Genomic DNA, 41,752 nt, shown 5'->3' with positions numbered 1-41,752 from the left:
AGCGAGGGATCCCGCTAACACACTAAATCCCTCGCTGACGCGTCGGGTTACCGTAAAAGCGCAACTTCAAAACTCACGCGTCGGGTTGCCATAACAGCGCAACTTCAAAACTCACCGGTCGGGTTGGGATGAAACGCGCCACTCCCAAACGTGTGCAGCGGAGTCGTGCGTCTCAAGGGCCGACGAGTACTTGCCGCAAAAGAAAATCATTGCTTCGGCCAATGCGTTGCAGTTTTGCGTCCTATGTTTTCGCAGGGTTCACCTCCGAACCGGCCTGGGGACCCGAGGACATCGCGGACGAAACGTCCGAATAATCCTCGCAATCAGAACAGCATGACTCGCAGATGACAAGAAAGGGGCACACAGATGTTCCCCAGTCGGTGAGACAGCTGCTGGAAAACGAACAACGCAGCTCGCATCAAGCGATTAAAGGGACGAGAACAACTATGGCAACGCGCACCATGCCGGGAAAATCGGACAACCGCCAAGACCAGTTCGATGAAATCAAGACTCGGATTCACGGCAAACTAGTCGACAAACTGGACCTGTCGCGTGTCGGTGATATGAAAGGCGACGCGCTTCGCCGCGAGATTCGAATCGTTATCGAACACCTTTGCGATGCCGATGAATCACTGCTTAACCGTCAAGAACGTGAGCGAATCGTCGAGGAGGTTTTGGATGAAACCTTCGGCCTGGGTCCATTGGAATTGATCCTCAAAGACCCCTTGGTCAGCGATATTTTGATCAACGGCCCGAAGAACATTTATGTCGAAAAGGGCGGCCAAATGCAGAAGACCGACGTGGAATTCCGCGACGGAAAACACCTGCTGCAAATCGTCGACCGTATCGTCAGTAAAGTCGGACGCCGTGTCGACGAAACCTGTCCGATGGTGGACGCTCGGTTGGAAGACGGTTCACGGGTCAATGCGATCATTCCTCCGTTGGCCCTGGACGGTGCGGCGGTCAGTATTCGTCGTTTCGGTAGCAACCCGCTGAAGCTGGAAGACCTGCTGAACTACAAAGCGTTCACACCCGAAATGGTGATGTTGCTGGAAGGCTGTATCAAAGCCCGTCTGAACTGCATCATCGCCGGTGGTACCGGTTCTGGTAAAACGACTCTGCTCAACACGCTGTCCTCATTCATCGGGCATTCCGATCGAATCGTAACGATCGAGGATGCCGCGGAATTGCAACTGCAACAGGACCACGTCGTTCGTTTGGAAACACGGCCACCCAACATCGAAGGCAACGGTGCGGTGTCCGCCACCGACCTGGTGAAAAACGCCCTGCGGATGCGTCCCGAACGAATCATCATCGGGGAATGTCGTGGCGGTGAAACGTTGGACATGTTGCAAGCGATGAACACCGGTCACGACGGATCGTTGACCACGATTCACGCCAACACCCCTCGTGATGCGATCGCTCGTTTGGAAACCATGGTGATGATGGCCGGCTATGAATTGCCGGTCAAAGCCATCCGTCAACAGATCGCCGGTGCGGTTGATGTGTTGATCCAAGCCAACCGACTGCAAGGCGGTCCGCGACGTGTCACGGCGATCACGGAAGTGGTCGGCATGGAACAAGACACAATCGTTCTGCAAGACATCTATCGGTTCCAACAAAAGGGCATCGGGGAAGACGGAAAAGCCTATGGCTCGTTCGAATGCACCGGTGTTCGCCCTTCGTTCATGGACAAATTGGAATCCGCCGGTGTGCGTTTGCCTTCGAGTGCGTTCCGCGAACGAAGCATGATGCAAGCCTAAGTCTCCACCGGGCTTGCCCGGCGGAAACGCGATTCAATTCCCACTTCCAATTCGCTTTCTACAACGACCTGATCTGTTATGTCTGGTATCGTGATTTTGACCATCGCCGCCGTCGGCATTTTTGTTGCTTCGCTGGTGGCGCTTGCCGCCAACATCCTGGTGCCCGACAGCGACAACACTGTTACCGAAGATCGCTTGGCCGAACTGGCCACCCGGCGACGCGGCGGCGGCAGTCAATTGGAAAGCAATGGCAGATCGCTGTTGATGGACGGCGGCTTCAAAGACGCCAGCGGCCTGCTGGGAAGTTTGATCAAGAGTCTGCCCGGTGTGGGCGACTATCTCGATCAAGCCGACGTCCGGATGCCACCGGCACAATTCATGATGATTTGCTTGGGGGCATTTGCAGTCGGTGTCGCGATCTGCTTGCTCAGCCCCTTTAAACTGCTCGCCATCTTTGTCGGACCAATGTTTGCCGCCCTCCCGATCGGTTGGTTGGCTGTCAAACGAAAACGACGGCTAGCGAAATTCGGCAACCAGATGCCCGAGGCACTGGAGTTGCTTGGTCGTTCGCTTCGCGCCGGTCACTCGCTCAATGCAGGCTTCGGATTGGTTTCCAAAGAAATGGAAGACCCGTTGGCACGCGAATTCGGCCGCGCGTTCGAAGAACAGAACTTAGGAATTCCGCTCGACGAAGCCATCGAAGACATGGCCACCCGAGTTCCCAACATGGACCTTCGGTTCTTTGCCACCGCAGTCGTCTTGCAACGTCAAACCGGGGGTGACTTGGCTGAAATCTTGGACAAGATCGGACACCTGATCCGCGAACGTCTGCAGATTTTGGGCCAGATCCAAGCTCTGACCGGTGAAGGCCGAATGAGTGGTGCCGTGTTGTTGGCTCTGCCGCCGGTGCTGTTCTTGGTGATGCTGAAATTGAACTACGAATACGTGATGATGCTGTTCACCGATGAAATCGGCCGTTACATGCTCGGGTTCGGCTTGTTCACCCAGATCATTGGTGCATTGGTGATCAAGAAAATCATCACCATCAAAGTCTAAATCACACCACCCGTCGCCTGAACAAAACCCGCTCGTCCTCCGCAAGCCCAGCCATTTGCCGGCACCACCGGAACCAAACGATGACTCTTCTGCTAGCTCTGACCATCAACCCGATCATTATCACCTCCAGCGCGATCTTTTTGTTCGTGACCGCGGGGACGTGGTTCGTACTCACACGCGTTTCCGGTGACGACAAACCACGTGCCGAAGCCCGTTTGGACATGATGCGGAAACGCCGTGCCAGCCGCGCCGGTGCGGTCGGTGATCTGTCGCATTCGAAAAATGATGCCCTGACCGCTTACCTGGAAAAAGCGTCAACGCCCCTGGCCAGCAAGGTCAGTGGCAACGAAAAAGAAATGGGGCAGCTGCGCGAAAAATTGATGAACGCCGGATTCCGCCGCGAATCCGCGCCGGTCGTCTTCAAAACCATCCAGCTCGGCACCGCCGCGTTCGGGCTGTTTATCGGCAGCGTGTATGGGATGTTTGCCAACGGTTTCGGCCAAGACATGATCATCAAAGTGGGTGGTGGTTTGATCGTCGGCTTTATGATTCCCAAATTTGCCTTGGACTGGATGGCAAAGAAGCGAATGGAAAAAATCTTCTTGGGACTGCCCGACGCACTCGACCTGATGGTCGTCTGTGTCGAAGCCGGTTTGGGGATGGACCAGGCCCTTCGCAAAGTGGCCGAGGAAATGAACAAGAGTCACAAGGAGATTGGCGAAGAGTTTGGAATCGCCAACAAGCAATTGCAACTCGGCCGAACTCGCAACGAGGTGCTGCAAGCATTGGGGTTCCGCAGCGGCGTCGATGACTTGAAACAACTCGCATCGATTTTGATCCAAGCCGACAAATTCGGCTCGTCGATCGCTGCCGCCCTGCGTGTCCAAAGTGACGCCATGCGAACACGTCGTCGTCAAATTGCCGAAGAGAAAGCGGCCAAGACAGCGGTCAAGATGATCTTCCCGTTGGTCCTGTTCATCTTCCCCGGTATCTTCGTCGTCCTGGTCGGCCCGGCCGCGATCAGCATGTATCGCAACATGCTCAGCCAATAGGCCTCCGAGAATCGTTAGGGGTTGGGCCGATTGTGCCTGGCCACGGTGATCACGGCATCGGCGACCAAACGATCGGCATACTGTGTCAACGTGAAGTGGCCGCCGCGAAACCAGATCAATAGCGGCGACGTGTAATCGGCCGGTGGTTCGGCCGGCGGAACGCTGCCGTTCCACGCGGTACTCTGCCAGCGCTTTGATTGCGCGTTGTATTGATACTGGCCACCCAAACTGCACTGCAGCGGCGCGTTCAAAACCGTCCGGGCCGTTTCAAACGATTGTTGTGGCGGGACATGCAGTTGCTGTGTCAGCAAATTCAAAAATTCCGCGCCAGCTAAACTGCTGCGCGCCGCGCGTTGATACAGTTGATTGTTCACCCAGCCCTCGAGCTGGCTGCCCAACAGACTGCCGATACGGCCTCTAGCAGTCGCTTCCTGTTCGACCTCCACCGCTTCTAAAAACGCCAACGAGGACTCCAGGATTTCTTTCTGAAAGGACAACACGCTGAATCCGCCTCCCGAATAGCGATACAGCCCGCCGAGTAGCTTGTACATCCCCGGCCCCACCGGGCGCCCACGCCCGATGCCCAGCGGCAACCGATCCAACGCTCCGGGTTGTGGCCAGGCACCTAAATAGGACGGCAATTGCCGCAGTGATCGATAGGCCTTGAACAGTCCATCAAAGTCTTTGGGTTCCGGGGGGAACGTGTCTTTGATGGCCGCAAATAAATGGGTCGGCGGCCCCAGTTGGTCGCTTGCCACGTGGGCCTGTAAGGAAACAATGTCATCGGGCGCAAATCGCATCACGACACCGGTGGGCGGCCCCAGTTGTTCCGCCCACTTGCCATACTTTTCAGGCGTCAGCGGCGCGATTTCAGCGTGAATGGAAACCCGCTCCAATGTGGCATCGATCGCCGAATCGTCACGCCGCAGGGCGACGATGATCGGATCAATCTGCGGGAACCGATTGCTGTACTCGCTTGCGATCCGCGAGTACCACTCGGCCTCGTGGGGTGTGACTTGTTGAATATCGATGTCGGCGATCGGTAGGAAGGTTCCCCGCGCGCCACGCAGCGTATCGATCACCTGTTCGCCCACCCAGACCACGCCGCTGCCGTCGCTGCGGTTGCCAAACGAGACCGGCAGGAACCCTTTTTCGATCAGTTCATCGATTCCGATCGGACGGTCGCCCTCGCCACGAATCCCCTCGCTGGCCGCCGCCAGTCGCGCCAAGTGGACCAGCGAAATGTCGCTATCGGAACTCAGTCGACGTCGCAGTTCGATCAAGTATTTTGGCGACACCAACCCCTGCAGCATCTGCGGTGAAAAATAGACAAAAATCGTGTCTCCACGCGACGTCGGAACCAACATTCGTGACAAACGAAAGGAATCGGTCGCCGCCAGAGATTTGCCACTCTTGCCGACTTCAAAAAAACGTTTGACCAACGTCTCGCTGTTGGTGATCAAAAAGAATCCGTTGTCCTCGGCGAAATACGAACGCACCGAATTGTCCGGACGCGACAGGAACGAAACTTGGTGTCCGTCGATGTCAACGTTTTGGATCGTCAGCGACGGGTCGCTTTGGGCTCGCTTGTTGCGATCACTGCCCATCGACGAACGCAACAAAAATGCGTTGTTCGATTCGATCACCACGCCCATCGACGCGCCATCGGCGGTGAACAGGTCTTCGCCGATCACCGCTTGATCCTTCACCACACTCTCGCCAAACATCCGCGACAAGTCACTGATCTTGACTGCGATCTGTGATTGAAACCGCTCCGTCGCGCCGTCCGCGGTTCCCCGCAGGTTGATCATTCGGCTGATGTCGCCGTCATACTCGTTGGTCAAATCCAAAAACCACAAGTAGTTCTGGAACGATCCAAAACGAAAGTAGAAACATTCCGGCGGCACCCGCGCCGCGATCGATTCGGTCTCAACCGCCGGGTCGATCGTCGGTAGCTTGGGCTGTTTCCAAACCGGACCGGCCGGCAAGGGTCGCAGCGCAGCGACATCGGGTTGCACGCTGCGAGGTTGGTTCTGGTCGGTCAATCCCGCGGCGGTATGACGAAAGATTTCACGGGTCACCTGTTCCGCGCCGGCTAAATACTGCAGGGTTTCCCACAGCAAATCTTGAGGTTCTTTGGTTTGGGTGAACCACTGTGGCAATCCGTTCCCCGTCCGCCCGCTCAACATGGCGATCAGATAGGTTTGTACCCACGGGGGATAGTCACCACCGTCGATCTGTTGCTTCGCCGTTTTGGTGTAGGCCGTCCACCAGTCCGTCATTCGCTGCGAAAACGCTTGTGGGTCGGCAACCGGTGTTAACTCGTAAACGCCCAATTCACCGACTTCATCCGCCACTCGAACCTTTAGAGGCTGACTGCCGGTGAACAGAAACGACACGCGGCGGGCAACGACTTGCTCGGTCGGCGCATCCTTGTCCGTGATTTCGCGCAGCAACTGTCCCAGTCGCCCCAACAGTCGTCCGCTACCGGGTTCTGGGACGGGTTGTTCCGATGGCCGCGTGATGCGCGCCGAAACGTCTTCGCCGACTGGAAACAACACCCGCCCGGCGTCGCTGCTGACCGTCACCGGCGGCGCTGCCTGGCCGAGAATTGGGACATCCAAGGGAATCTCCAGCGTCGCCACCCCATAGGTGTGCTCGGTCGGCCCGAGAATCGCGAGAGCTGACACCTCGGCCGCCGTGACCGCCGGCGCTAGCCAACCCGTGGCCACCCAGATCACCAGTCCCGTGATCCAATCCCATCGGCGGAGGCTCAGATCGTATTTCTCACCTTGTTTTTTAACGGTCCAGAAACCGGTTCGGCTAATCTTGCAGCGACGCATCACGGAATCCTGATCGAGTCCCGACCGGGGCTCTCCAGAGCCCGGCCCTAGCACAATTAAGAGAACGCCAGACTCTGGAGGGCCCGGCGGTGAAAGGTGACGGGTCGTCATCGGCCACCTTTGCGACGATACTGGTTGCACCGATAGTATCTCCCCCCGACCACTTTTTGGATAGTCAGACCGTGGAAAGCCCCTCCCGTAGCGGTGTGTTCGAGGCCAGCACCGACGCCCGACTCGAATCCTTTGCCGAATCCATCAGCTTCGATCGCCGCCTGTACCGGCAGGACGTGCGTGGTTCGATCGCCCACGCGGAAATGCTGCAATCGGTGGGGCTGATCTCGCAAGATGATTGCCAACAGATCCACGACGCGCTGAAACAAATCGAATCCGAAATCCAGTCCGGTGACTTCCCCATCCGCTTGGAGCTGGAAGACATCCACATGCACATCGAATCGGTCTTGATCGACCGAATCGGTGACGTCGGGCGTAAACTGCACACCGCCCGCAGTCGCAACGACCAGGTCAGCACCGACACCCGGTTGTGGGTCCGCGAGGCACTCGATCAGGTTGATGCGCTGTTGATGGAATTGCAGAAATCGTTTCTCGGTCGCTGTGATGCCGACATGGATGTGATCCTGCCGGCCTACACGCACCTGCAGCGAGCTCAACCGGTACTGGCACCACACTACTGGTTGGCCTACATCGAAAAATTTGACCGCGATCGCCAGCGGATCGCCGATTGCCGCCGCCGCGTCAATCAATCGCCTCTCGGTGTCGCCGCCGTCGCCGGAACCACTCTGCCAATCGATCGTCAACAGACCGCCAACGCGCTGGAATTCGATTCCGTCACCGGCAACAGCTTGGACACTAGCAGCGACCGCGATTTCATTCTCGAATCGGCGTTCGTGCTCTCGGTCATCGCCTCGCACCTGAGCGGTTGGGCCGAAGAATGGATCTTGTGGAGCACGGTCGAGTTTAACTTCCTAAAAATGCCACAGCAGTTCTGCACCGGCAGCAGCATCATGCCGCAAAAGGTCAATCCGGACACCCTGGAATTGACCCGGGGCAAGTCGGCGCGAGTGATGGGGAATCTGCAAACACTGATGTTGTTGGTCAAGAATTTGCCATTGGCCTATAACCGCGACTTGCAAGAAGATAAGCCGCCGCTGTTCGACTCCTTTGACACCATCACCGCGATGCTGGAACTGGCGATCCCGATCGTGGCCGGCAGCCAGTTGCAGCGGGACCGAATCGCGGCGCGAATCGAAGAAGGCTACTTGGACGCCACGACGCTGATGGAATGGCTGATCAAAAAAGGCATCCCCCAGCGGACCGCGCATCATGCCGTTGGGGCAATTGTCGGGCTGGCGATGCAGCGTAGCGTGCCACTCACGGAATTATCGATCGCCGACATGCAAGCCCATGCGCCGCAGGTCGACGAATCGATTCGCGACGTCCTGGGGACAAAAAACGCCGTCAACGCCTTCACCAGCTACGGTTCGACCGCCCCGGCCGAAATCCAACGCCAGATCAACCTCTGGAATTCGCGATTAAACTGATCCAACAGCCGACTCGGCGTCACGAACCGCCAATTTTCCCAGGTAACACGAACCTGGCCAAAAGTTCGCGGGTCCTCCATTGGACAAAGCCGCCGAGGACGCTAAACTGCACTCAACGCACCCGTGGCACAATTGGATAGCGCATCGGTCTTCGGAACCGAGGGTTGCAGGTTCGAATCCTGCCGGGTGTACTGAGCTAAATACTGTTTAGCAAACGCTTTAGCTTCGATAACTCCGCAGTGGATAGCTGGGGAGTTTTTTCATGTCCCCCCATTAATCCCCCCACTAATGCATCCGAAGTTGCATCGGGGGTGAGTTTCTGACGGACTTCATTTGCGGCAGCTTGCGCTGACCGCATCGCGCCGTAGTACTTCTCTGTCGTTGCGAAATCTGCGTGACGCATAACGACCTTCAACGTCTCCGCAGAGACGCCGGCATTGATCAGACGCTGCGCGCAGCCTCGCCTGATGTCGTGAGCACTCGCGAACTTGGTTCTGGTGCCCGTTCGCTCATCCTCCTGACGAACCACGATCCCGGCTTCTTCTCCGATCGCCGCGATGATTCTACCGACACGTTCTTTGGTCAATCGCTCCGTGTCTGGAACCCTCACCGCACCCGTTTGGCGCTTCGATCGGTTCTGAACGGCAATCACGACTGACTCCGGGATCGTTCCCGTGTCGACCTTGAACTCTCGGCTACGCCGATGACCTTGCTTCTTCAGCCATTTCCGTACTGTCGTTTCGGACACGCCGCAAACCTCGGCAATCGACAGATTGCTGTACTGATTTGCCAGGGAGACCAAATCATCGGGTGCGGGTTGGAACCACTTGCAGCCAGGCTTCACAGTCGACGTGATCGCCAAAGGGTTGACGATCCAGCCGGCGCGTTTGGCCTTCGGCACTTCCAACAAGAAGGCTTCCAATTCCGGCAGCATCGGGATCTCCTGAAGCTTGCCGTTTTTCTGGGAGGAGGGGACAGTGATCGTTGGGTGAACGCCGCTACGGCTCGACCACACGGGCCGAATGTGACGTTCGTCTTCCCAATGAAAATCCATCAAATCACCCACCCGAAACCCGCTGTACCACAGCACGCGCAAGGCAAACTGCCAGGACGGGGCTTCGTTCTTGCCGACCACACGCGGTATTGCTTCGATCATGCGATCCAATTCTTCGCCCGTGATCGGACGACCCTTCATCACATCATCGACGCTCAGCGAATCCAGATCAGGCACTTTAACGATCCAATCACGCTTGGCGCAAAACCGCACAAACGCCATCACGGCACCCATCGAACTGTTGACGGTATTCGGTGACCGATGGTCATACCGAGACTCGTCACCTTCGAGCAAACGCTCTTGAAGGTACTCCAGCATGTCGAGTGTCATGACGTCTTGGACCATCACTTCGCCTTCGATCCCGTGATCAGCCATGTATCCCAGAAAAATCCGTTCGGCGACACCGAGCCGCGAGGCCGAGTGCTCGAACGATTTTTTTCGTACACGCAGTGACTTGTACGAGCGGTACTTCTGATAGCACTCCTCCCAAGTCGGACCGCGATCGGATTCGGTTCGAATGGACTGGGGAAAAGAGGCTTGCGTTGGAGCCGGCTTCGTGTCGACTTCGTGTTCGGCGGTGATAGCACCGCCCGATGCGACATAGCTCCCATCGAGTAACCGCTGTTGGCATTCCCGCAAGATCCGCCGTGCTTCGCGTCGATCACGAGTGCCGCAATTCTTGCGGACGCGTGTCCCACGGATCGGGCAATAGAACTTGAGGACAAAGCCGTTGCGGTCGGTCTTTTTGAGCGGCCGGTCCGGATAGAGTTGAATGTTGCCAATTTCGGGCCTTCTCGGCATGGCAATCTCCTTTGAGGTTTCAGTTTTGGTGTTGGTTGCATTCGCGTTTCCTCTCTGCGTTCCGGACGAGGTGTTCGATCAGGGCACGCCCCGTCACCCACCGTGAGTGACCGATGTTCGTGTAGGGCAGCCCTTCATCGAGCAATTTATCCCAGAACTTCTGCGAGATTCCAAGTCTTTGCAGCACCATTTGCTTGCTGTACGCCTCATCCTGCCGGATCAATCCCGTATCAATCTGCGGCATCGTTCGCCTCACGCCATGAAAAAAGAGAAATCGGACCACCGCCCGAGCCGATGACGATCTCGAATTCGGCCCAAGCACACCGAATTGATTTCAAGCAAAAAAGAGAGAGGCAATCGCCGCTAAAGAGCCGTCAAAGTGAAGTAAAAAGAGGACGTTTGAAGCAGCAATATCCGTTGCTTTGCCAGTTTCTCCCGAAGAGCCCTGAGTTACTGGGCGATCTCCTACTAACAACACGGCCAGAAAAGACATCTCCAACCTGGACCGGTCTTGGGTTTCAGTGATCCAAGTCAATCGAACCCGCATAATGTGGGAAAAACTCAAAGGCAATAAAGCATGGCGTAAACACAGTGCGATAAACTGTTCGCGCGAATCACTCGAAGAAACTGTTTCAGACGCGCAAGTTCATTAGTTCGACGACGAGAATCTCATCTAAGCGGTGTGGAAAAGTAGTTTTGCGATAAATGCTACTCCTTGGCCCAAATCTCGACAGAAAAGAAGTTGAAGAACCCACCGCATGGACACTTGGTTTGTTGTCTCGCTCCACACATCAAGACGCGCGCCGGCGTAGGGCACTGGTGTGTCATGATGCATCGAGACAGCCGATGGAAAATCGCATCGGTGGTGCTGACCGAGGTGGATTTGGTTGCCGGCGAGGTGTGGTCGATTTGTCCAACCTCCGCGCCGAAGTGAACCACGGAGCACGCTTCGGTGTCCACGTATCCGTTCACCACGTCGTGAGTCGATTGCACTACACTTGAGCGTGTTTTCCTCAACTCGAGGGACGAATAGTCGCGATTGGGCTTATTCGGTCGTTTGTGGCGCAGCAACTGTGATTTCAATGAGCCTGCAAGAGCAGGATACTATGAATTTCAACCGTCAAAGCCGCTCGTTATCGTCGATAGCCAGATCGTGCAAGACTCATCCAGATGATATGGATGAGCCGTGTTGATGACAATGCAAGGTAAAAAGAGTTCGGCGAACACAGGAAAGGGCAACCTGATAATGATGCAGAAAATTGAAGCTCGGTACGGCGACGCGTTCCAGTACGGGCTAGTGGGCCCGCTGGATTGCCGAGCACGAATCATGTGGCCAAGCAAACCGCCTTATGACAGTCCAGCCATTATCTACATTGGACCGGATGGACGCTCTTGGCTTGAAGCCAGACCTCCCAGTAGCCTGGACTTACCCGCTGATTTTCAGTCAGGCCCGATCGCTGCAGAGGTAACGCTCGCCGGGGCCGCGCCATTGCAATTACAACTGACACCGACAATTTTCGACGCGAATATTAGCGTTGACGACCCGTCTGAAACAAAAATCGGTTTTCGCATTTCTCAGACTCCGATTGTCTTTTGGCCAACGTCCTCTGAGGATTCCGAAGGGAAACAGGTAAGAGTCGAACTGTCGCTTCTTAATTGCCTGCACGAGGCTTTCGTTGGTTCGATCAAATTCACTGGGTTCGGATATCAATGGGAGCTGAGTGATCTTTTCAACGGCCGATCTGAATCGGCGAATAGCATCCGCAATGGTTTGATCGACTCGTTAGCAACCACTCTCCTGACTACGACATGCGGTGCGGACGAAGTGCAGAAAGTAGTGGATGATGCATGGAAAATATCACGATTGTTGTCTTTCGCACTTGGGACGTCAGTATCTGGGTGCGTGGTTAAATTTAGCCAGGGCGAGCGCTCGCAATTGCATTCCTATTACGAATGGCCAAAATTCGGAACAGCCACAAACGCGCGCGAGTTTTCTTTTTTTGACACTGAACGCACCCCAGGAGGGCTTGCTGACTTTCTCAGTGTAGCTTGTGCAAATTTTAATCGGATCGAGTCGTCGCATCTTCCAAGCATCGTGATAGGTTACCTGGAGCAAGCTCGATCAAATAACGTGAGCGATATTCGTGTCGCACTTTGCGTTTTTGCAGCGGAGTGTTTTAGCTATCAAATTGAGCGGGCAAACGGCGTAACTGAACAACAGCTATCGAGTCGAAGCATTGAGCAAAAACTGAATCGCTGTAAAAATCACTACGGCATGGCCTTCATTGATCGGCAATTCACAGGAGAAACGCGGGCGAACGTCAGAAACCCGCTGATGCATACTGGGCAGATACCATCAATGAATGTCGAAGACAAGTACAAGTGGTCGCAAGAGATGTATATGCTTGTCTCACGAATGGTTTTTCATCAATTTGGATTCACCGGCGAATTCATCGACATCCAGAACAATTGGACCGTGACCAGGAACTAGCTCGCGAATCGGGGATTGTGGCTCATACCGATGCCTGGGTTAGCCGCACGTAGCTCCCATCGATTTCAGCTGGTTCGAGCAGCATTGAGAATGCCGCGGATGAACCGAAGTTGACAAAGTTTTGTGATACGCATCGGACATCGCGGAATTTGGTCGTTGACGGTTGCTGTTCCGCCTCGACGCAAGGAACGTTGTAGATGGCTCCACACGGCTCGTGGAATCCGAACAGGATCACGCCATGATTCGCAACAGGAATTGGCCGTTTTCAGTGTAGTACCAGTTGAATTCCCAGCCGAGAGTACGCGTCAGGTGCTGTAAAGATCTCTTCAAAGTCGTTCCTGCCTTCATCCCATCTTCGACTTGTTCGATCAAAGTAACACGTTGTGGAACGAGGTGGACGATGTCGTCGGCGAATGACTTCTTTGAAACATTATTTGCATCGTCGAACATGTCGTACCCCTTCGCACCGACGATCGAGATGGTTACCCACCACGGGAGTTTGATCCCAAGATTGGTCAAAAACCGTGCGGAAGAAACAACTCCGGTAACGATGTTTCGATGCACCGGCTGAGCGAAGAGGTGATTGCCGAAAAGTGGGTCGCCAGCCTGCTCCAGAGATGCCCGACGAACTCTGAGCGATCGAGAATCCTTCGTGCAGACCCGATGAAAAAACCCGCTCAGGCTGAATTCGCATACGCAGCCATCGTCTTCCCAGACATAAGCATCGGGATGGACATCAGGGTTTGCGCGGAACTGGTCGCGGACAGCTTTGCCTACTTTTTCGTAGTCAATGTGCGGATGAGCCTGAAAAAAGACAGATGTCACAATCGCGGGTATGGTACTCACATCATGGAACTCCCCGTTCAGCACGCGCGTCGTGATCTCGGTTCGCTGGGCTTGGACTTCTCGGTCATTATCATCTATCTCGCCGCTCCGCTTTGGAATCACGACCTCTTGAATCGCGTATCGAATGATCCCTTCGAGATCTTTGCTCAACTTCTCGGTGACTATCTTGATCTCCCTGTTAGATATCCCCTCGGCGGCCGTGTAGCCGAGCGCCTTACGTCGCTTGATGTCGAATACTTGGGATTCCAGTTCACCCCAGGCTTCGTTCACGACTCCGATCAACGCTTTGAAGGTGAGCGTCTTAGCCGCATAACCCAACTCAAAAATAACGTTAGCGTTCGGCAGCGGCTTTCCAGCATCCGACTGTCCGATGAGCGTCAGGTCGGCCAGAAAGATGTCGCACTTCCGAATTTTGTCCAGGATCTCGTTTGGGATATCACACATCCCTGGGACGTCTTTCGTGTCGTGGTCAAGCGTGGCGGTCCAATTGTTATCGGCGTCAGCGGTGATGCGGTCGCAGGCATCTCTGGCCGCGTCACGAATCAGGTAGTGATTAAGTTTTCCTGGTCGATCTGACTGCCAAGCGTAAAAAACGGTGACATTCATGTCCCACCACCTTCAGAAATATCAAAGAGTAAAGAGGAGAAGTTTATGGAGTTTTGAGTTTGGTACCTAGTATATGAATCCGTGCCGTCCTGAATTCCGGTCTGGCAAGTGTGTCCGAATTGCGGCGAATCGGTTAACTAACGCTCCTTACAATGCTTCATATCCGATGTTTGGCGCGAGCCCGTCAAGCACACCGATGCAGAATCTAGCATTCTCAGACTGGCGCCGGTTGCATCGGCCGATGCGGATTGGCACGGGCCATAACTCGCATTCTTGAGCCGAGCTGGCCACACCGAAGTGAATTCCTGGAGATGGCAGCTGAAAAGGGCGCCACCGGGGCGTCCAGGAATCGCCCACCCCAACCCCTGGTTCTCTTCTTCGAAGATTATCCAACGTCGGAACCATTGGCGTCGATGTCCGGTGAGCAATTGAACCTTCAGCGAGACGAGCGGCTATGCCCAGTCTCCAAGAATTTAGCTTGGCATCGCAGCAAGTGCTTTGTCGGTTAGGGCATTCAACCAAACGCAGCCGGTCTCCGTCCTGCATTCTTTTGGTGCGCCACAAAAACCGATACGATGTTCACTGGGGGATCCGAAATAAGCGTTCATGCAGCGTCGCTGCAATGCTTTGCATGCCTGAAAAGCAAAACTGGCGTATCAATCCAATGACGACACAGATGACATCCAAAGCATCGACCGACTTTGAGGCGGTGCCATTCCGCATGCATCCGCGAGTATTTGAGGCGTTAGGCGCTGATCTCGTAACGAACGACGTTGTTGCCGTGATTGAGTTGGTAAAGAACTCTTATGATGCATTCGCCGAAAACGTATGGATTCGGTTCCGCCAAGAAGATTCGGGAGAGCAGTATCTGGAAATCCAAGACGATGGAATCGGAATGATGCGTACCGATATTCAAGATGTTTGGTGCATGGTTGCGACTCCGAACAAGGAGATCAATCCAACAGCGAAGAGAAGCGGGAAAACCCGGAGAGTTGTTGGCGAGAAAGGACTGGGGCGTCTTTCTGTTGCACGGCTCGGGGCGAGTTTGAATTTGTTCACGCGAAAGAGGTCGAATCCGTGCTGGCAGCTTTCTGTCGACTGGACGGAGCTATCCAATCAGACTGAACTTGCGAATTGCTTCGCGCAGTGTCGAGAACTCGACAAAGAAGAGGTGCCGTTCGAGGGGACAGGGACACTTCTTCGAGTTGGCAACTTGCAAGGAACCTGGGAAGATTCGCAGATCGACGACTTGGAAGAAAACTTGGCACGGCTGATATCGCCGTTCAGCGAACTTGGCGAGTTCAATATTTTTCTTTCGCGTGAAGGCGAACTCGATGTTTCCGAAGTTCACATCGAACCCCCGAAGTTTCTGTCTCGTCCGAAGTATCTGATTGAAGGTAAGGTTTCGGAGAATGGCGGATTTCAAGCGAAGTATCAGTTCAATCCGATTGGACCTGGGAAGCGGCGTCAACACTCATCAAAAGTGTCGTGGGAGCAAATCTACGATGACATCCAAAACCGTGAGCGTTTTCCTTTCGACAGCGGAACGGCACACTGCGGTTCCTTTGCGTTCGAGATCAGGGCCTGGGATATCGGATCGGGCGACACGCAGGAAATTTCAGATAAGTTCGACTTCCAGAAGTCGCAGGTCAGGAAAGCCATTCGGGCACACAAAGGAATCTCGGTGTACCGCGACGGCGTGTTGGTACTGCCAAAATCTGATAACGCTCGCGACTGGCTCGGTCTTGACCTGCGTCGAGTGAGTAAGGTTGGTAACCGAATGAGCACGAGTCAGCTCGTGGGCTATGTTTCGATCACTGGAGAACAAAATCCAGCGATTGTCGACACAAGCGATCGTGAAAGACTGGTTTCCAATATCGAGGTTGCCGAATTTGAAGAGATCTTGAAGTCAATCGTTGGGGTTCTGGAGAATGAGCGAGAGCATGATCGTAAAGTCAAAAAGGAGATGACTCCCGCGAAGAATTTGTTTGGTGAACTTACTGCAGACCATTTAATCACCGAAGTGGAAGCTCTGATCGAGGAGGGCGCAGAGGCGTCAGAAACCTTGCCATTGCTTGCTGCGTTCAATAAGTCTCTGGACAACACTCGCAAGACAATCGAAGAGCGGTTCGTTTACTACAGTCGCTTGGCAACGATCGGAACACTTTCGCAGATGCTGGTGCATGAAATACGGAATCGCACAACCGCGTTCGGTGCCTTCCTTGACTTTGTGCAAGATCGTTTTGCTCCGTTCGAGGATCTTCGCTTTGATAAACAGTTCGGCTACGCAAAAAATTCGATAATCGCCCTGGAGAGGCTGGCTGACACTTTTTCACCACTTGCAAATCGCAATTTCACACGACGGAAACGAAATTCGATTCTCGAAGAACGCCTTTCAAATTGCCTCGAGGTGTTGAAGGCGGACATTGATCGGAAAGGCATCCGCTGTTCGATACCTAAGACACAAACGGGTGTCGCCGTTGATCCAGGTGAACTTGAGTCGATATTGCTCAATCTACTCACAAACTCAATCTATTGGCTGGGGCAAGTTGATAAAGCCAATCGTGAAATTCAGATTCGACTAAACTCGATCTCTGACGGAGAACGGGTACGGGTTTGGGTCCACGATTCTGGGCCGGGTGTTGGCGAAGAGGACCTGGAACTCGTGTTTAATCCTGGCGTCACCCGCAAGCCGAATGGAATCGGGATGGGACTAACCGTTGCCTCAGAAATCGTGAATGACTACAGCGGTCAAATGATTACGAAGTCACCTGGTACGCTTGGTGGCGCATCCTTTGGGTTCGACTTGCCCGTCAAGTGCTAAACGAGAACTGAGAAATATGTTGAAACTGCTGTTTGTCGATGATGAGCCGGATGTATTGGAGCCGGTCATCGAAGCGTTGTCTGAACAATGTCGCTGTGAAGTTCGCGGATTTGACGATGCTGAAGATGCTCTGTTCGATATATCGCCTGACATTGTCGTTCTAGACTTGCTTGACGGCGGGGCGACATCAGAGGCGGAAAACCTGGGCAGCACAACCTATCGAAGAATCTGGGAAACGCGTTTTTGCCCCATCATTGTGTATTCCGCTCAGCCTGAATTGCTTTCAGACAAAGAGGCGGAGCATCCTTTTGTGCGGTACGTGAAAAAGGGGGCGACGAGCGTCGGAGAATTGCGGGAAGGAGTCAAAGCTTTTGAGCCTCACGCTGATGCAGTTCGGCACACGGAACAACGAATTCGATCGGAGATTTCATCGGCCCTTCGCGATGTGTCGAGAGAAATCTTTGAGCATTATCAAAGCGACGAAGATCGAAGCAATGCGATCGTGCGTTCTGCCCAGCGGCGTTTGGCTGCATTGATGGACGATCTTTCAAGGCATGGAGAGAAGCTGCAAGGTTGGGAGCAATTCGTCAGCCCACCAATCGGTAGCGATCTCTGTCTCGGCGATATCATTCGGAAGGCAGAGGGTTCACCTGAGGATCCTCGCGACTTTTTCGTTGTTTTGACTCCTTCTTGTGATCTGGTTTGTTCCAACGGTCGGCAGCCACGAGTCTCGGATGTGTTGGTTGCTGGGTGCGAAAGTCTCCCGGATGCGATCGGGAGATCCGCATTGAAGGGAATGAGCCAAAGCAAATTGAAGGGTCGAATAATCGGAACAATGCTTTCTCCAGGATTTTTTGGCGAGTTTTTGCCGATACCAACGTTAACTGGAAGGATTCCGTCGATGGCTGCCAACTTCAAGCGGCTCCACCTCCTTCCAGTTTCACACGTCGTTTCGGAAACTCCCGAGTATGAACGCATCGCGTCAATCGACAGCCCGTTCCGCGAGCTCGTCTCCTGGGGCTACCTGCAGACTAGTTGCCGCCCTGGACTGCCGGATCGCGATTTCGAGCTTTGGCGTGACGAGATTTTAGAAGTTTTGAAGGCCAAGGAAGGCGACTGACCATGTTGAAGGCGATTGATTTTTTTTGCGGTGCCGGTGGGCTCACACGCGGTCTCTTAAACGCAGGAATATCCGTGGTCTCAGGTTTCGACATTGATGAAGCATCGAAGGAAACCTACGAAAAAAACAACAAACCATCTAAGTTTCACGCGGTAGATGTCTGTGCGCTTGATCTAGGGCAACTGCGCAAGCTGACGCGATTGCGCAGCTTCTCCGATGTGGTATTCGTTGGTTGCGCGCCGTGCCAGCCGTTTAGCCAACAGCGCAAAAGCGGTCCAGCAAAGCACAGCGCCACGTTACTATTGGGGTTTGGTCGCCTTGTCCAAGCGGCGCGGCCGAGAGCTGTGTTGATCGAGAATGTTCCGGGCATGGCAAGAGTGAGAGGATATAGCACTTTTCGTCGCTTCACTCGCCTTCTTGAGACGTTGGGCTACAAAATTTCGTTTGATATTCTCGACGCAAAGCATTTTGGTGTGCCGCAAACTCGTCGGCGACTCGTTCTTGTGGCTCTTAAAGACTTGCAGCCAACGCTTCCAAGCCAAGTATTCGGGACAGAACGACGACCGTTTCGCACCGTCCGTGATGCGATTGAGCATTTTCCCGAAATGGAAGCCGGCGAAATTCACGAGAATGTTTTCAACCATGTCACAGCGAGCATAACCGAAGTCAATTTAGAAAGGCTTCGTCACACACCACACGATGGCGGTGATCGAAGAGCATGGCCCAAGCGATTGTTTCTTGATTGTCACAAGGGAGACTACAAAGGCCATACGGATGTTTATGGCCGCATGGCATGGGATCAACCTGCACCTACGTTGACCGGGCGATGTCATAGCATCTCGAATGGACGCTACGGCCACCCAGAGCAAGATCGTGCCATTTCCCTTCGCGAAGCAGCGGCTTTGCAGTCATTTCCGGATCGGTACGAGTTTGTGGGAACAAACAAGCACGTTGCACTTCAGATCGGCAACGCGGTCCCGGTCCGATTCGCAGAGTACCTTGGCCGACATTTAGTGAAATTGCTCTCGGAGTCGAGGAAGAATACGAAACGCAGTAAAGCAGCGTAGTCGTTCCTCCTAAACGACACACCTCGTTTGCTCCAGTCGTTTGCATCTAACAATTCTGCATTAAGAATACTTGGTATGTGAGACGCAACCAGAGCAATCCGAAGGCTCGAGCATCCGTTGCCAATGAAATGCCTAATCCGTGAGAGAGGCTTTGCCAGGGGCAGGCCGGGTCAGGCGTTGTGTTCGGTGTTCAGTCGGCCAAATCGATTGGGGCGCGGCTGACAAGCCGACTTCACTGCTCCGATGCCGACGCCGGATTTCATTCAGCCCCACTGATTCGCCTAAACAGGGGAGGTGAGGTACCGGTACGGTTATTCCAGGTCGGTCTCGATTCGTTCAAGCTCTCGCTTCAGTTCCTCTTTGCTGGGTAGATACAATTGGTACTTGGACGCGAAAATATTCGCCTCCCTTGGCAACGTGAGTTCAACCAAAGCGTCGTTCTTTCTCGCACAAAGGACGATACCCACAGTCGGCAGCTCGTCATCCAATTTGACCTTTCGATCGAAGTAGTTGACGTACATCTGCATCTGTCCCAAATCACCGTGCGTGATCTCACCGATTTTCAGATCGAGCAACACGTAGCAGCGAAGCAGGCGATTGTAGAGAACCAGATCGACGCGGAAGTGTTTGTCGTCGAATGTGAAACGCTTTTGCCGACTCTCGAACAAGAAGCCTTTCCCGAGTTCCAGCATGAAAGCCTGTAGCTTGTCGATGATGGCAGATTCCAATTCGCTTTCACTGTAACTGGCTTTCTCATCCAGATCCAAGAACTCCAACACGAGCGGGTTCTTGATCAAGTCGGCAGCTTTCGCGATGACCTGACCTTGCCGCGCTAGTTGGCGAATCTCTTCCTTGTCGCGACTGAGCGCCAAACGTTGATAAAGGGCGCTGTCGATTTGCCGGTCCAGTTCCCGAACGCTCCATTGATTGTGCCCGGCTTCGATTTCGTAAAATCGACGCTCATCAATGTTGTCGATCGTCAGCAATGTGACGTAGTGCGACCAAGAGAGCGAAAAGCGGTCTGCCAAAGCGTCGATCATGGTCGTCAATTGTGGCTTTTCCGACGAACTTGATGCTGCCCCCCCCTCTGTTGCTAATTCGGTAGACAGTGTCTCGTAAATTCCGGGCAAAATACGAGACGGTGTCTCGGAAATCTCCAAAACACCAAAAAACCCCGTGTAAAAACGTCTCATTAACTGCAGGTTGTCCACGGAAAACCCACGCCCGATACGCAATTTCAGCTCCGAAGACAGCCGTTCGAGCGTCTCCTTGCCGTACTTGGCCCGATCCGTGCCGTTTTGTTCGAATTCAACGATGTACCAGCCGAAAAGCCAATTTCGGATTACCAAATTCTGATTGACGGCACGCGCCGCGCGCCTCTGAAACTCCACGTGTGTGCTATCGAACAACTGGAGCAGCCGATCAAAGTTAAGTGCACTGGTGCTGCTGCATCTTGATGAATCGATATCTGTCATATTGCGCACCCACTTTCCAGTTGTTCTTGCCAATCTCCTTGGGTACCGCCATGGAGCCAGATTTGCAAGTGAAATCGTCGGGCGTCCGAGTTCTGGACACTGGCGGATAGTAACCGCTCAGCAGTTTAGCGACCAGCTTCCATATGCGGCATCGCCGGCACCAAGATTGGCTCTGCGAGCAAATCGCACCTCAAGCCGTGGCGAAATTGGGCAGCGACCTCGTAACCAAGTTATGGCCAAATCGCGTTGGTACCCTTTTCAAAATAAGCCGCCCAGAACGCCAGGTTCGGATACCAGGCCAACCTTGCCTTTGAAGCAGACCTGAATTACGCGAAAATTCGAACGCGGCGACCTTCCCAAAAGCGCATAGCAACGCAATTGGTGGAAAACAATGCGACGAAAAAGCGACCAACCGCAATTGCCGAATGTTCGGCAATTGCTAAGAAATGCATGAAAAAGCGGCGAAATGAAACGGAGAAAGCGACGAAATGCGACCAAGTACATTGTCGACTAGAATGTCCCCGCCCGTGGCAGTGCTGATGTTCGAGTTTTTTGCCCCAACGTTCGAACGGAGCTGCCACGGGCTTTTTGCTTGCGGTTGGACCATCAACTTGACACTTGCTTTATCCGTATTCTCGGATGCTGACGCAACCTTCTCTTGCAACCACGACGTGGTCTAGAACGGTAATCCCGACCATGGTGCCGACTTTCGTCAGGTGCTCGGTCACGGTTTGGTCTTCTCGGCTCGGAGTTGGATCGCCTGATGGGTGATTGTGCACGAGCAAAATGGCACTGGATGAATCCCTGATCGCGGGGCGGAAGACTTCCCGAGCATGAACAAGGGAAGCGTCCAGGGTGCCAACCGTAATCAGATGCGAGTCAATCATCCGGTGCTTCGTGTTAAGCGTGACCACATGGAACTCCTCTTGAAGTCCCTCAGCGATTAGCCTCGCGAAGTGCACCTGGCAAAACTCCGCCGCAAGTTGCGGCGACGTGATCTTGGTGTTGTAGTTGGCCTTCGGTTCGGCCACGCGTTTACCGAGTTCGATGCCGGCCATCAGCCGAGCGTAGGCGATGTCGGTCAATCCCAACTCTGCCTTTCCCGCTTGAACAATCTCGTGAACGCTCTTGTCCGCGACACGGGAAAACTGTGTCCGCAGTACCATCGACAGCAATTCTTGATCGCTTTTCTCTCTCACTTTATAAGAATGCCACAGCATTCGCATTCTGATCAAGTCACAAATGCGGCGCGGGGCAAGCGGTCGTGGTCACGTACGGTGAATGAATGTTTCGATAGCACCGTGCTGATTTAGATCCGGGGCTCGCATTCCGCTTCGTGTTGATCCAGAACCAATCGGCAGGCCGCCCGGCTGATCTCGCGAGCCAACTGGTCGCTGACGACGAACACCTTCATGCCATCGGTCGAGACATGCAGCACCGGAGGAAAGCCGTCTTTGTCAAGCCACTCTGCCAGCTCCGTGGCATGTTCGCTCGCTTCGTCGTACATGCCAAGCGAGTAAGCATCCATCATCTCGTTGAAACAAGTGGTCGGGTCCATGGAGCGAGAAAAGCACCGACATGTACACGCTGTCAACACTTTTGTCCCTTTCGTTGATTGAAACCTGCCGTGGTTGGGCAAACAGGTTCAATCAACGAAAGGAACAATCATGACAGATTCAAACAAACCCGCCGACACCATCCGCCTCCCTGGAGGACTGAAGGCCACGATTTGGTTCAACACGAGCGAGAAAGGTAAGACCTTTGCCAGCACCGAAATCTCACGAACGTACAAGACCAAAGACGGCTACGGTGACTCACATATCTACAGCCAAGACGATCTGCTGAAAGTTGCTCGACTGGCCGGCATGGCGTTCGACCGCATCAGCGAACTCCGAGCCGCAGATCAAGCCGAGGAGTCCGGCGAATGATCCAGGCAGCTGACTTGCAACAATTCACGGGTTCCGAGAGTTTCTTTCGGCACCCGCTGAATCGAAAAGTGATCTACACCGAAGGCGTCCAATACCTCGCCAAAAACGCAGGAGCTTACTGGCTGATCGATGCCATCGCCTCTCATCTCGGAAGCGAAGCCCATCGAAACGCCGCTGCAAGTGATCCCCGGATCGATTACCTGCATTTCTGGACGCTGTGCCGGGACGACAACGGCGGAGCAACTTTGGTCGCCAAAGCCGACTCACCGGAAGCCCCGTTCATCCGGCAGGACATCGAGTTCACCGATTTCCCGCTCGACAAGATCGACATCTGGGTCGGCTTCGACGGACAGCACTGGACGCTGTACCTGCCAAGTGAGCACTAAACCAAACAAGAAAGGAAACACCATGGGACTTGATATGTACGCATGCATCACACACCAGCATCCAAACCAACCAGTTGACTTTACGGTCACCGACTACACCGAGATTCACTATTGGCGAAAGCACCCTGACCTTCACGGATGGATGGCCGATCTCTATTTCGCCAAAGGGGGCAACAATCCCGATTTCAACTGTGCAACGGTCACGCTGACTATCCACGAACTGAACCAGCTGGAGACGGCTGTCAAAACCGGATCGCTGCCGAAAACCTCTGGCTTCTTCTTTGGTGAGTCATTCGGCGACGAACTTGACGGCGACCTTGAATTCATCGTGAAGGCCAAACAGGCCATCGATGAAGGATACACCGTCTTTTACGACTCTTGGTGGTGACCGCAGATCTGCGTCGACGGTGTTCCTCGTCTGCGCAGAACTCCACGGCCCACATCGCAATTGGAGAACATGGTCCCCGTGTCGAGACGCAAAACAATCCATAAATGCTTCTCCTTCATTTTGTCTTCTTCTTGGGTGAGAAAACAAAATGAAGGAGAAGCCAATGAAAATCATCGCATCAGGTCCGTCCGACGCGCCGTCGTTTCCGACTTCGTCAACACTATTTGAAGTCTGCGAGCAAATCGAAGATTTGCAACAAACGCATGCCGATTACCAAGCATTTGAACAATTCGACGTGTTAAACGAGTACGCGATCATCCTGCGAACACTGGGAAATATTCTCGCATCCGAAAGTGCGGCGATCTATATTTCCGAGCGACTTCACGAGGCTCAGAGCCTGCTTGATCAGGTTCGTGAACTCGGCAAATAACGGCAACGGGGAAGCGTCGGCAGGATTTTTCGTTGACGCTTCGCATCGATCCGTGCCAGAAGTGGCACGCTATGACAACTGCAAATGAAAGGGCAATACGATGACACGTACCAATGGAGCTGCCCGCCCGAAAGCGTAGGGCGGCATGGCAAAAGAACAATTTTTTCTCGCGGCCAGCAAAGGCATTCTCGATCTGATCGACGCGGCTGGTGATAAAGCAGGCCTTAGTCGCGGACAAGCGTTCGACGACTTTCTGACACTCGTCCGCTGCTGTCTCGCCGGCCAAACCATGGAAGAGGAATATCTGGCCACCGTTCACAAGGGCTACGACAAAGGACCAAAAGGCAAACGCGGGATCGATTTCATCGTCCAAGCGTTCGCCGAATTGGTCAACGCTATGGAAGAAAGCGGCCAAGACATCTTGGGCGATATCTTCACAGGCGGCATCACCTACGGCGAGCGAGGGCAATTCTTTACCCCCGACGGCGTCGCTCAGCTGATGGCCGATCTGACCGTCTTCGATACCGACGACAAAGAACGCCGAACGGTAAACGATCCCGCGTGCGGTTCTGGCCGCTTCCTACTGGCGGTCGCAAAGAAGCACCGAAACTGCGAATTCATTGGCCAGGACGTCGATCATCGCTGCACCCAAATGACCGCGATCAATCTCGGATTGAATGGGCTCTACGGCTGGGCGGTTTGGCAAAACACGCTGACGATGGAAGTCTTCCGTGTCTACAAGATCGGCCTCAATCTGACCGGTGGCGTGATCCGCGAAGTGAAGCCGGAGAACTCGCCTTTCAACTACGCGACAGCCAATTCCCAAAAGGCCGAACTTGCGAATAAGCAGGAATCAGTATCGTCAGAAACGAATGTTGAACCAAGCCGTGATCCTGCGAAGGAAAAAGGGAAACAAGCTGTTTCCCAATCCGATCCCAATGATGCCGCCCTGGGACCATCACAGCTCGATCTCTTTTAGCATTGAGGGCTTTCTTGATCTCTTTCCCACTCTCGGGGCAAAGAAAGAGCATCAAGAAAGGACATCGGTATGCAACCATCAAACGAACCTGTGACAATACGCGACGAAGGGTATCGAATTGTAAGGACTGACTACGGTTACGCGACGGCCGGATACCGGATTCAGCACCTCGCTGATGGCAGCTTCCTCGTCTCGATCCGTGCTGAATACAACGTCGGTAGTCAACTTGGATTCGGATCGCCACGTATCGCGATGGAAACCCGTGAAGACTGCGTAACGTTCTTTCTGCAACAAGCCAGATGCCACTTTTCGAAGCCGCTCAGCGGGTCGGTTGTAACCGAGAGTCAAAGGATCGCCCAAAAGCAGATGCTTTCGCTTCTCGAAGACGGGCTATTCGGATTTCTGGAACCGGAGCCAGAAGCATGAAATTGACTTTTGAAAAGAACGCTCTAGCTGATTTGGTTACTCCGCAACTTCAACGTCGAAAGGATTGCCATGGCAAGAAACGCACATGAATTCCATCCAGTCACCGTTCTCTACGACGGAAAGCTGTCCGCCAGCATCTATCGCCGGATCGATCAGCACGGCCCGCTCTACTCCGTCGAGTTCAACCGCTCCGGCTACTGCCAGGGCATTTTCGTCACGTCGAAGTTTTTCCGCGAAGAACACTTGCTTTCACTCAAAGAACTCGCCCAAAGAGCGTACGCATGCGTCGCCGACTTTAAAAACCGAGACGCCGAATACTGGGTCACAAATCCGACACGAAACTAAACCGAGTTCTGTCCATTTTGGGGTGGGGCGATATCCATGGCGGCAAAGCCGCAGGATTCCGGCCTCCAAAATCGCTTGCTTTACGTCCGATTTGGGGTGTAGCCCAAGCCGTACATCAAACTGATGCTGTTTTATTCGGGATATGAAGTCGGGGTGCTGACAGGAGGTGAACAAATCCGCAAGATAGTTGTCCCTACCAATGGGCAAGAAACGTGACGTCGGAAGACCATGTCTGAAACGCGGCCTTTAAGGTACATCCGAGCAACGGCTTAGAAACACCCGCAAAAACGCCAATGCGGAGAAACTTACATGATCACAGAATTCAATCGTATGACCGTCGTTGCAGCCGCGGAAGTGGTCTCCGACTTTAAATCTCATAGTGACATAGCGGTCTTGGAAGTTGAGTGGGGAATTACCGGGAGATGTGATGATTCAAGCAAGTCTGCACGAGTCGCAAGCCTATCGGACATTGCTCTCACCGAAAATTTGACAGTGATCAGCGAACATGGAAACGTCAGTCTTTGCCGCGCGTTGGTCGAGACCGCTCTGACCGCGCCAGAACGAACTCACGAGAGTGCGGCTTGGAGAAAGCTTGTTGCTGGGCTCCGCTTCGACGGGTTCGAGATCGATGAATCCATAACCGAGATCGAGTCGAATTGGGGAGGTCGAGTTAAGCAAAGTACGTTCTCGCTCGTTCGAATGCTTCCCGTCGACATTCCAGGTCTCGACTTTCGCGAAACTAACAGCGAGATAGAGGTGTTGCTGGATAGCTGTGGGTTCACCGTGGCAAGGGGACACTTGAACCAAGCTCTGGCGGCATTCCAAAGGGGCGAGTGGTCTTCAGCCAATGGAGAGTTGAGAAATTTCTACGAGTGTTATCTAAATGAGATCGCTGACGGTCTCGGCTATTCAGGTCCTAACAACAGTAAATCCCGACGAGACTATCTTGGCAATGGTGTTCAACCGCCCTTCCTATTGGCCGAGTACAACGAGTGGAATGCCAACAACCAAAAACCGCAGTTCGTTCAAGGCCTAATGAGCCGAATGCACCCGCATGGCGGACACCCTGGCCTGTCGGAAGAAGAAGACGCTACGTTTAGGCTTCAAACTTCGCTTGTAACCGCTCGCCTCTTCCTTCGCCGCTACGAACAGCGAATAGGAAGGTGATTGCCCAGTCGGATAGACCGATAGAGATATTGAAATGAAGCCTGCGGGTATTGCTTGAACGTAAGGTGCGTTTGCTGCTACGATCAGCATGACGATGCCTCAAAGCCAAATACCTCATAGAACATTGCGCTTCGCGTGCTACGTCCGCGTTTCATCGGCCAGCCAACACGGCGATGGGCAGCGAAGCGAGATCAAGCGGTGGCTCGAGGGTAACGGAATGGAACCAAACGCGGTCCGATGGTTTGAAGAACAAGAGTCCGGAAGCAATCTCGAACGCCCTGCTTTCGCTGCTCTCCAGAAAGCCATCTTCATGGGCGAAATCAAGACAGTCGTCGTCTGGCGACTGGACCGTCTTTCTCGCAATCAGAAAGACGGCATCAATACGCTTGCCGAATGGTGCGAAAGAGGCGTCCGCGTTGTCAGCGTCACTCAGCAACTCGATCTCAGCGGTGCTACCGGGCGGTTGATTGCGGGCGTTCTCTTTGCCGTCGCCGAGATGGAACTCGAAGCAATCAAAGAACGCCAAGCAATCGGGATCGCAGCCGCTAAAGAACGCGGTGTTTACAAGAACAATGGACTTCGTCGAAAAGGCTACCGGAAAGCCGACGCAAAAAGGGTGGTTGCACTTCGGAAAGACGGCGTGCCGGCAGCAACGATTTCACGCGATCTGGGGATCGCTCGCTCAACCGTTTACGCCTATCTCAAAGACGCCGATTACAACACGGCCAGTTAGTGACGTTCGCCAACAATCGCGAATCGTGTTACGCTCGTCATCGAGTAACATCTTCTTTTCCCTCTTGCCCAGCCCGCCGCAGGCGCGCGATCTGGAAAGTGTCCACGTTGTTGGACGCAAGCATTTTGTGTTCGCTTTGGCAGTCCGGTCAATGCTCGGTGGAACCGATCGGAAAGCGTCGGCGAAGCCGTCCTTGGGGCAGTGCTATTGGAGTCGCATTTCTTGTTGACTCAGGGTCAGGTGATGTGGCTAATTCGGTAGTGATGACTAGCCAGATATGTTTTTGTGACACTGAAACTCATGAACGCTGCGCGTCATAGAGTGTCACAAAAACAATCTGGGTCATGGGTCACTGCGTAGCCCCCCGACACCCCCTCGCTAAACGTGGCGCCGTTTAATCACGCAACCGCCACAAGCGAATTGTGGCTTGTCGATCCGATGGACAAGAGGAGAGAACAATGCGCGAGTTGCCTGAATTCGAAGAACCCAGTCACCAGCCGAGGCCGCAACTTTACGGTCGCCCTCGGATCGATCCCGCACAACGTCGGACCCGAGCTTTGCGCGTGTTCTTAACTGGACCAAGAAGGAATGGTTCAAAGCGTTGAAGGGGCCTTGAAAGCGATCGGCGCCGAAGATCGGCAAGCCATGATCATCGCGCACAACGATACCGCAGATCGCAATCCCCATTGCCACGTGATCATCAATCTGATCGGTGACGATGGGAGATTGCTGAAGAGCTACAACGACCACAAGAAGCTCTCCCGGTTCGCTTTGGAAGAGGAAATCCGAATTCACGGCGAACCCGTCGTTCAGGAACGACGAAAGCGATGGCACGACCGCGAAGCCGGGGAAACACCGGCACCGATGAAGAAGACGCCTCGGCACCAGTACGAACTTGAGAAACAGGCCAAAGCCGAGAACGACCACAGTCCAGAAATCGAGCAACTCCGGGAACGGCAGCGCATTCTCGAACAGCGCAAAGCAGAGCAGCAAAACCGGCAAGAACGCAATCGGGAGCGATTGCGTGAAATCTTGCAAGAACGGCAGCGAAGGTTGAAAACCCAGCAAGAGACGATTGTTCGACGCAGTAAAACCAACGCACGTAAGATCTACGACAAACCCTGGAAAGAACTCCATGCCACGCAGCAAACCGAGCGGGAACAGTTTGAAGCAAATGAAAAAAGCGTCAAAGGGTCGATCGAGAATGGCTTGAAGTTGTTCGATTGGTCAAAGCTATTTCACAGAGCGGCCAACGCTGAAGGGAAGCGTCTAAAAGACCTGTTTCAGACGCTGACGAGCGAGGCCAAACGCCGCCAGATTGTGCTTGATCGTCAGGAATCAGAGCGGCAAGCGATGCGCAAAGAGCAGCGTGCTGCGGAAATGGAGGCCGAGAAGATTGCCAAACAGCATTACAGCGAAAGGCAAGAGAAAGCCCGCGAAGACTATGTCCGAAAAGCGGCGCGAATGAAGGAACGTCAAAAACACAACGCTCAGCAATTGAAAGACGCTCAAAGGGAAATCAATCAACAACGCAATGACCTGCTCCGCGAACAACGAGAGTTTGAACTGGAGCAGAAACGCAAGCTTGTCCTGCAGCAAAAACTACGGCGCGAATTCGACGAGGCCGCAAGGAGCGACGAAGATCAAAAGGAGTCCGGTGAAGCCGAGAAAACCGAACAAGGCACCGCAACCATCGATCCCAAGCCCACAAGGAAGCGGCGAGAACGCAAACCCCGCGATCAAGAAACATCACGCCGCAAGCGAGACATCGAAAAGCGAGAACAGGAAACGACGAAACAAAATGACCAAGACAAAGCGGAACCAGAGTCCCCCACCGAAGACGACTTCGAGAAACGGATGCTCGACTACATGAACCGCCAACGCGAAGATCGCGACCGCGATCTCGATTTCGACCGCTGAGTCGACGGGCAATTTGCATTTCGCGATCAATCGCGTTAGTGTTCAGTTCACGAAACCACTCGAGCCCCACAAGCGCAAAACCTTCATCATGTCAAAGCTGATGGCGAAGTTCCGTATGGCCGGACAGCCCAAACCTACCGGAGGCAGCAAAAAGAAACGCAAGCCAAAGCCTAAGCCATACCCAAAACCGAAATGGGCCGGGGGCGGTAAACGTCGCTAACACTGCAACTTCTGCCTGAACTTGCCTTTGAGCTTTGCAACGGGTCGCGGGAAGATAGCCGCTGAGCCGAGCAGCACGGTGGATAAGAAATGGAAACCAAACCGAAACTCAACGCAATGCGTCTAGGCAATTGATCAATAGATAAAGGAGCAGATTCAAATGGTTGTCGATTAAATTTGAACAAAGAATGGAGATCTGGCAAAGTTGCCACTCAACAGTGGAGTAGAGCCAGAATGAAAAAGCAAGCACATGCTCAATCGAAAATCGATCAACTCAGTTGCCTCAAGGAAAAATGGCTAGCGGCGCAGGTATCCGATGATCAGATGTTAAGTGCCCTTGCAGGCTGCGATTACAAAGAGATGATTGATTCAGGCTTATCGGCTCAGTTCGATGCTGTCAGCGAGATCGGCTGTGCGATTGAGCTGGTTCAAGAACACTGGAAAGGCGAAGATGCTCCTGCCGAGATTCGCAAATTCGCTTGGCGAATTTGGAAATCCCATATTTCAACTAATATGGGTGAAGGTCCAGGTCTTCATTCGTAGGGAAAAACTGCGATTTCATCCAGCAGGCTGTTGAGAGACTCGGTATGGAAGACTCCTTCTTTCAACTTCTGAAAATCCATTTTGCGATTGACGTAGAAGGTCTTGTTTTTCTGGAATGGACCGAAAATCATACTCAACCCTCTGAGAAGCAACGTCGCACGTGTTTCCGTCCAAATCCCGACCCGGTCAATACTAAAAGAGCCGACTTCAATTTCTCGGTAAACCTCAAGACATTCACGTCGGGACTCAACCAACAGTCTGCGAAATCGTATTTGACGTTCTAGGGCAGAAGGAATCCTTTTTTCGAAAACGAGAAAAACCAAGTCGGTTATTGCAATGCTTTGAGAAAGTTCGTTCAACACACGCCCAACGAGTGGATCTCCTGCGACGAATGCGAGATCGCACGAAAGAACAGCATCCGAAAAGTCACCACTTGTGCATTGTTGCAATGCGTTTTCAGCATATTCCACGCGTTCGGAAAGCAGGGCAATCGTCTCGGAAAGCTCTCTTCTGGGTGATACTTGAATTGGAGCATCATGTAAATTCGCGGCGTGAATGTGGTCAAGCACGCGATCCATCATGTTGATCATATGAAAGTGAGTTTGAGCAGGCGGTGTGCAAGGAACTCGCTTGCCATCAATAGGTACTACCCAACCTTGGCCAGAGAGATCCAACCACAATCCATCTGCCTCATCTTTGGACAGATTCATGTAGGCAGATTGTTGGTCAGTCCCCAGCTCTGTCTCGATCCTTTCGCGGCAATCCAAGTTTTGTGTTGGATTTTCAAACAGCAGACGCAGGACCTCCAATCTCGCAGAGTTCAAGCGCTCGTGCGATTTGGTACCGTCCAAACTGATCACAGCAATTTGATCAATGGGAACATCCAAGGCTCCTGCTAGTTTCAAGAGATTTTGCGTCGTCATCTCACCGCATTCACGCTCGGCATTCGAGATCCGGCTTTGCGGAACTCCTGACTCCCTTTGGAGATCAAGCTGGGACAAGCCTTTTGAGATTCTAACACGTCGTAGTTCGCGTCCTCTTGGTTGGTGGGATCTGTTCATTCTGCTTGCATGTTCGTTAGACATCAGGTTCTCCCCATAGGTTCTTCTGTGAACGCCACTGAACTGTAAGTGTTGTCAAAGCATTCGACAACTGTGAGCGCAGTTCTGCTATCCGCGGCGCGGATATATCTAAATACGACTGTCGCAACGGGAAAAAGACTCCGGATTTCCGCCGCTATCCGCGACGCGGATTGGAGTTTCTGGTCAACCAAGGTCCTATCCCTAGAATCCGATCGGCTGGTGAATGCAATCGTTGCTCCGTTCGACTACGCATCAGATTGAAGAAGCCTGTCCGTAGAACGTTGGACTTGATTGCTTCGTTTCCTTGAGAGTCGAAATCGGAAGCCGAGTTGATTAGTACATCTTCAGCTGATCTCCAAACAAACCTACTCGCTATTTGCGAACGAAAACGATGAAGTATTGCAGGATCTTTTCTGTCGCACTGTTAGTCGCGGGAATCTGTGGTTGCCACAAACCTTCCTACGATGCTGGATACAAAGCAGGGAAAACCGACGGTTACAAGGTTGGTTATCACGCCGGGCGCGACGCAGGTATCAAAGTAGGCTATCGAAAAGGCAGCACCGCCTTCGTCGGAAGCTCGCTCATTCCTACATTCGGTCTGGTTGTCGTTGTTGCGTTTGGTGCTTCTGCCGTCTCCGCGTTAACTGTGTTTGTGATTATCCCTAAGCACCGTGAACGAAAAGCAAGATATGAGGCGCTCAACACTCTGGAGAAGAGGCGTCAGTCATTGCGGCAGCACACGCAGCTGGCTGTTGCTGCAAGGGTCCGACAACTCAAGCGATCCGTTCTTCGATCGGAGCACGATGAACGAGCACGAGTGACTCTGGAGAAGGCTTTTCTTGAGTGCCAGACCATCTTGTGTGACCATTCTTTCTCGATGATCGATCGAATGATCGACGTTCAGAAACACGTTATTCGTGACATTGCCAAATCCTCTTCTTTGTCCCCTGAGCAGCGTGCGGTTCTGTTCTCCGATGCTGCGAAGGAAATTCCTCCAGGAAAGTGAGCTTCAAGATGCGAAATTCTCAATCTCAGATTAACGCAACGCACGATGCGATTAATCCACAACGTGTTCTAAAACTGCTTGAAACCGATGGCGGTAACAGAGGACTGATCGGATTCCTCAAAGCCAAGTTGCTTGGAGACAACGATTCACGTGCTGCGGGCGAAATTGGCGAAGCCAAAGTGGCCGCGGCTCGTCTACTGAAAGATGCTGCCATAGAAGCTGCGCGACAACGTGTCCGCGTCATGGTGGCAGAGTTCCGTCTGGAAGCAGAGAGCGAACTTCTGGAGGCAAGGAACGACACTCTTGAAAAAGTAATCATCAACGCGGAGGTGCGTCTGGATCGGATCCAGCAATCTCCGATTTCGAGCTCTCGAAAGGAAGAGTTAATCGCGAATATTGAGCTTAATGTCAAAACCACCGTCGAACGAATCCAATCGCGTTCCGGCCTCAACTTTTAGGAATCAGAAAATGTTTAATGACCTTCTAACTGCCGCCTACGAGCTCTCAGCATCGGTCGGATTTTCTTGCTTCGTGATCTATGCGTTTCTTCAGGAAGGAAAGACCTCCCCGAACGCATTTACACGAGTCATCGAACAAATCGAGAATTCCGGCACCGTCTCAAGCGTCGAGGATCTCCTTTCGGTTGTGGCCTGTTTGCTCGTCGTTTTTGGTGCTGTTGGGAAGGGGGTTGAACACCTTCGACCCGAGCCGCAGCAGCAATCCGATGCGAAGTAGCTGATGAAAAGCGAGTCCGATTGGAATCGGATTCGTCATGCAGCAATTTCCAAGTTACCCAACAGATTTGTACAGAGGATCTTCAATGGAAAGCCCGATCAACAAACTGGTAAGCAGCTTTGTTTGGGTGGCGGTTCTGGGACTGCTGCTCATGGTCTCAATCGCGATCGATAGCGCCTGGACAATTCTCACTACTTTGGCACTAGCTCTTGGTATTGCCATCGCAGTCATCAACGCGGTCGTTCAAACAGTCTTCTTCGTCATGGCAATGCTGACTAAGGGTGTCGTGTCGCTGCCGAAAGCCGCAGTAAAAACTTTAGCGTTTACTGGGCAAGCAACAGGCATCACACACGATAATGGTTCGCTCATTTGGCGACACTATCTCTTCAAGACGATATTTGCCAAGGCAGTTGCCGTCGGAATCGTCGCTGTAGGGGCTGTCGTTGCTGGTATCGTTCAATCTCCGGTCTTGCTGCTATTTTCCGTCGGTATCGCCATTGCGTTCACGAAGCTCCCCGACTTGGCTGAGCTTCTCCGAGACAACCGCTTTTTTGAGCGCATTCTCATCACCGGGAACGTCCCCCGGGAAACATATCCAAGCAATCGAAAGATGCTTGCTTACGCGGATGATTTTGAATTGCAAAGGCATCCAACCGGTGGATGCCTGTCGAAAAAGTCGTTCCTTGGAGAAACACTTGTAGAGAATACGGTCGTTCCCAGACTGGTTTTTCTCGATAACCCGGCGTGTTCACTAACCATCGCTTCAGTCGGAACCGCAAAGCTAGTCGCCGGAATCGGTCCCAACATGATCTTGAGCGAAGCCTCGATCGTTGGCATTTCTCCCAAACCGGAGCTCGCTGACCTTTTTTGTCATCGTCGTTGCGTAACCGTACACCAGAACCGTTGTAGGCGCGGGGTTTAACGTAGCGGGTTTTGTTTCGTTTCACCCAACGGAGAAAACCCATGCCACGATCCGAAACCGCCAAACTTTGGCAGGAACGGTTGCGTCGATTTGCGTCCTCGCGAATGAGCGTCGCCCAATTTTGTCTCAGCGAAGGTGTCTCGCAGCCATCCTATTACAAATGGAGGAAAAAGCTGCGTGAACTGCCTAGCGACGCCAAGATCAAGCCGTCCGCCACGAGCGTTCAATTCATGCCGCTTCGTCTGGCCACCGAGGCCGCCGATCAAGTTGCCTCGGAGTCGAATCAGCAGGCGGGCTCATTGCTTGCCAGCACTACCATCGAACTTCCCGGCGGTGTTCGCATCCGCGTGGAAGTCCCCACGGATCGGCAGCCAAGTCAGCGTCCGGAGGCCCTAGCATGATCGGATTGCCTGCCGGTGTGCCGATCTACCTTTGCACCGAGCCGGTCGATTTTCGAAAAGGCTTTGATGGTCTGACAGGAATCGTGACCACCGCGATGAATCACCGTGTGACCGATGGTTCACTATTCTTGTTCGTCAATCGAAGACGCGATCGCATCAAGGCGCTGTGGTGGGAAACCGGCGGACTAACGCTCTGGTATCGCAGGCTCGAACAGGGAACTGTCGAATTGCCAAAAACCGATGGCGATGTTTCCCACATCGTGATCGACAACGTTGAACTGGCCATGTGGATTGCTGGAGTGTCACTGAAGTCGGCTAAGATCAGACGTAAGCGAATGGCAGCTTAAGCCTCCAGTCGCCCCACTTGAAAAGTCATTCAATGGCTCCGCGAAACTCTCATCGCGGAGCCATTTTTTTTGTGCTGTCTTGCGCGATTTGCGTTGAGGTTTATAATGTCGCCATCATGAACTCTAAGCCTCTTCCAAACGACATCGACGCTTGCCACCAACTGATTGCGAAGCTGCAGTCACAAGTCGGCAAGCATCAACAGGTCATTGACGACCAATCGACCGAACTGTCGCTCAAAGACAAGCTGATCGAGGAGCAAGCCCACAGCGTCCTGGAACTCAAAGCCGAGTCGGACAAGCTCGAAGAAGAGAATATCGAGCTGAATCTCAAGATCGAAAAACTACTCAAGCAACTATACGGGCGTAAGAGCGAACGACGGGTCGATGGCGCAGGCCAGTTGTTCTTAGATCTTGGCGAAGAACCCACGCCGGAAGTGGTCAGCGCGTTGGAAGAGGCCGTCCGCGAGGCCCACAAAATCGTCGACGATGCCGAAGAAGCGAAAAAACAACGTAGGAAGAGGTGTCCCGACCAAAGCGATCGCAAGTTCCCTGAACACTTGCCGCGATACGAAAAGATCGTCGACCTTCCCGAAGACCAACGCGAAGGTCTAACTCTCATCGGCTACGACGAAGTCGAGAGGCTCGAGTGCATCGCGTCGGAACTGAAGGTCCGAGTCACGAAGTATGCCAAGTACGCTCATCCGACCGAGAAATCCAAGGGGATCGTCACTCCCGAGCGTCCCACCGGACTGGTCGAAGGGGATCGCTTTGACGTTTCGATCGGTGTCGAAGTTGTGGCCTGGAAATACTTTTATCACTTGCCGTTTTATCGTCAACAAGATCTATTCGCCGGCAGTGGCTGGACGCCCAGTCGCAGCACGCTGGTAAACCTCGAAGCGGCGGTTGAGTTCGCTCTGCGTCCGCTTGCTGACCACTTGCGACAGTTCTTGAAACAGGATCAAACGATTGGCTGTGATGACACCGGCGTGTTGTTGATCACGCCCAAAGCGATGCCGGACTTGTCGCAACATGCTCGTGGCCAGCGAATCGGCGAAGTGCTTGAAGAGGCGATTCTCACTGGCAAGCCAAGTATCAAAGCCAACATGTGGGGCTATTACGCGTCACGCCTTCCTGTGGTGGCATTCGACTTCACGGTCAGTCGCCACCGCGACGGACCGGATGATGTACTCGGTGATTTCGAAGGCAATTTAATCGGAGACTGCTGGTCAGGTTTTCAAAAGATCGATGTGCGAAGCGACTCGCGAATCACGTTCGCGGCGTGCTGGGCGCATGCGCGGCGCAAGATTGACGAGTGCCGCAAAGCGTTTCCAACACAGGTCGCCAAGCTGGAGTCATTGATCCGGGTGCTCTATGACGTGGAGGATCAGATCAAGGATTTTGCGGAAGCGGATCGACTTGCTCGCCGACAAAGTTTATCGCGTCATGTTCTGGCCCAGATCGCCGAGTATCTCGACAGCGAAGCGATGCAATTCCCAACCGTCCTTCCGAAAAGCAAATTTGGCCAGGCGGCGGCATACGTGCGTCGTCACTGGGAAGCACTGAATCGGTTCACTGCAGATGCGACCATTCCGATCGACAACAACGACTGCGAACAGTTGATGAAGCGAGTCGCCACTGGCAGGAAGAATTGGATGTTCAAAGGTTCGGTGGCAGCGGGCGAGCGAGCGGCCAACCTCATGACCATCATCGGCAGCGCGATCCGCAATGACTTGGACGTGCGTTCCTATCTGGACGACGTGCTACGCCGAGTGCTGGCAGGCGCAACGGACTGGCCAGCACTCACACCTCACGCTTGGCGATCGAAGCATCCTGAATCAATCCGGCAGTATCGCCAAGACGAGCGCCGCCAGGCAGCCGACCGCAAACGCACCCGCCGAGCACGCCGCCGCGTGCTCAACAAGTCAACTCGGCGTCGCTAACTGGTTCTGGTGTACGGTTACCCTTGGGGCGAAAGAATTGGATGTTCGCCGGTAGTCTTTCCGGCGGCGAACGCAACGCGGGATTCCTGACATTGACGAGCAGCGCTCACCGTAACGACTTGGACGTGACCGCGTACGTGAATGATGTGCTGCAGCGTTTACTTGCGGGGGAGACGAACTACGAACCGTTGCTGCCATGGAACTGGGGCGAGTCTCACCCTGAGTCGATCCGGGTTTACCGTCAACAGGAGCGTGAGCAAAAGGCAACTCCCAAACGGGCCGGCCGTCAACGCCGCCGACAGCTCCTCCGCGACAAACTTATACCCCGCCTCCGCTAGCCGCCCCAGCCCTGAACATCAACACCGCAACCGCAACCGTGGTCAGAGACGCTTACGAACATCAACCTCCGATCGCGAGTTGATCTGAGAAACTGAGATAACCTGGTCGGAGGATAGAGCTCTGGTGGCCGATATCTGGGTAACTGTCGACGTCTAAGACGCGCTATTCTTGAGCAACAAAGTAAAACCTGAACAAACGCTCTAAAGAAATCTATGGAAATTTCTTGACCTATAGCATGCCAGAAGGTATCAACGGGGAGCATAAGAGGCGGACTCTTGTCGCTGTGTTGTGATCGAATGTTCGGAAATATCAATTCGATATGACACTTTTCTTGCAGTCGAATCTCTTCTCATGGAGCAATACAATGCACGTTTTTTTACGCTCGGTAATTCGCGCGGCAGTTTGTATTGTAGTTGCACTAGCAAGCGATGAAGCAACCGGAATGGAGCAAAAAACCGTCACCCTCAAAACCGATCTTGAGGTTGAGCAACTATCGGTTTTCGGAAAAATTCAGGTGTACGGCGGAAGCACCAATCACGACATCAATCTTAAAACGGATTTCATTGGTAATATTTATCAGGGAAGAGTGTTGATTGAAAACAATGGAAAGCAGACTGTATTACTGGACAAGTTGACAAGCTCATGTGGCTGTACTCTTGCGCAGCCGTCGAGCCCAGAGATATTGCCAGGGGAAACGCAAAACCTACTAATACAGGTAGCGAAGAAATCGATAGGGGTTTTCAAAGAAAAAATTGATATCCAGCTTGCAGGCAGAGTTCATCAATTGCGCATAAGTGGAGAGCTGCTCCCTCAGATTTCGTCTAGTGATGAGGTTGTGTTCGCAAAGAACGGTAGCTCTGAGATCGATTTGCAGCTGCATGACGACCGAATTAAGCCAGAGCAGCTCAGTTTCGCAATCGCCGGCGAGATTGCTTCAGTCGAATCATCCCGCTACTTGGGGCACGGTGATCCATGTATACGCTTGACACTCAAGCGAGTCGACGTTGCTAGGTTTACTGACCGAATCGTTGTAGTTCCTCAGTTAAAAACCGAAAGCGGCGCTTTTGATCTTGTGCCAATTACGCTTAATACTCGTTTCGTTGGAATGGTTAGAGTTGTGCCGAGCACTGTGTTTGTCAGGCCGGGAATTCCGGTGAGAATTTTTCTATTTGGGGATGTAGAAGCAATTGTCAGCGAGTCAAAAACGCATGAAGGATTCGCTAGATTGAGTGCTGTTAGGTTGGAAAAAGATTCCGCAGTTGATGAAGGTAAGGATGCCCGAGTTTTAGTTGATCCAATCAAAAATGGTGTCGCTCTTACAGTTGATGGCGACCCAAATAAGTTGTTTGATTCCGATGGCATCATTTCAGCTACGTGCGCTGGTGTTGATCTGCGATTTCGTGTTCGGATCCTAAGAAAAGAGGAAGAAGAATGAAGACTTTTATTTTGTTGCTGCTTGCGTTTGGACTTTCCGGGAAATGTTATGCCCAAGGCGGAGGATGTGTGAGATACGTCGTACCACACAACCTAGTACGCGTCTGCGAGACAGCATATCCGATTACTTGCAAAACCGGGCAGACGTACCAATGCGGAAATCCCGAGACTCATGCGACGTGTTTGGCCAAAAGTTGGATGTATCGTGGTCCAGACTACTCCCAAGAAGAGAAAGAGCAGCGGGATGCCAATTTTGGAGAAGAAGGCAGGGTGCCTGATGATGCGAATTTCACCACCTACGTCTGTTTCCAAGAGGGCGACTGCCATTGCCGATGGGCAGATACGTTTTGGGCATGCGGTGGCGACAAGGTTGATGATTTATTGGCGGAGACAACAGTAGACTGGGTTGACCTTTCTGCAACTCCGTGTTTCGGATCATAGCGATTTGAAGATCTAGAGTCTGATGGCTGAACCGGGTGGAAAATCCAACGCCCGGTTGAATGGTATTGTTCGCAAATTAGGTTATTAAGATGTGGATTCGTTTTCTTAGTATTCTTGTTGTTTTCCTGTGTTGTTCACTATCGATGTGGGCTGATGAGAAAGAAGAGCGAGATACAGAAGATCTTGTTTATCAGGGCATCGCCGACCTAACCGTTCTGCGTGATTCGGTGCTCAGACGATACGTGTTGATGGCAAAAGGTGAAGTACAAAGAATCCATTTAACAAAGAGTGGTGGCCCACCTTTGCGAATTCAACCAGCTTACAAACTGCAAGCAGTCGATAAATCAAAGCATTTCAGTTATCTTGCTAATGGAAGGGTCCTTGACAGCTCCGCGACAACAAGAGGGTATGACCTGCAATATTGGCAGGAGTTCTTTCGCTGTGGAAATATGATTAAAGGCAGGACCGGGCCAGCGTCCGCTTTGGGGTACACCACTAAAAAGAAGGACCAGACAGTTAAACAGTTCATCGAATCGGAGTCGCTAAAGCACACTTCGTTTCAGCCTTTTGACAATCTAATAACTCACGCACTTTTTTTGGCCAGCCCAAGGGATCAACAAGGTTGGATTGAGCAGGTGTTTCTTAAGGAAGGTAAGTTTCTTGAAGCAACCAAGGCAACACAAGGCCAGATTGTGAGTAGGTGGCGATGGAAACATCATTCTCTCGATTTCGAAATTGAAATGACACAGTCGAAAGTGTTTGATTATTTGCCAGTGAAGCTAAAGTATACGAGCAGGGACAAGAAAATGCCGGGTCTGTTCAGCGAATCAGAAATCGAATGGATCGAGCACAAGTCGACGAAACAGTTCTTGCCCCACGTGTTGAAGAGTGCAACGGGTGCCCCTTTTGGGCCTACGGAAGAGCACTTTCACTGGGTATTTGACTGGCGAATTGGAAACGAAATAGACGACAAGTTTTTTGACTGTGAATCAGAAGACTTTCGGCAGCAGTTTTCACCTATATTCGATTTTTATTTCGATACATATGGACAGCCCGGCGGGATACTCACTGGCACACCTTGGAAAACACCTGAAGAATTAATTGACGAAGAGTGAAATTCTGATTATTCCATTTTTTGAGAGCCAGCCTTGGCTCTGGTACTGATTTGGTTGCTATGCCAAACGATTCCAGGAAATAATAATTGACCGCGACGAGTGTACCAGAACAATTAGCCGGCGAATCGAGCCGCGGAATGTGTAAACGACTTTGAGACAGCTTTGTGACTCAACTTAAAGTCGCAGTTCAGTGTGGTCAGGGGCCACCCCCTGAAACCCCGGGATTTTTTAGGCATAAGTCGGGTGTTCAATGATGATTCTTGCGGTATCGTCGTCGTGTCCGGTGAAACGGAAGATGGCTCTGCGGGGACGCAACCGTCCAAGGGATAGCCGGATCGAGGGTGCGTCAATGACGTTTCTTCAGGAGCCTCCGCGCAATGAACTGCGGGGGCTTCATTTTTCTTTTCCGCCTGGCAGCTTGGCGCGTTGATCCAAACCGCCCCTGGAAATGGTTCGGGTTTTGGAACTCCTTTGACGAATCGTTCCGGATTTCGTTGCCATGCTAGCTCAAGTGTTTGCTCTCGCGCCGATCGAATTTCATCCGCTTGTCCGTAGTGCAACGATGCAGGCGTCAGCATTCCGATTCCGCTGTGGTAGTGATCGTAGTTGTACCAGTGGAAGAACCGCCGACAGAATCCCAGGGCATCTTCATAGCTGCCGAAGCGTTGCGGGAATTCTGGACGATACTTCATTGTTTTGAATTGGCTTTCCGAAAACGGATTGTCATTCGATACATGAGGACTACTGTGGCTCTTGGTGACTCCCAGTGAACCAAGCAGGTGAACGACATTGTGCGATGTCATCGACGGCCCGCGATCGCTGTGAATAATCAGTTGGTCTGCTGGCACGTTTTGTTTCTCGATCGTGGTTTCGATCAATCGTTTCGCCAAGTCCGAGCTTTCTCGATGCGCCAACATCCAGCCAACAACTGTGCGACTGTAGATGTCCAGAATCACGTAGAGGTAGTAGTACGTCCATTTCTCCGGACCTTTCAGCTTGGTGATGTCCCAGGACCAGACTTCATTGGGTCCGGTAGCCAGCAATTCTGGCTTCTTGTATTTTGGATGGGTCAGTTGGTTTCGCCGTTCTCGGCTGCTTTGGTTCTCTTCGAGAATGCGGTATATCGTCCTCACACTACAGAGATAACTGCCCTCATCGAGTAACTTCGAATAGACCTGCCGCGGCGACTGATCGGCAAACCGTTCACTATTGAGTTGATCAAGCACCGCTTTACGTTCGTCGGCCGAAAGCGCCCGAGCCGGTGTCGGTCGTGCCTTGGCATCTGATTTCACTTCGCGACGACGATAAAACGGCGCCCGCGACACATTCAAAGCCTTGCACGCTGCGACGATTCCGATTTCTTCGCCGAGCTTCTTGGCGGCCTTCAGTCGTCCTTCTCTTGTGATCTTGTCTGCATCATCTCCGAGACTTCTTTTGGACGTCGATGATCAGCTCGGCTTGGCGGAGCTTGTCCTTCAGACGTTCATTCTCGCGCTTCAGGCGAGTGACTTCTTGGGCTGGGGTGAGTTTGCGTTTCTTGTTTGACTTTTTCGATGATGACAAAGATTCATTCCGAAGTTGGCGACGCCATCGTGCGACGACGGACGAGTACAGTCCTCCGCGTCGCAGCAGAGCTCCGATTTCACCGGGCTGCTCACACTGCTCAGCTTCGAGGGCAATTCGACGTTTGTACTCCGAGGTAAAGCGGCGACGGGCCGCTTTCTCGACAACCTCAGGATCTTTTTCTAAATCTTTTCCAGCCTTCTCGGTCATGGAAACTCTCCGTGCCCTCAACTCTCAAATCAAAATGAAAGTTGTCTCACGTATGTTGGCACAGAGGGGCCGGGCTACCTTTTGTCTTTCGATGACGAAAGCGTATCGTCGCGAATGTTGACTCAATCGGATTGGTAGTCCGCAGATTGCTCCAGTGCTCAGCGGGGAAGTCGTATAGGGCAATCGCACGTCGATT

36 protein-coding genes, 1 tRNA gene and 1 pseudogene are annotated in these 41,752 nt (G+C 53.0%); 28 read left to right on the top strand and 10 right to left on the bottom strand.

Going from position 1 to position 41,752, the window contains the following annotated elements:
• The first annotated feature begins 446 nt into the window (after positions 1-446).
• The 3 genes from NHH03_RS23610 to NHH03_RS23600 all read left to right on the top strand — a co-directional run bounded on the left by NHH03_RS23610 (position 447) and on the right by NHH03_RS23600 (position 3,871).
• A complete protein-coding gene (locus NHH03_RS23610; RefSeq protein ID WP_253160354.1) occupies positions 447-1,763 on the top strand; it encodes a CpaF family protein in 1,317 nt (438 codons plus the stop codon).
• A 78-nt stretch (positions 1,764-1,841) separates the two neighbouring features.
• Positions 1,842-2,819: a type II secretion system F family protein gene (locus NHH03_RS23605; RefSeq protein ID WP_253160352.1), complete on the top strand. Its 978-nt coding sequence runs from the start codon at positions 1,842-1,844 to the stop codon at positions 2,817-2,819.
• A gap of 80 nt (positions 2,820-2,899) precedes the next feature.
• Positions 2,900-3,871: a type II secretion system F family protein gene (locus NHH03_RS23600; protein ID WP_253160349.1), complete on the top strand. Its 972-nt coding sequence runs from the start codon at positions 2,900-2,902 to the stop codon at positions 3,869-3,871.
• 14 nt (positions 3,872-3,885) lie between these two features.
• Here NHH03_RS23600 and NHH03_RS23595 read toward each other — a convergent pair whose 3' ends face one another.
• The gene (locus NHH03_RS23595) at positions 3,886-6,714 is read right to left on the bottom strand and encodes a hypothetical protein (protein WP_253160347.1); all 2,829 of its coding nucleotides are present in this window, start codon (positions 6,712-6,714) and stop codon (positions 3,886-3,888) included.
• A 182-nt stretch (positions 6,715-6,896) separates the two neighbouring features.
• Between NHH03_RS23595 and argH the strand changes: the two genes are divergently transcribed.
• Entirely contained in the window at positions 6,897-8,273 is a 1,377-nt protein-coding gene (gene argH / locus NHH03_RS23590) for an argininosuccinate lyase (RefSeq protein ID WP_253160344.1), read from the top strand.
• Between the two features lie 117 nt (positions 8,274-8,390).
• A tRNA-Arg gene (locus NHH03_RS23585) sits at positions 8,391-8,464 on the top strand.
• Between the two features lie 5 nt (positions 8,465-8,469).
• Here the strand turns inward: NHH03_RS23585 and NHH03_RS23580 are convergent.
• The 3 genes from NHH03_RS23580 to NHH03_RS23570 all read right to left on the bottom strand — a co-directional run bounded on the left by NHH03_RS23580 (position 8,470) and on the right by NHH03_RS23570 (position 10,621).
• Positions 8,470-10,128 (bottom strand): tyrosine-type recombinase/integrase, encoded by a 1,659-nt coding sequence (locus NHH03_RS23580; protein WP_253160342.1) that lies wholly within the window; start codon positions 10,126-10,128, stop codon positions 8,470-8,472.
• Positions 10,129-10,147: 19 nt separating this feature from the next.
• The gene (locus tag NHH03_RS23575) at positions 10,148-10,372 is read right to left on the bottom strand and encodes a topoisomerase II (RefSeq protein ID WP_253160340.1); all 225 of its coding nucleotides are present in this window, start codon (positions 10,370-10,372) and stop codon (positions 10,148-10,150) included.
• Positions 10,373-10,462: 90 nt separating this feature from the next.
• A complete protein-coding gene (locus NHH03_RS23570) occupies positions 10,463-10,621 on the bottom strand; it encodes a hypothetical protein (RefSeq protein ID WP_253160338.1) in 159 nt (52 codons plus the stop codon).
• Positions 10,622-11,317: 696 nt separating this feature from the next.
• Between NHH03_RS23570 and NHH03_RS23565 the strand changes: the two genes are divergently transcribed.
• Positions 11,318-12,619, top strand: coding sequence for a hypothetical protein (locus NHH03_RS23565; RefSeq protein ID WP_253160335.1), 1,302 nt, complete (start codon positions 11,318-11,320; stop codon positions 12,617-12,619).
• A 231-nt stretch (positions 12,620-12,850) separates the two neighbouring features.
• On the opposite strand, the gene NHH03_RS23560 is transcribed toward NHH03_RS23565, so the two are convergent.
• The gene (locus NHH03_RS23560; protein WP_253160333.1) at positions 12,851-14,071 is read right to left on the bottom strand and encodes a hypothetical protein; all 1,221 of its coding nucleotides are present in this window, start codon (positions 14,069-14,071) and stop codon (positions 12,851-12,853) included.
• A 631-nt stretch (positions 14,072-14,702) separates the two neighbouring features.
• On the opposite strand from NHH03_RS23560, the gene NHH03_RS23555 reads away from it, so the two are divergent.
• Genes NHH03_RS23555 through NHH03_RS23545 form a run of 3 tightly spaced genes read left to right on the top strand, consistent with a single transcriptional unit; the run spans position 14,703 to position 19,082 of the window.
• Positions 14,703-16,895: a sensor histidine kinase gene (locus NHH03_RS23555; RefSeq protein ID WP_253160331.1), complete on the top strand. Its 2,193-nt coding sequence runs from the start codon at positions 14,703-14,705 to the stop codon at positions 16,893-16,895.
• Positions 16,896-16,911: 16 nt separating this feature from the next.
• Positions 16,912-18,015 carry a hypothetical protein gene (locus tag NHH03_RS23550; protein WP_253160329.1) on the top strand — a complete coding sequence of 368 codons (1,104 nt, stop codon included), beginning with the start codon at positions 16,912-16,914 and terminating at the stop codon, positions 18,013-18,015.
• Between the two features lie 2 nt (positions 18,016-18,017).
• The gene (locus tag NHH03_RS23545) at positions 18,018-19,082 is read left to right on the top strand and encodes a DNA cytosine methyltransferase (protein ID WP_253160326.1); all 1,065 of its coding nucleotides are present in this window, start codon (positions 18,018-18,020) and stop codon (positions 19,080-19,082) included.
• A gap of 311 nt (positions 19,083-19,393) precedes the next feature.
• Here NHH03_RS23545 and NHH03_RS23540 read toward each other — a convergent pair whose 3' ends face one another.
• The 3 genes from NHH03_RS23540 to NHH03_RS23530 all read right to left on the bottom strand — a co-directional run bounded on the left by NHH03_RS23540 (position 19,394) and on the right by NHH03_RS23530 (position 22,115).
• Positions 19,394-20,557: a PDDEXK nuclease domain-containing protein gene (locus NHH03_RS23540; protein ID WP_253160324.1), complete on the bottom strand. Its 1,164-nt coding sequence runs from the start codon at positions 20,555-20,557 to the stop codon at positions 19,394-19,396.
• Between the two features lie 623 nt (positions 20,558-21,180).
• Positions 21,181-21,777, bottom strand: a complete 597-nt coding sequence (locus NHH03_RS23535) for a JAB domain-containing protein (protein WP_253160322.1) — start codon at positions 21,775-21,777, stop codon at positions 21,181-21,183.
• An 89-nt stretch (positions 21,778-21,866) separates the two neighbouring features.
• Entirely contained in the window at positions 21,867-22,115 is a 249-nt protein-coding gene (locus NHH03_RS23530) for a hypothetical protein (RefSeq protein WP_253160320.1), read from the bottom strand.
• A gap of 109 nt (positions 22,116-22,224) precedes the next feature.
• Here NHH03_RS23530 and NHH03_RS23525 point away from each other — a divergent pair, with 109 nt between their 5' ends.
• The 10 genes from NHH03_RS23525 to NHH03_RS23480 all read left to right on the top strand — a co-directional run bounded on the left by NHH03_RS23525 (position 22,225) and on the right by NHH03_RS23480 (position 30,021).
• Positions 22,225-22,485: a hypothetical protein gene (locus NHH03_RS23525; protein ID WP_253160318.1), complete on the top strand. Its 261-nt coding sequence runs from the start codon at positions 22,225-22,227 to the stop codon at positions 22,483-22,485.
• Positions 22,482-22,871 carry a DUF6876 family protein gene (locus tag NHH03_RS23520; RefSeq protein ID WP_261364434.1) on the top strand — a complete coding sequence of 130 codons (390 nt, stop codon included), beginning with the start codon at positions 22,482-22,484 and terminating at the stop codon, positions 22,869-22,871. Before NHH03_RS23525 ends, NHH03_RS23520 begins: the two co-directional genes overlap by 4 nt.
• 142 nt (positions 22,872-23,013) lie before the next feature.
• Positions 23,014-23,259, top strand: coding sequence for a hypothetical protein (locus NHH03_RS23515; RefSeq protein ID WP_253160315.1), 246 nt, complete (start codon positions 23,014-23,016; stop codon positions 23,257-23,259).
• A gap of 163 nt (positions 23,260-23,422) precedes the next feature.
• Positions 23,423-23,689, top strand: a complete 267-nt coding sequence (locus NHH03_RS23510; protein ID WP_253160313.1) for a hypothetical protein — start codon at positions 23,423-23,425, stop codon at positions 23,687-23,689.
• A 145-nt stretch (positions 23,690-23,834) separates the two neighbouring features.
• Positions 23,835-24,668, top strand: a complete 834-nt coding sequence (locus NHH03_RS23505) for an N-6 DNA methylase (RefSeq protein ID WP_253160311.1) — start codon at positions 23,835-23,837, stop codon at positions 24,666-24,668.
• A 495-nt stretch (positions 24,669-25,163) separates the two neighbouring features.
• Positions 25,164-25,439: a hypothetical protein gene (locus NHH03_RS23500; protein WP_253160309.1), complete on the top strand. Its 276-nt coding sequence runs from the start codon at positions 25,164-25,166 to the stop codon at positions 25,437-25,439.
• Between the two features lie 309 nt (positions 25,440-25,748).
• Positions 25,749-26,606 carry a hypothetical protein gene (locus NHH03_RS23495; RefSeq protein ID WP_253160307.1) on the top strand — a complete coding sequence of 286 codons (858 nt, stop codon included), beginning with the start codon at positions 25,749-25,751 and terminating at the stop codon, positions 26,604-26,606.
• Positions 26,607-26,694: 88 nt separating this feature from the next.
• Complete coding sequence (locus NHH03_RS23490; protein WP_315861483.1) at positions 26,695-27,339, top strand: recombinase family protein; 645 nt, start codon at positions 26,695-26,697, stop codon at positions 27,337-27,339.
• A 588-nt stretch (positions 27,340-27,927) separates the two neighbouring features.
• Positions 27,928-29,259 (top strand): hypothetical protein, encoded by a 1,332-nt coding sequence (locus tag NHH03_RS23485; protein ID WP_253160303.1) that lies wholly within the window; start codon positions 27,928-27,930, stop codon positions 29,257-29,259.
• A 453-nt stretch (positions 29,260-29,712) separates the two neighbouring features.
• The gene (locus tag NHH03_RS23480; RefSeq protein ID WP_253160301.1) at positions 29,713-30,021 is read left to right on the top strand and encodes a hypothetical protein; all 309 of its coding nucleotides are present in this window, start codon (positions 29,713-29,715) and stop codon (positions 30,019-30,021) included.
• On the opposite strand, the gene NHH03_RS23475 is transcribed toward NHH03_RS23480, so the two are convergent.
• Entirely contained in the window at positions 30,012-31,082 is a 1,071-nt protein-coding gene (locus NHH03_RS23475) for a helix-turn-helix domain-containing protein (RefSeq protein ID WP_261364436.1), read from the bottom strand. The two genes, NHH03_RS23480 and NHH03_RS23475, sit on opposite strands and share 10 nt — an antisense overlap.
• A 412-nt stretch (positions 31,083-31,494) precedes the next feature.
• On the opposite strand from NHH03_RS23475, the gene NHH03_RS23470 reads away from it, so the two are divergent.
• From NHH03_RS23470 to NHH03_RS23430, 9 genes are all read left to right on the top strand, one after another.
• Entirely contained in the window at positions 31,495-32,109 is a 615-nt protein-coding gene (locus tag NHH03_RS23470; protein WP_253160297.1) for a hypothetical protein, read from the top strand.
• Positions 32,110-32,117: 8 nt separating this feature from the next.
• Complete coding sequence (locus NHH03_RS23465; protein ID WP_253160295.1) at positions 32,118-32,567, top strand: hypothetical protein; 450 nt, start codon at positions 32,118-32,120, stop codon at positions 32,565-32,567.
• Between the two features lie 10 nt (positions 32,568-32,577).
• On the top strand, positions 32,578-32,844 hold the full coding sequence (locus tag NHH03_RS23460) for a hypothetical protein (RefSeq protein WP_253160292.1): 267 nt from the start codon (positions 32,578-32,580) through the stop codon (positions 32,842-32,844).
• 85 nt (positions 32,845-32,929) lie between these two features.
• Positions 32,930-33,766 carry a hypothetical protein gene (locus NHH03_RS23455; RefSeq protein WP_253160290.1) on the top strand — a complete coding sequence of 279 codons (837 nt, stop codon included), beginning with the start codon at positions 32,930-32,932 and terminating at the stop codon, positions 33,764-33,766.
• 41 nt (positions 33,767-33,807) lie between these two features.
• Complete coding sequence (tnpA, locus tag NHH03_RS23450) at positions 33,808-34,167, top strand: IS66 family insertion sequence element accessory protein TnpA (RefSeq protein WP_253160288.1); 360 nt, start codon at positions 33,808-33,810, stop codon at positions 34,165-34,167.
• On the top strand, positions 34,164-34,514 hold the full coding sequence (tnpB, locus tag NHH03_RS23445) for an IS66 family insertion sequence element accessory protein TnpB (RefSeq protein ID WP_253160286.1): 351 nt from the start codon (positions 34,164-34,166) through the stop codon (positions 34,512-34,514). The genes tnpA and tnpB overlap by 4 nt, the downstream gene beginning before the upstream one ends.
• Before the next feature lie 116 nt (positions 34,515-34,630).
• Positions 34,631-36,454, top strand: coding sequence for an IS66 family transposase (locus NHH03_RS23440; RefSeq protein ID WP_253160283.1), 1,824 nt, complete (start codon positions 34,631-34,633; stop codon positions 36,452-36,454).
• 658 nt (positions 36,455-37,112) lie between these two features.
• Positions 37,113-38,228, top strand: coding sequence for a DUF1573 domain-containing protein (locus NHH03_RS23435; protein ID WP_253160282.1), 1,116 nt, complete (start codon positions 37,113-37,115; stop codon positions 38,226-38,228).
• Between the two features lie 529 nt (positions 38,229-38,757).
• Positions 38,758-39,783: a hypothetical protein gene (locus NHH03_RS23430; RefSeq protein ID WP_253160279.1), complete on the top strand. Its 1,026-nt coding sequence runs from the start codon at positions 38,758-38,760 to the stop codon at positions 39,781-39,783.
• A 419-nt stretch (positions 39,784-40,202) separates the two neighbouring features.
• Here the strand turns inward: NHH03_RS23430 and NHH03_RS23425 are convergent.
• Positions 40,203-41,556, bottom strand: a pseudogene (locus NHH03_RS23425) (IS3 family transposase); the annotation flags it as partial.
• Positions 41,557-41,752: the final 196 nt, after the last annotated feature.

This window comes from Stieleria tagensis (assembly GCF_024129865.1).
GTDB classification, from domain to species: Bacteria; Planctomycetota; Planctomycetia; order Pirellulales; family Pirellulaceae; genus Stieleria; species Stieleria tagensis.
The sequence above is the reverse complement of the archived record's forward strand: the minus strand, read 5'-3'. Positions and strand labels throughout refer to the sequence as shown.

Excerpts from the sequence above, each read along its gene's own strand:
- NHH03_RS23610 (WP_253160354.1), top strand. The coding sequence starts at position 447 with ATGGCAACGCGCACCATGCCGGGAAAATCGGACAACCGCCAAGACCAG.
- NHH03_RS23605 (WP_253160352.1), top strand. The coding sequence starts at position 1,842 with ATGTCTGGTATCGTGATTTTGACCATCGCCGCCGTCGGCATTTTTGTT.
- NHH03_RS23600 (WP_253160349.1), top strand. The coding sequence starts at position 2,900 with ATGACTCTTCTGCTAGCTCTGACCATCAACCCGATCATTATCACCTCC.
- NHH03_RS23595 (WP_253160347.1), bottom strand. The coding sequence starts at position 6,714 with ATGCGTCGCTGCAAGATTAGCCGAACCGGTTTCTGGACCGTTAAAAAA.
- NHH03_RS23580 (WP_253160342.1), bottom strand. The coding sequence starts at position 10,128 with ATGCCGAGAAGGCCCGAAATTGGCAACATTCAACTCTATCCGGACCGG.
- NHH03_RS23575 (WP_253160340.1), bottom strand. The coding sequence starts at position 10,372 with ATGCCGCAGATTGATACGGGATTGATCCGGCAGGATGAGGCGTACAGC.
- NHH03_RS23570 (WP_253160338.1), bottom strand. The coding sequence starts at position 10,621 with ATGTCTTTTCTGGCCGTGTTGTTAGTAGGAGATCGCCCAGTAACTCAG.
- NHH03_RS23560 (WP_253160333.1), bottom strand. The coding sequence starts at position 14,071 with ATGAATGTCACCGTTTTTTACGCTTGGCAGTCAGATCGACCAGGAAAA.
- NHH03_RS23555 (WP_253160331.1), top strand. The coding sequence starts at position 14,703 with ATGCCTGAAAAGCAAAACTGGCGTATCAATCCAATGACGACACAGATG.
- NHH03_RS23550 (WP_253160329.1), top strand. The coding sequence starts at position 16,912 with ATGTTGAAACTGCTGTTTGTCGATGATGAGCCGGATGTATTGGAGCCG.
- NHH03_RS23545 (WP_253160326.1), top strand. The coding sequence starts at position 18,018 with ATGTTGAAGGCGATTGATTTTTTTTGCGGTGCCGGTGGGCTCACACGC.
- NHH03_RS23540 (WP_253160324.1), bottom strand. The coding sequence starts at position 20,557 with ATGACAGATATCGATTCATCAAGATGCAGCAGCACCAGTGCACTTAAC.
- NHH03_RS23535 (WP_253160322.1), bottom strand. The coding sequence starts at position 21,777 with ATGCTGTGGCATTCTTATAAAGTGAGAGAGAAAAGCGATCAAGAATTG.
- NHH03_RS23530 (WP_253160320.1), bottom strand. The coding sequence starts at position 22,115 with ATGGACCCGACCACTTGTTTCAACGAGATGATGGATGCTTACTCGCTT.
- NHH03_RS23525 (WP_253160318.1), top strand. The coding sequence starts at position 22,225 with ATGACAGATTCAAACAAACCCGCCGACACCATCCGCCTCCCTGGAGGA.
- NHH03_RS23520 (WP_261364434.1), top strand. The coding sequence starts at position 22,482 with ATGATCCAGGCAGCTGACTTGCAACAATTCACGGGTTCCGAGAGTTTC.
- NHH03_RS23515 (WP_253160315.1), top strand. The coding sequence starts at position 23,014 with ATGGCCGATCTCTATTTCGCCAAAGGGGGCAACAATCCCGATTTCAAC.
- NHH03_RS23510 (WP_253160313.1), top strand. The coding sequence starts at position 23,423 with ATGAAAATCATCGCATCAGGTCCGTCCGACGCGCCGTCGTTTCCGACT.
- NHH03_RS23505 (WP_253160311.1), top strand. The coding sequence starts at position 23,835 with ATGGCAAAAGAACAATTTTTTCTCGCGGCCAGCAAAGGCATTCTCGAT.
- NHH03_RS23500 (WP_253160309.1), top strand. The coding sequence starts at position 25,164 with ATGGCAAGAAACGCACATGAATTCCATCCAGTCACCGTTCTCTACGAC.
- NHH03_RS23495 (WP_253160307.1), top strand. The coding sequence starts at position 25,749 with ATGATCACAGAATTCAATCGTATGACCGTCGTTGCAGCCGCGGAAGTG.
- NHH03_RS23490 (WP_315861483.1), top strand. The coding sequence starts at position 26,695 with ATGACGATGCCTCAAAGCCAAATACCTCATAGAACATTGCGCTTCGCG.
- NHH03_RS23485 (WP_253160303.1), top strand. The coding sequence starts at position 27,928 with ATGGTTCAAAGCGTTGAAGGGGCCTTGAAAGCGATCGGCGCCGAAGAT.
- NHH03_RS23480 (WP_253160301.1), top strand. The coding sequence starts at position 29,713 with ATGAAAAAGCAAGCACATGCTCAATCGAAAATCGATCAACTCAGTTGC.
- NHH03_RS23475 (WP_261364436.1), bottom strand. The coding sequence starts at position 31,082 with ATGAACAGATCCCACCAACCAAGAGGACGCGAACTACGACGTGTTAGA.
- NHH03_RS23470 (WP_253160297.1), top strand. The coding sequence starts at position 31,495 with ATGAAGTATTGCAGGATCTTTTCTGTCGCACTGTTAGTCGCGGGAATC.
- NHH03_RS23465 (WP_253160295.1), top strand. The coding sequence starts at position 32,118 with ATGCGAAATTCTCAATCTCAGATTAACGCAACGCACGATGCGATTAAT.
- NHH03_RS23460 (WP_253160292.1), top strand. The coding sequence starts at position 32,578 with ATGTTTAATGACCTTCTAACTGCCGCCTACGAGCTCTCAGCATCGGTC.
- NHH03_RS23455 (WP_253160290.1), top strand. The coding sequence starts at position 32,930 with ATGGAAAGCCCGATCAACAAACTGGTAAGCAGCTTTGTTTGGGTGGCG.
- tnpA (WP_253160288.1), top strand. The coding sequence starts at position 33,808 with ATGCCACGATCCGAAACCGCCAAACTTTGGCAGGAACGGTTGCGTCGA.
- tnpB (WP_253160286.1), top strand. The coding sequence starts at position 34,164 with ATGATCGGATTGCCTGCCGGTGTGCCGATCTACCTTTGCACCGAGCCG.
- NHH03_RS23440 (WP_253160283.1), top strand. The coding sequence starts at position 34,631 with ATGAACTCTAAGCCTCTTCCAAACGACATCGACGCTTGCCACCAACTG.
- NHH03_RS23435 (WP_253160282.1), top strand. The coding sequence starts at position 37,113 with ATGACACTTTTCTTGCAGTCGAATCTCTTCTCATGGAGCAATACAATG.
- NHH03_RS23430 (WP_253160279.1), top strand. The coding sequence starts at position 38,758 with ATGTGGATTCGTTTTCTTAGTATTCTTGTTGTTTTCCTGTGTTGTTCA.